Source organism: Nesterenkonia suensis (assembly GCF_054782935.1).
Map to the genome: position 1 here is coordinate 452,814 of NZ_BAAGRN010000001.1, position 57,671 is coordinate 510,484.

At 69.5% G+C, this 57,671-nt stretch carries 44 protein-coding genes and 1 tRNA gene (2 of these 45 cut by a window edge); 29 read left to right on the forward strand and 16 right to left on the reverse strand.

Going from position 1 to position 57,671, the window contains the following annotated elements; genetic code table 11:
- Positions 1 to 72, forward strand: the final stretch of a protein-coding gene (gene cobA, locus ACYVKI_RS01970) for a uroporphyrinogen-III C-methyltransferase (protein WP_460688664.1). 753 nt of this gene lie to the left of the window's left edge; 72 of the gene's 825 nt are visible here — the last part of the coding sequence; the start codon falls outside the window, past its left edge; its stop codon occupies positions 70 to 72.
- A 22-nt stretch (positions 73 to 94) separates the two neighbouring features.
- Entirely contained in the window at positions 95 to 1,534 is a 1,440-nt protein-coding gene (locus ACYVKI_RS01975) for an FAD-dependent oxidoreductase (protein ID WP_460688665.1), read from the forward strand.
- A gap of 110 nt (positions 1,535 to 1,644) precedes the next feature.
- Here ACYVKI_RS01975 and ACYVKI_RS01980 read toward each other — a convergent pair whose 3' ends face one another.
- On the reverse strand, positions 1,645 to 3,105 hold the full coding sequence (locus ACYVKI_RS01980; RefSeq protein WP_460688666.1) for a glutamyl-tRNA reductase: 1,461 nt from the start codon (positions 3,103 to 3,105) through the stop codon (positions 1,645 to 1,647).
- Positions 3,106 to 3,154: 49 nt separating this feature from the next.
- On the opposite strand from ACYVKI_RS01980, the gene hemE reads away from it, so the two are divergent.
- The 12 genes from hemE to hemL all read left to right on the forward strand — a co-directional run bounded on the left by hemE (position 3,155) and on the right by hemL (position 15,928).
- Positions 3,155 to 4,360 carry a uroporphyrinogen decarboxylase gene (gene hemE, locus ACYVKI_RS01985; protein ID WP_460688667.1) on the forward strand — a complete coding sequence of 402 codons (1,206 nt, stop codon included), beginning with the start codon at positions 3,155 to 3,157 and terminating at the stop codon, positions 4,358 to 4,360.
- On the forward strand, positions 4,357 to 5,766 hold the full coding sequence (hemG, locus tag ACYVKI_RS01990; RefSeq protein ID WP_460688668.1) for a protoporphyrinogen oxidase: 1,410 nt from the start codon (positions 4,357 to 4,359) through the stop codon (positions 5,764 to 5,766). Before hemE ends, hemG begins: the two co-directional genes overlap by 4 nt.
- 115 nt (positions 5,767 to 5,881) lie before the next feature.
- Positions 5,882 to 6,637: a hydrogen peroxide-dependent heme synthase gene (gene hemQ / locus ACYVKI_RS01995; protein WP_460688669.1), complete on the forward strand. Its 756-nt coding sequence runs from the start codon at positions 5,882 to 5,884 to the stop codon at positions 6,635 to 6,637.
- An 88-nt stretch (positions 6,638 to 6,725) separates the two neighbouring features.
- A complete protein-coding gene (locus ACYVKI_RS02000) occupies positions 6,726 to 7,901 on the forward strand; it encodes a ferrochelatase (protein ID WP_460689381.1) in 1,176 nt (391 codons plus the stop codon).
- Positions 7,901 to 8,935, forward strand: coding sequence for a hydroxymethylbilane synthase (hemC, locus tag ACYVKI_RS02005; protein ID WP_460688670.1), 1,035 nt, complete (start codon positions 7,901 to 7,903; stop codon positions 8,933 to 8,935). The genes ACYVKI_RS02000 and hemC overlap by 1 nt, the downstream gene beginning before the upstream one ends.
- Before the next feature lie 145 nt (positions 8,936 to 9,080).
- Positions 9,081 to 9,794, forward strand: a complete 714-nt coding sequence (locus tag ACYVKI_RS02010; protein WP_460688671.1) for an ABC transporter ATP-binding protein — start codon at positions 9,081 to 9,083, stop codon at positions 9,792 to 9,794.
- Positions 9,791 to 11,095: an FtsX-like permease family protein gene (locus ACYVKI_RS02015; RefSeq protein ID WP_460688672.1), complete on the forward strand. Its 1,305-nt coding sequence runs from the start codon at positions 9,791 to 9,793 to the stop codon at positions 11,093 to 11,095. Before ACYVKI_RS02010 ends, ACYVKI_RS02015 begins: the two co-directional genes overlap by 4 nt.
- 109 nt (positions 11,096 to 11,204) lie before the next feature.
- On the forward strand, positions 11,205 to 11,966 hold the full coding sequence (locus tag ACYVKI_RS02020) for a uroporphyrinogen-III synthase (RefSeq protein ID WP_460688673.1): 762 nt from the start codon (positions 11,205 to 11,207) through the stop codon (positions 11,964 to 11,966).
- Between the two features lie 127 nt (positions 11,967 to 12,093).
- Positions 12,094 to 12,798, forward strand: a complete 705-nt coding sequence (locus tag ACYVKI_RS02025; protein WP_460688674.1) for a hypothetical protein — start codon at positions 12,094 to 12,096, stop codon at positions 12,796 to 12,798.
- Entirely contained in the window at positions 12,795 to 13,448 is a 654-nt protein-coding gene (locus tag ACYVKI_RS02030; protein WP_460688675.1) for an OmpA/MotB family protein, read from the forward strand. Before ACYVKI_RS02025 ends, ACYVKI_RS02030 begins: the two co-directional genes overlap by 4 nt.
- Before the next feature lie 137 nt (positions 13,449 to 13,585).
- Complete coding sequence (gene hemB, locus ACYVKI_RS02035; protein WP_460688676.1) at positions 13,586 to 14,569, forward strand: porphobilinogen synthase; 984 nt, start codon at positions 13,586 to 13,588, stop codon at positions 14,567 to 14,569.
- Between the two features lie 30 nt (positions 14,570 to 14,599).
- Positions 14,600 to 15,928, forward strand: coding sequence for a glutamate-1-semialdehyde 2,1-aminomutase (gene hemL, locus ACYVKI_RS02040; protein ID WP_460688677.1), 1,329 nt, complete (start codon positions 14,600 to 14,602; stop codon positions 15,926 to 15,928).
- A 135-nt stretch (positions 15,929 to 16,063) separates the two neighbouring features.
- Here hemL and betC read toward each other — a convergent pair whose 3' ends face one another.
- The gene (gene betC / locus ACYVKI_RS02045) at positions 16,064 to 17,668 is read right to left on the reverse strand and encodes a choline-sulfatase (protein WP_460688678.1); all 1,605 of its coding nucleotides are present in this window, start codon (positions 17,666 to 17,668) and stop codon (positions 16,064 to 16,066) included.
- A gap of 98 nt (positions 17,669 to 17,766) precedes the next feature.
- On the opposite strand from betC, the gene ACYVKI_RS02050 reads away from it, so the two are divergent.
- The gene (locus ACYVKI_RS02050) at positions 17,767 to 18,732 is read left to right on the forward strand and encodes a formylglycine-generating enzyme family protein (RefSeq protein WP_460688679.1); all 966 of its coding nucleotides are present in this window, start codon (positions 17,767 to 17,769) and stop codon (positions 18,730 to 18,732) included.
- 68 nt (positions 18,733 to 18,800) lie between these two features.
- On the opposite strand, the gene ACYVKI_RS02055 is transcribed toward ACYVKI_RS02050, so the two are convergent.
- Positions 18,801 to 19,532, reverse strand: coding sequence for an exonuclease domain-containing protein (locus ACYVKI_RS02055; protein WP_460688680.1), 732 nt, complete (start codon positions 19,530 to 19,532; stop codon positions 18,801 to 18,803).
- A gap of 166 nt (positions 19,533 to 19,698) precedes the next feature.
- Between ACYVKI_RS02055 and ACYVKI_RS02060 the strand changes: the two genes are divergently transcribed.
- The 6 genes from ACYVKI_RS02060 to ACYVKI_RS02085 all read left to right on the forward strand — a co-directional run bounded on the left by ACYVKI_RS02060 (position 19,699) and on the right by ACYVKI_RS02085 (position 30,629).
- The gene (locus ACYVKI_RS02060; protein ID WP_460688681.1) at positions 19,699 to 20,403 is read left to right on the forward strand and encodes a DUF6318 family protein; all 705 of its coding nucleotides are present in this window, start codon (positions 19,699 to 19,701) and stop codon (positions 20,401 to 20,403) included.
- 2 nt (positions 20,404 to 20,405) lie between these two features.
- The gene (locus ACYVKI_RS02065; protein ID WP_460688682.1) at positions 20,406 to 21,494 is read left to right on the forward strand and encodes a hypothetical protein; all 1,089 of its coding nucleotides are present in this window, start codon (positions 20,406 to 20,408) and stop codon (positions 21,492 to 21,494) included.
- 97 nt (positions 21,495 to 21,591) lie between these two features.
- The gene (locus ACYVKI_RS02070; RefSeq protein ID WP_460688683.1) at positions 21,592 to 25,092 is read left to right on the forward strand and encodes a PD-(D/E)XK nuclease family protein; all 3,501 of its coding nucleotides are present in this window, start codon (positions 21,592 to 21,594) and stop codon (positions 25,090 to 25,092) included.
- The gene (locus ACYVKI_RS02075; protein WP_460688684.1) at positions 25,089 to 28,781 is read left to right on the forward strand and encodes a UvrD-helicase domain-containing protein; all 3,693 of its coding nucleotides are present in this window, start codon (positions 25,089 to 25,091) and stop codon (positions 28,779 to 28,781) included. The genes ACYVKI_RS02070 and ACYVKI_RS02075 overlap by 4 nt, the downstream gene beginning before the upstream one ends.
- A gap of 21 nt (positions 28,782 to 28,802) precedes the next feature.
- Entirely contained in the window at positions 28,803 to 29,798 is a 996-nt protein-coding gene (locus tag ACYVKI_RS02080; protein ID WP_460688685.1) for an HNH endonuclease, read from the forward strand.
- Between the two features lie 9 nt (positions 29,799 to 29,807).
- Positions 29,808 to 30,629 (forward strand): Fpg/Nei family DNA glycosylase, encoded by an 822-nt coding sequence (locus ACYVKI_RS02085; RefSeq protein ID WP_460688686.1) that lies wholly within the window; start codon positions 29,808 to 29,810, stop codon positions 30,627 to 30,629.
- 42 nt (positions 30,630 to 30,671) lie between these two features.
- On the opposite strand, the gene ACYVKI_RS02090 is transcribed toward ACYVKI_RS02085, so the two are convergent.
- On the reverse strand, positions 30,672 to 31,862 hold the full coding sequence (locus ACYVKI_RS02090; RefSeq protein ID WP_460688687.1) for an MFS transporter: 1,191 nt from the start codon (positions 31,860 to 31,862) through the stop codon (positions 30,672 to 30,674).
- A 352-nt stretch (positions 31,863 to 32,214) separates the two neighbouring features.
- The gene (locus ACYVKI_RS02095) at positions 32,215 to 34,188 is read right to left on the reverse strand and encodes a phosphotransferase (protein WP_460688688.1); all 1,974 of its coding nucleotides are present in this window, start codon (positions 34,186 to 34,188) and stop codon (positions 32,215 to 32,217) included.
- Between the two features lie 109 nt (positions 34,189 to 34,297).
- Here ACYVKI_RS02095 and nudC point away from each other — a divergent pair, with 109 nt between their 5' ends.
- Entirely contained in the window at positions 34,298 to 35,392 is a 1,095-nt protein-coding gene (gene nudC, locus ACYVKI_RS02100) for an NAD(+) diphosphatase (protein WP_460688689.1), read from the forward strand.
- Positions 35,389 to 37,572, forward strand: a complete 2,184-nt coding sequence (locus ACYVKI_RS02105) for an ATP-dependent DNA helicase UvrD2 (protein ID WP_460688690.1) — start codon at positions 35,389 to 35,391, stop codon at positions 37,570 to 37,572. The genes nudC and ACYVKI_RS02105 overlap by 4 nt, the downstream gene beginning before the upstream one ends.
- 117 nt (positions 37,573 to 37,689) lie before the next feature.
- Here ACYVKI_RS02105 and ACYVKI_RS02110 read toward each other — a convergent pair whose 3' ends face one another.
- The gene (locus tag ACYVKI_RS02110) at positions 37,690 to 38,226 is read right to left on the reverse strand and encodes a M48 metallopeptidase family protein (protein WP_460688691.1); all 537 of its coding nucleotides are present in this window, start codon (positions 38,224 to 38,226) and stop codon (positions 37,690 to 37,692) included.
- Positions 38,227 to 38,559: 333 nt separating this feature from the next.
- Here ACYVKI_RS02110 and ACYVKI_RS02115 point away from each other — a divergent pair, with 333 nt between their 5' ends.
- Positions 38,560 to 39,546, forward strand: a complete 987-nt coding sequence (locus ACYVKI_RS02115) for a TOMM precursor leader peptide-binding protein (RefSeq protein ID WP_460688692.1) — start codon at positions 38,560 to 38,562, stop codon at positions 39,544 to 39,546.
- Here ACYVKI_RS02115 and ACYVKI_RS02120 read toward each other — a convergent pair.
- Positions 39,498 to 41,036, reverse strand: a complete 1,539-nt coding sequence (locus ACYVKI_RS02120; RefSeq protein WP_460688693.1) for a zinc-dependent metalloprotease — start codon at positions 41,034 to 41,036, stop codon at positions 39,498 to 39,500. The genes ACYVKI_RS02115 and ACYVKI_RS02120 overlap by 49 nt on opposite strands.
- Positions 41,037 to 41,226: 190 nt before the next feature.
- On the opposite strand from ACYVKI_RS02120, the gene ACYVKI_RS02125 reads away from it, so the two are divergent.
- Together ACYVKI_RS02125 and ACYVKI_RS02130 are read left to right on the forward strand one after the other, a co-directional pair.
- Positions 41,227 to 42,375 carry a YlbL family protein gene (locus ACYVKI_RS02125; RefSeq protein ID WP_460688694.1) on the forward strand — a complete coding sequence of 383 codons (1,149 nt, stop codon included), beginning with the start codon at positions 41,227 to 41,229 and terminating at the stop codon, positions 42,373 to 42,375.
- A gap of 216 nt (positions 42,376 to 42,591) precedes the next feature.
- The gene (locus tag ACYVKI_RS02130; protein ID WP_460688695.1) at positions 42,592 to 45,708 is read left to right on the forward strand and encodes a UPF0182 family membrane protein; all 3,117 of its coding nucleotides are present in this window, start codon (positions 42,592 to 42,594) and stop codon (positions 45,706 to 45,708) included.
- A gap of 209 nt (positions 45,709 to 45,917) precedes the next feature.
- Here the strand turns inward: ACYVKI_RS02130 and ACYVKI_RS02135 are convergent, their stop codons facing one another.
- On the reverse strand, positions 45,918 to 46,334 hold the full coding sequence (locus tag ACYVKI_RS02135) for a DUF2231 domain-containing protein (RefSeq protein ID WP_460688696.1): 417 nt from the start codon (positions 46,332 to 46,334) through the stop codon (positions 45,918 to 45,920).
- Positions 46,335 to 46,534: 200 nt separating this feature from the next.
- Here ACYVKI_RS02135 and ACYVKI_RS02140 point away from each other — a divergent pair.
- A tRNA-Met gene (locus tag ACYVKI_RS02140) sits at positions 46,535 to 46,608 on the forward strand.
- Between the two features lie 226 nt (positions 46,609 to 46,834).
- Here the strand turns inward: ACYVKI_RS02140 and ACYVKI_RS02145 are convergent.
- From ACYVKI_RS02145 to ACYVKI_RS02170, 6 genes are all read right to left on the reverse strand, one after another.
- On the reverse strand, positions 46,835 to 47,416 hold the full coding sequence (locus tag ACYVKI_RS02145) for a GNAT family N-acetyltransferase (protein WP_460688697.1): 582 nt from the start codon (positions 47,414 to 47,416) through the stop codon (positions 46,835 to 46,837).
- A gap of 25 nt (positions 47,417 to 47,441) precedes the next feature.
- Positions 47,442 to 48,731: a variant leucine-rich repeat-containing protein gene (locus ACYVKI_RS02150; protein WP_460688698.1), complete on the reverse strand. Its 1,290-nt coding sequence runs from the start codon at positions 48,729 to 48,731 to the stop codon at positions 47,442 to 47,444.
- 82 nt (positions 48,732 to 48,813) lie between these two features.
- Positions 48,814 to 49,401 (reverse strand): pyridoxal 5'-phosphate synthase glutaminase subunit PdxT, encoded by a 588-nt coding sequence (gene pdxT, locus ACYVKI_RS02155; protein ID WP_460688699.1) that lies wholly within the window; start codon positions 49,399 to 49,401, stop codon positions 48,814 to 48,816.
- A complete protein-coding gene (gene pdxS, locus ACYVKI_RS02160) occupies positions 49,398 to 50,237 on the reverse strand; it encodes a pyridoxal 5'-phosphate synthase lyase subunit PdxS (protein ID WP_460689382.1) in 840 nt (279 codons plus the stop codon). The genes pdxT and pdxS overlap by 4 nt, the downstream gene beginning before the upstream one ends.
- Positions 50,238 to 50,472: 235 nt before the next feature.
- A complete protein-coding gene (locus tag ACYVKI_RS02165; protein WP_460688700.1) occupies positions 50,473 to 51,303 on the reverse strand; it encodes a PspA/IM30 family protein in 831 nt (276 codons plus the stop codon).
- A gap of 88 nt (positions 51,304 to 51,391) precedes the next feature.
- On the reverse strand, positions 51,392 to 52,951 hold the full coding sequence (locus ACYVKI_RS02170; RefSeq protein WP_460688701.1) for a hypothetical protein: 1,560 nt from the start codon (positions 52,949 to 52,951) through the stop codon (positions 51,392 to 51,394).
- A gap of 858 nt (positions 52,952 to 53,809) precedes the next feature.
- Between ACYVKI_RS02170 and ACYVKI_RS02175 the strand changes: the two genes are divergently transcribed.
- A complete protein-coding gene (locus ACYVKI_RS02175; protein WP_460688702.1) occupies positions 53,810 to 54,991 on the forward strand; it encodes a S1C family serine protease in 1,182 nt (393 codons plus the stop codon).
- 56 nt (positions 54,992 to 55,047) lie between these two features.
- Positions 55,048 to 55,824 carry a PIG-L deacetylase family protein gene (locus ACYVKI_RS02180; protein WP_460688703.1) on the forward strand — a complete coding sequence of 259 codons (777 nt, stop codon included), beginning with the start codon at positions 55,048 to 55,050 and terminating at the stop codon, positions 55,822 to 55,824.
- 9 nt (positions 55,825 to 55,833) lie between these two features.
- Here ACYVKI_RS02180 and rraA read toward each other — a convergent pair whose 3' ends face one another.
- Together rraA and ACYVKI_RS02190 are read right to left on the reverse strand one after the other, a co-directional pair.
- Complete coding sequence (gene rraA / locus ACYVKI_RS02185; RefSeq protein ID WP_460688704.1) at positions 55,834 to 56,304, reverse strand: ribonuclease E activity regulator RraA; 471 nt, start codon at positions 56,302 to 56,304, stop codon at positions 55,834 to 55,836.
- On the reverse strand, positions 56,294 to 57,671 hold the 3' portion of the coding sequence (locus ACYVKI_RS02190) for an anti-sigma factor domain-containing protein (protein ID WP_460688705.1). It continues 320 nt past the right edge of the window; only the last 1,378 of its 1,698 coding nucleotides appear in the window; its start codon lies beyond the right edge, outside the window — the gene reads right to left on this strand; the stop codon is at positions 56,294 to 56,296. Before ACYVKI_RS02190 ends, rraA begins: the two co-directional genes overlap by 11 nt.

A 57,671-nucleotide genomic window follows, 5' to 3' on the forward strand; every position in this document is an offset into this window, starting at 1 on the left:
GACTGGCCGCGCGAGCTCGACACCGGCACTCCGCTGACGGCCCGCACAGCGGCCGCAGTGACCTCATCCTGACGACCGAAGGACAGACAGAACTATGACCACTGACATCACGCATCGTGTCGCCGTCGTCGGCGCCGGCCCGGCCGGCGTCTATGCGGCGGACATCATCGCCCGTTCGGAGCATGGCGAGCAGATCGCCATCGACCTCTTCGACCGCTACCCGGCGCCCTTCGGGCTGATCCGCTACGGGGTGGCCCCGGACCATCCGCGGATCAAGGGGATCATCAAGGCCCTGCACAAGGTGATGGACCGCGGGGGGATCCGCTTCGTCGGGAACGTGGACTACGGCACCGACATCACGCTGGAGGAGCTGCAGCGGCACTACGACGCTGTCATCTTCGCCACGGGTGCGATCGACGACGCCGCGCTGAACATCGAGGGCATCGACCTGGAGGGCTCCTTCGGCGCGGCCGACTTCGTCTCCTGGTACGACGGGCACCCGGACTACCCGCGGGAATGGCCGCTGGAGGCGAAGGAGATCGCGGTGATCGGCAACGGCAACGTGGCGCTCGACGTGGCTCGGGTGCTCTCCAAGCATGCCGATGACCTGCTGACCACGGAGATCCCGGACAACGTCTACCGGAGGCTGAAGTCCTCGCCCGTGACCGATGTGCACGTCTTCGGCCGCCGCGGCCCGGCACAGGTGAAATTCACTCCGCTGGAGCTGCGCGAGCTGGCCCACAGCCATGACGTGGACATCGTGCTGCACCCGGAGGATTTCGAGTTCGACGCCGCCTCGGACGAGGCGATCAAGTCGAACAACCAGGTCAAGACCATGGTCAACACGCTCACCAACTGGCTGGTCGAGCAGGAGGAGCGCGACGAGGACCCGGAGCACCAGCCGGCTTCGAGGCGGCTTCACCTGCACTTCCTGCAGTCCCCGGTGGAGATCGTGTCCGGCGAGGGCGAGCGGGCCGGGACGGTGGACGGCATCCGCATGGAGCGTCAGGAGCTCGACGGCACCGGCAACGTCCGCGGCACCGGAGAGATCCTGGAGTATCCGGTGCAGGCGGTCTACCGTGCTGTGGGCTACTTCGGCTCCCCGCTGGCGGACATTCCCTTCGACGCCGACCGTGGTGTGATTCCGCATGAGGCCGGGCGCGTGCTCGGTGAGGACGGGACGCCGCTGCCCGGGGTCTACGCCACCGGATGGATCAAGCGCGGGCCGGTCGGGCTCATCGGGCACACCAAGGGCGACGCGCTGGAGACCATCGGCTGCCTGTTGGAGGACCTGCCCTCATTGCCCGGCCGGGCTGCGCGCGGGGAGGATGAGGCCGACGTCGTCGAGCTGCTGGAGTCCCGCGGGGTGGAGGTCACCTCCTGGGAGGGCTGGCTGCAGCTGGATGCGCATGAGCGCCTGCTGGGGGAGGAGTACGGCGAGCTGCCGGACGGCTCCACCCGGGAGCGGGTCAAGGTCGTGGAGCGTGAGGAGATGGTCGGCGTCTCCCGGCAGGGCAGCGCCGTCCGCGTCTGATCAGGTCCGGCCCCGGCGTTGAGCTGGTGCGTTTCCGCCCGAATGGGTTGCTTCGAGCGGCCATTCCGGCGGAAACGCACCAGCTCAATCTGTTCTTGGGCGGGCGTCGGTCAGGACGCCTGGGCCTGGGCCAGCCGCTGGGCGACCTCCAGGCGCTCCACGGCGAACTCGCCGGGGCGGTGATGCGGGCAGAAGCCGCCGTCGGGGACCTTCTGCAGGTGGCTGGCCATCTGCGCCAGCTCGGCGGGGCTGAACTCCTCGGCACGACGGCGCTTGGCCGGCTGGGCGCGTTCGGGCCTGTCCCGCGGCTCCACCTCGAGGCCGAACACGTCCTCCAAGGCCTTGACGTAGTCCTCAGTGCGGCCTTCGGCGGCCAGCTCCCGGGCACGGACAGTGGGGGTGTGCAGCAGCTTGCGGACGATCCGCCGCACGGCGAACTCGACCTCCTCGGCCGCGGCGGTGCAGCCGTGCTGCTTCCGGACCTTCTCCATCTCCCCGTCCAGCACGGACTGCGTGTGCCGGCGCAGCGCCACGATGGCGTCGTCGGCGGTACGCTGCTGGCGCTCGGTGAGGTACTCCTGCACGGAGGCCTGCACGACTTCGTGAGCCTGCTCGAGCGAGTCCTCGGTCTCGGACGGGGCGGCCATCTTGACCGATTCCAGGGTGATGAGCTCGACGCCGGGCAGGTCGGTCACGTCCGGGGTGAAGTCATGGGAGAGCGCCAGGTCGATGACGGTCAGGTCCTTGCCTCGGCCGTCCGGGCCGAACCCGGCCAGCGACTCGATCTCCCGGGCGGTGATCTGCCGGTTCCCGCCGGAGCAGCCGATGATGAGGTCGGCGGCGGCGAAGGCCTCCGAGAGGTCCTCCATCCTCAGCGCGCGGGCGGCGGCCCCGCGTTCGGCGACGAACTGCTCGGCCCGTCCGGATCCGGAGAACACGGCGATGTCCTTCACGCCGCGCTCCTGCAGCTGAGCCAGGGAGGTGCCGGCATAGGCGCCGGTGCCGATCAGCACCACCGAGGCGCCGCGGTAGAAGGAGGCACCGTCACCGCGCATGTCCCCGGCGATGTCCAGGGCGACTGAGACGATGGACCGGCCCCGGGATCCCAGGGCGGTGCGGGTGCCGACGTCCTTGGCGGTGCGGGTGGCGGTCTCGAACAGGCGGGTCAGCGTGCCGGAGACGGTCCCGGCGTTCTGCGCGTCGGCCAGGGACTTGCGCACCTGCCCGGCGATCTCCCGCTCGCCGACGACGGCGGAGTCCAGGCCCGCACCGACCTCGAAGAGGTGGCTGACGGCGTCGTCCTCCACCAGGGTGCGGAACGTGGAGGCGATGGTCTGGCGGTCGACGCCGGAGGTCTCGGCCACCGCGTCGATGAGCTGCTCGCGGCTGGTCTCGACGGCGTCGGGTTCGTCCGAGGGAGACTCGGCGTAGATCTCCAGACGGTTGCAGGTCGCCAGCGTCACGGCAGGCACATTGACAGAACCGGCCACTTCGGCCGCTCCTGAGCTGAGGATGCCGACGGTCTCGAGATCGAGGTCGGCGTGAGTTGCCACCAGGGAGAACAGAGTCACGACAGGTCCAATTCTACAACGCGTCGTAGAAAGAGGCAGAATTGAGGGCATGTCATCTGAAACATTCGCCAGCATGGCCGCCTCCTCGCCGCTGACCGCACCGGTGCGGACGGACGAGGTCCGCCGCGCCCACGCCCGCCGCAACTCCGGCGCCGCCCCGGCCACGCTGCCCGCTGACCACCCGCTGATCAGCGGCGTCACCACGGACTCGCCACTGCTGGTGGAGTACCGCGGCGGCCGTGACGCCGCCGGGAACCCGGCCCGCCCGTCCCGTCGCCCGGTGTGGTTCATGCGGCAGGCCGGACGCTCGCTGCCGGAGTATCGGAAGCTGCGCGAGGGCACCTCCATGCTCGACGCCTGCCTCGATCCCGAGATGGCGGCGGAGATCACCCTCCAGCCGGTGCGCCGGCACGACGTCGACGCAGCGATCTTCTTTTCCGACATCGTCATCCCGCTGCGGCTGGCTGGCATCGATGTCGAGATCGTCCCCAACGTGGGCCCGGTGCTCGGCAGCCCGGTGCGCACCCGCGCCGACGTCGAGGCGCTGCCCACGCTCGACGACGACGCCTTCGCGCCCATCACCGAGGCGGTGCGCCGGACCGTGGAGCAGCTGGGCTCCACCCCGCTGATCGGCTTCGCCGGGGCGCCGTTCACCCTGGCGGCCTACATGGTGGAGGGCCGGCCCTCCCGGGACCACCTGGGCCCGCGCACCATGATGCACGCCGACCCCGAGACCTGGGACGCCCTGGCCTCCTGGGCCGCCGACGTCTCCGGCCGTTTCATGCGCGCCCAGCTGATGGCCGGCGCCTCCGCGGCGCAGCTCTTCGACTCCTGGGCCGGCTCGCTGGGCCGCGACGACTATGCCGCCCATGTGCAGAAGCACTCTGCGGCGGCGTTCTCCCATGTCGCCGGACTCGGGGCTCCGCTGGTGCACTTCGGCACTGGCACCGGCGAGATCCTGGATCTGATGAAGCAGGCCGGGGCCGACATCGTCGGGGTCGACTACCGGGTGAACCTGGCCGAGGCGACGCGTCGTCTCGGGGCCGAGACTCCGCTGCAGGGGAACATCGACCCGGCGCTGCTCACCGCGGACTGGGAGGTCTTGGAAGCCCATGTGCGTGAGGTCGTCGCCGCCGGCAACGGTGCGGCCGGGCATGTGCTCAACCTGGGCCACGGGGTGCCGCCGAACACCGACCCGGAGGTCCTGACCCGGGTGGTCTCGCTGATCCACGAGATCGGCCCCGCGCAGCCATGAGCCGGCGGGTCGCCGTCGTCGGCGGAGGCATCGCCGGTCTGGTGGCCGCCTGGGACCTCGCACGCGGCGGCTGTGAGGTGACCCTCCACGAGGCCGCTCCTCGGCTCGGGGGCGCCATCGGCACGCACCGGCTGGGCGGTGTCGAGGTGGACTCCGGCGCGGAGGCCTTCGCCACCCGTTCCACCGCGGTGCCCCGACTGGTGGAGGAGCTGGGTCTGCAGGAGAAGGTGATCGCCCCCGATGCCGCGGGAGCCTGGCTGCAGCTTCCTGATCTGGCCGCACCGCTTCCGGCCACCGGAATCCTGGGCATTCCTGCGGACCCGCTGGCCGCGGACGTGGTGCGAATCCTCGGGGCTGAGGCCGCGGCGCGGGCCGCCGACGATCTCGAGGCTCCGGTGGAGCCCTGGCGGGGACGTGAGGACGTCACCGTGGGGGAGCTGGTGCTGGACCGGATGGGTCCGGCAGTGCTTGAGCGGCTGGTCACCCCCATCGTCTCGGGGGTGCATTCGGCCCGTCCCGATCAGCTCGACATCGGCAACGCCGCCCCGGGGCTCCTCGAGGCGATGTTGCGCCAGGGGTCCCTGGCCCGCGGGGTCGCCGCGATCAAGGCCCAGGCTCCGGCCGGCGCGGCGGTGAACTCGCTGCACGGCGGGCTCGCCACGCTGATCCATGCACTGGAGGCCCAGCTGCGGGCCCTGGGCGTGCAGATCCTGCTGGGGGAGCAGGTCACGGACCTTCCGTCGCTGCTGGCGGAGCAGGACCGTGTCGTACTGGCGGTGGACGCGCCCACTGCCGCCCGGCTGCTGGAGCCGGTGGCCCCGCAGGCGGCCGCTCAGCAGGAGGCCGGGCTGCATGACGGCGGCGCCTCTCCGGAGGTCGATCCGGCCCGCCGGGGACGTGGTGTCGCCCTGGTCTCTCTGCTGGTGGACGCCCCGGAGCTGGATGCTCGGCCCCGCGGCACGGGGATGCTGGTGGCCCCCGGTGTGGAGGGGGTGGGTGCGAAGGCGATGACCCATGTCTCCTCGAAGTGGTTCTGGGTGGCTGAGGCTCTGGGGCCTGGCCGTCACCTGGTGCGGCTCTCCTATGGGCGGATCACCGATGTTTCCGGATCTGCTGCGCTGGGGCTGCATTCCCCCGAGGAGCAGCTGCTGGCCGCAGCCCGGGCGGATGTCGCGGCACTCTTCGGGCTGCCCGGCCTGCGGGACCGGGTGCTGGAGGCCGATGTGGTGCGCTGGGAGAAGGCGCTGCCGCAGGCCTCGGCGGGGCATGCGCGGCGGATCCGCGCACTGCGCGAGCAGCTGGCCGACTCGGCGGTGAGCGTGGTGGGCAGCTGGTTCTCCGGAACGGGTCTGGCCCGGGTGGTCCCCGACGCGCGGCGGACGGCGGCCGAGATCCTCGCCACATGAGGGGGGCGGCGACTTTGCGGAGCCCCGAAATTTCTACAGAATGTAGAAGGACGATCCGGCGTCGTGTCGTTCCCTCCCGATAGGCTGGGACGGCGTCGAGAAGCAGGAGGAATGCATGAGCTACGGCCGCAACGCCCAGAGGACCCCGGAAGAGGTCAACTCCTCGGGGAAGGACTGGTACACCCTGTACACGGTCTTCGCCCGCACGGACAGCTCCGATTCGGTCGTCCGTGCGCCCGAGGGGCCCGCCGACCAGGCTGCCGACCAGGCCTCCGACCTGGCCGAGGAGTTCGACGCCGTCGTCGCCGGCCTGGACGAGGACGAGGTCATCCTCCGCGGGGTCTATGACGTCTCCGGGATGCGGGCTGACGCCGATGTGATGACCTGGCTGACCGGCCACTCGGCCGAGGCGCTGCAGGCGGCACTGCGCCGACTGCACCGCACGGCGCTGCTGGGTCCGGCGCGCATCGTGTTCTCCGCCATGGGCGTGCACCGCACCGCCGAGTTCGCGCGCAGCCATGTGCCGGCCTTCGCTCGTGGTGTCGAAGCCGAGGACTGGCTGGTCGTCTACCCGTTCAACCGGTCCTACGACTGGTACCTGATGGACCCGAAGAAGCGCGGTGCCCTGCTGCGTGAGCACGGCATGCTCGGCCAGGAGTTCCCCTCCGTGCTGGCCAACACCACCAGCGCCTTCGCGCTGAACGACTGGGAGTGGCTGCTCGCCCTGGAGTCGCCCCAGCTGACCGACCTCGTGGACATGATGCGACGTCTGCGGGAGTCGGAGACCCGATACCACGTCCGAGATGAGACCCCCTTCTACACCGGACGTCGCCTCCCCACCACCCCCGAGATCGCAGAGGTGCTGCGCTGACATGAGCTCCACGACCCACGACGCCGGCCACGACGCCGGCCACGACGCCGGCCACGACACCGGACAGGGCTTCGATGCCGAAGGCGTCATGGCGCCCAAGCAGTACGACGCCGTGCTGCTCGCCTCTTTCGGGGGCCCCGAGGGCCAGGACGACGTCATCCCCTTCCTGCGCAACGTCACCCGCGGCCGGGGGATCCCGGATGAGCGCCTCGAGGAGGTCGCCACCCATTACCGGGCCAACGGCGGGGTCAGTCCGATCAATGAGCAGAACCGGGCGCTGAAGGCCGCGTTGGAGGCCGAGCTCGCCGCGCGCGAGGTCGACCTGCCGGTCTACTGGGGCAACCGCAACTGGGCCCCCTACGTGCCCGAGACCCTCCAGCAGATCCACGACGCCGGCCACCGTCGGGTGCTGACGGTGACCACCTCGGCGTACTCCTGCTATTCCTCCTGCCGCCAGTACCGCGAGGACCTCGGGGAGGCGCTGCGGGAGACCGGGCTGGAGGGGCACCTCGAGGTGGACAAGGTTCGCCAGTACTTCGACCACCCCGGCTTCGTGAAGTCCTTCCTGCCGGGGCTGCGGTCAGGCCTGGAACAGATGCAGGCCGCCGCCGGGGCCGACGGCACGGTCCACGTGCTCTTCGCCACCCACTCCATTCCGAACTCCGACGCCGCCGCGGCCGGTCCGCGCCCGCTGGCCGCACAGCTGACCGAGCAGGCCGGCGCTGAGCCGGGGGAGGCCCATGGCGCCGACGTCTACTCCGCCCAGCACCTGGCCGTGGCCGAGCTGCTCATGGAGATGGCCCCCGAGGCCCAGGGCGTCGACTGGTCTCTGGTGTACCAGTCTCGGTCCGGTCCCCCCTCGGTGCCGTGGCTGGAGCCTGACATCAACGACGCGATGGAGACCCTCGCCAAGGAGCAGGGCGTCACCGCCGTCGTCGTGGTGCCGCTGGGCTTCGTCTCGGACCACATGGAGGTGCTCTGGGACCTCGACACCGAGGCGAAGGAGACCGCCGAGGAGCTCGGACTGGCCTTCGTGCGCACCCCGACCCCAGGCACCCACCAGGAGTTCGTGGGCGGTCTGGTGGACATGATCGCCGAGCGGCTTGCCCAGGTGGAGGAGCGTCCCGCACGGGAGGGCCTGACGGACTTCGGACCCTGGTATGACGTCTGCCGGCCCAACTGCTGCGTGAAGGTCATGCTGGACGGTACGGAGAAGCCGACGGTGGCGGCCGTCGACTCTGAAGTCGGCGTGCCGCAGGGCTGATGGGGGACTCCAGCATCTTCCGCGTCGGCACCCGCGGCAGCCGGCTCGCACGGACCCAGACCACCACGGTGGCCGAGGCGCTCACCGCTGTCTCCGGGAGGGGCCATGAGCTGATCACCGTGCGCACCGACGGCGACATCCTCACCGGTCCGTTGGCGCAGATGGGCGGCACGGGGGTCTTCGCCTCCGCTCTGCGGCAGGCGCTGTTCGACCGTACCTGTGACGTCGCGGTCCACTCGTTGAAGGATCTGCCGGCCAAAGATCTCGACGGACTGTGCATCGCCGCGGTCCCGGCGCGTGAGGACGTCCGCGATGCCCTGTGCTCCGCCGGAGACCTGCCGCTGGCCCAGCTGCCCGAAGGCGCCTCGGTGGGCACCGGCTCCCCGCGGCGCGCCGCCCAGCTGCTCGTCGCCCGCCCGGACCTGCGTGTGGTGGACATCCGAGGCAACGTGGGCACCCGCTTGGCGCGGGTGAAGGGCCGCGAGGACGCCGCCGAGGTCTCCACCCAGGCGCCCGACGCCGCCCGCGGCGACCTGGACGCCGTCGTGCTGGCCGGTGCCGGACTGCGCCGGCTGGGGCTGCAGCATCACATCTCCGAGCTGCTGGAGCCCGACGTCATGCTGCCGGCGCCCGGTCAGGGAGCCCTGGCGGTCGAGGTCCGCACCGAGGACGCCACTGCAGGCGCCCCGCTGGGGGATGCGCTTCGCGAGTATGACGACGTCGCCGCCCGCCTGGAGACCACCGCCGAGCGTGCTCTGCTGGCCCGGCTCAACGCCGGCTGCTCGGCCCCGATCGGCGGGCTCGCTCGCTTCTCCGAGGGCAGCTCCTCGGAGGACACCGGCGGTCCGGCGGTGCTGCGGCTGGACACCATGGTCTGCGCCCCGGACGGGTCCTCCGTCCAGCGCGCCCGGGCTGAGGTGACCGTCCGCCGCGGGACAGGGTCCTTGCAGGCGGCGGTCGATCTGGGCACCCAGGTGGCCGAGCAGCTGCTCGCTGAGGACACCGGGCTGCTGGCCCACGTCATCGATACCTGAGCCATCGACACCAGAGCCATCGACACCTGAGCCATCGACGCCTGAGCCAGCGCCCGCACCGAGGACGGCCTCATCCTGCAGGATGAGACCAGGATCAGCCTGTGCTCCGATGTGTGGACGTGCCCCGGCGGCGGATGCTGGAGGCATGATCACCGATGCCCCGCCTGTGCTGCAGGCCCACTCGCTCTCGAAGACCTACGATTCCGCTCAGGCGCTCGTCGACGCCGGCCTGAGCGTCCACCCGGGAGAGTCCGTGGCCATCATGGGCCCCTCCGGCTCCGGGAAGACCACCCTGATGCACGTCCTCTCCGGCATCATCCAGCCGGACACCGGGGAGGTGCTCGTCACCCTGTCGCCCGGTCAGCCGCCGGTGAACCTCTCCACCCGTACCGCCGAGCAGCGGGCCCGGCTGCGCCGTGAGCACATCGGATTCGTCTTCCAGGACGGCCTGCTGCTGCCCGAGCTGACCGCCCTGGAGAACGTGGCGATCGCCCGCATGGTCGCCGGGATCCCACGGGCCCAGGCCCAGCAGGAGGCCGCCGGCTGGCTGGCGGCCCTGGGGCTGGCCGGCTATGAGCAGCGCCGCCCCGGCCAGCTCTCCGGAGGCCAGGCCCAGCGGGTCGCCATCGCCCGAGCCCAGGTGTCCGGCCCCGCCGTCGTCTTCGCCGATGAGCCCACCGGCGCCCTGGATTCGGCGACCTCCGCGGCGGTGCTGGACGCGCTGCTGGACTCCACGGTCTCCCGGGGCGCCCCGCTGGTGGTGGTCACCCATGACGCCACCGTCGCCTCCCGCTGCTCCCGGCTCATCCGCCTGCAGGACGGGCGAGTGGTCCACGACTCCGCGCAGGTGGCCGCATGAACCGCCTCTTCCTCTCCCGGCTCTTCTCCCAGCCGCAGGTGTGGGGGCTGCCCGTGGCGGCGTTCGCGATCACCAGCGGCATCGCCTACATGGTGATCGGCGGTGCCGGGTGGTTCTTCCGGATCGAGGGTGAACTGGCCGGGCTGTACCTGATGCTGGCCGCCGTCGCCCTGGTGCTGCTGGCGGTGCCGATGGTGCTGCTCATGGCCTCCTCGGCACGGCTGATGGCCCGCCGGCGCGACGAACGGCTCTCCAGCCTGCGGCTGCTCGGCGCCTCGAGCCGTCAGCTGCGCGGACTCGCGCTGACCGAGGCCGCGATGCTGGCCGCCGTCGGCGTGACGCTCGGTGCACTGCTCTACCTGGCTCTGATGCCGCTGGTGGGCCTGATTCCCTTCGCCGGGGCCCGCATGGGCACCCAGGGTCTCTGGATGGGACCGGTCGCCCTGGCAGTCGCCGCGGCAACGCTGCTGAGCGTCGCTGTGGCCAGTGCGGCGGTCGGCATGCGTCGTATCGAGATCACCCCGCTGGGGGTGCGCACCCGCGCCCTGCCGGCCCGTGTCCACTGGATACGGCTGCTGCTCGCCGCCGCAGGGGTGGTGCTGGCACAGGTGTTCGCCCAGGTGATCGGGTTCGGTTCCCTGGCGGTGGTGCTGACGATGATCCTGGCGGTCATCGCCGTGCCGCTGGTGGCGGTGCACCTGCTCGGCCCCTGGGTGCTGAAGATCGTGGCCCAGTGGCAGCTGGGCCGGGCGCGCACCGCCGAGCAGCTGATCGCCGCGCGCAGCGTGCTGGAGTCCCCGCAGCAGATATGGCAGCAGATCGGTGGGATCGCGATCACCACCTATGTGGGGGTCATCGCCGGGGCCGGGATGGGTCTGGCGTCCTTGGCCGGCGGAGCTCCGATGGCCGCCGAGGAGCTGACCCTGCTGGGCGACATCCAGCGCGGCGTCCTGCTCACCCTGGGGGTCTCCTTCGTGATGACCGCCTGCGCAGTGGGCATCAGCCAGACCGCCCACGTGCTGGACCGCCGGGACCTGTACTCCTCGCTGGCGAAGATGGGCCTGGAGCTCTCCCAGCTCTCCGCGATCCGTCGGCTGGCGGTGATGCGCTCGCTGATCGCCGTGGTGGTCATCGCTGTGGTGGCCGCCGCGCTGAGCGCTCTGCCGCTGCTGGGCGCGGCGGTGCTGCTGGCCCCGGCGTCCGCCGCGACTGTGGCGGCCGTGCTGGTCACCGGGGTGCTGGTGGTGCTGCTCGGTGTGGTGGCCAGCCGGCCGACGCTGCGCCGGGTCACCGCCCTGTGACCACGGTGCGATGACGGCGTGTGGTGATGACGACGCACTGGGCCGTGTCGCGCCGATGCGACTAAGCTCGGGGAGGTCCCATCCGCTCCATCCGACGTCAGGAGCCGCTGTGCGCATCATCCTCACCCGATGGCCTGACCAGGCCGGTCGTCTGGAGGAGGGGCTGCAGGCCGCAGGGGTCGACGTCGGTTTCCTCCCGCTGACCCGGCAGCGGCTCCCCACTGATCTGACCCCGCTGCGTGACGCCGTGGGGCGGCTGACGGCCGGTCAGTTCGACTGGCTGCTGCTGACATCCGGCACCACGGTCTGGGCGCTGCAGCAGGCCGGGTGGGACGGGACCGTGCCCTCCGTCACCCGAATCGGGGTCACCGGGGCCGGGACCGCGCGGTCGCTGCCTCCGGCTGTGCGCGACCGGGTCTGGATGCCGCAGCGAGAGGCCAGCGCGGCCGGGATCCTCACCGAACTGCCGGAGCCCGCTTCGGGTGAGCGGATCCTGCTGCCCCAGTCCGCCCAGGCCCGATCCCAGCTGGTGGAGGGCCTCCGGGCCGCCGGCTGGGAGGTCACCCACACCACCGCCTATGAGACCGTCAGACGCGTGCACGCCGGCGCACTGCCGCCGTCGGGGCTCACCGGGGAGGAGGCCGTCGACGTCGTCGACACCGGTGATCTCAGCACCTCGGACACGGTGCTGATCACCAGCTCCACGGCGGCACGGGCCTGGTCGCAGCTGCGGCTCGCCGACGGAGTGAGACCTCGGCTGCTCGCCATCGGCCGGCCCACCGCCCAGGCACTGCGGGAGCTGGAGCTCCCTGCCCGGACACTTGACGACGTGACCGCCGGTGCCGTGATGCGGGCGCTGCGGAGGCCCTGATCGGCCGGAACGGACCCCGCAGAGCCATTCGGCGCCGTGCTCGGGGAGCAGCCTGATGCGGATGCACGGTTGACCGGCCCTTGGTAGCGTGTGATGTCCCGCACGCGATGGCGAGAGGTGAGGGGATATGACATCACGACGCACCACAGCTGCGCTGTCCACAGCCTGCATCTCAGCGTTGCTGCTGAGCTCCTGCGGCCTGTTGGACGACGAAGCTCCAGAGGATCAGGACCCGCATCCGGCGGACTCTGCGGCCGATGACCAGCACGCCGAGGCGGGTGCCGACGGCCCGGAGGGTGACGATGCCGACGGCGACGCTGACGAGGACACCGATCGGCCAGCAGGTGCGCGCGAGATCGTCCAGGCTCAGGACGGCAGCCGGGCCGTCCCGCCGGAGGAGGCCCTTGCCTCCATCGAGTACGAGCTCGGCGGGGACGACTCGGTGATCGTGAGCGTGGCGACGCTGGAGGAGACCGACGAGTTCCTGCTGATGGAGCTCTACTACTGGCCGCAGCTGGAGGATGAGGGCGACTCGATGAGCATCCACGACATGCTCGGCGACCAGGCGTCGAACTCTCCGGGCCCGCTGCCCCGGATCTACGACCGCGAGAACCTGAAGGTGTACCGAGCCTTCCACCACAACAGCACGACGGCACATATAGGCATGCCCACAGCCTCCGACGGCGAGGCGATCTATTGGTGGGGCTTCTACCCGCTGATCGAGGATGACGTCGACTCGCTGGACATCCGGTTCGCTCGGGAGAGGCCGCACCTGCAGGACGTGTCGTTCCAGGGCGGGGCAGGCACTGACGAGGAGCCCGAGGAGGGATGAGGACTCGTATGAGGACTCGGCGGAAGGCGCGGACCACGATCCCGGCTGCAGTCTGCGCCTCGGGCCTGATGGTGATGGTCCCAGCGGCCCCGGCGCTTGCCGATGACATCCAGGAGCGCAATGCCTGGGATGAGGTCGAGCAGGGCGAGTGGGACGCCGCAGACGCCTCCGGCCACGTGGAGCGGCTGGACCCGGGCGGTCACATCAACCGCCTCGACCCGGACGGCCACATCAGGCGCCTGGACCCGGACGGGCACATCGACACCCTGGACGACACCCGCGAGGAGGGCGGGGAGACCATCATCTCTCTGGCCACCGACGTGCTCTTCGACGTCAACGAATGGGACGTCTCCGAGGCCGCCGCGGAGCGCATCGGAGAGCTCATCGATGACGTGCCGGAGGAGGCCGAGGTCTCGGTGACCGGCCACACTGATTCCCGCCCGCCGGGGGACCACGTCGACTTCGACAATCAGGAGCTCTCCGAGAATCGCGCGGCAGCGGTCGCGGAGGTCATCGAAGAGGTGCGCCCGGACCTGGAGCTCGAGGTCTCCGGCGTCGCCGACGAGGACCCCGCGGTGGATGAGGACGAGGAGGCCCCGGAGACCTTCGCGGCGAACCGGCGGGTGGAGATCGCCTTCTCCACAGGGTGAAGACGTCGCGGCGGCCGCGACGCCGGTGAGTCGCCCACGGCGAACCTGGAGTCCACGGATCGCGCAGCGTGCCCGGATCACTAGAATGAGGGAGGCGCCGGTGACGGCGTCGCCCGCTCGACCTCAGGAGAGCCCGCGTGAGTTTCCCCGCCCGCCGTCCGCGGCGCCTGCGCCGCACCCCCGCCCTGCGCCGTCTCGTGGCCGAGACCCGGCTGCACCCGGCCGACCTGATCCTTCCGGTGTTCGTCCGCGAGGGGTTCACCGAGCCCAGCCCGATCAGCTCCATGCCTGGGGTCGTGCAGCACACCGAGGCCACGCTGCTGGAGGCCGCCGAGGAGGCCCGCGAGCTGGGCCTGGGCGGGATCATGCTCTTCGGGATCCCCGCCGTCCGTGACGCCTCCGGCACAGCCTCTCTGGACCCGGAAGGCATCCTGAACCGCAGCATCCGGGCGGTGAAAGAGCGTGTGGGGGAGGAACTGCCGGTGATGAGCGACCTCTGCCTGGACGAATTCACCGACCACGGCCACTGCGGCGTGCTCACCGCCGAGGGTGCGGTCGACAACGACGCGACGCTGGAGATCTACGCGCAGATGGGTGTCGCCCAGGCCGAGGCGGGTGCCGACGTCGTCGCCCCTTCGGGGATGATGGACGGCCAGGTGGCGGTGATCCGCCAGGCGCTGGATGAGGCCGGCCACCAGGACGTGCCGATCCTTGCCTATTCGGCCAAGTACGCCTCCGCGTTCTACGGTCCCTTCCGCGAGGCGGTGGATTCCCAGCTCTCCGGGGACCGGCGCACCTACCAGATGGACGCGCCCAACCGGACCGAGGCGCTGCGTGAGGCCGAGCTGGACATCACCGAAGGCGCGGACATGATCATGGTCAAGCCCGCCACCGCCTACCTGGACATCCTGGCCGACGTCGCCGAGATCAGCGCTGTGCCCGTGTCGGCCTATCAGGTCAGCGGCGAGTACGCGATGATCGAGGCCGCTGCCGCGCAGGGTTGGGTGGACCGCCGGGCCGTGATCCTGGAGTCCATCACCGCGATCCGCCGCGCCGGCGCCACGAACGTGCTGACCTACCACGCCGCTGAGATCGGCCGCTGGCTGCGCGAGAACTCCTGACCTGTAGACCCCGTGATGCGAGAGGACCCTGTGACAGACCCGCAGACCACCAACCAGCAGCTCTTCGACTCCGCCCGTGACCTGATGCCCGGCGGGGTGAACTCCCCGGTGCGGGCCTTCGGCTCGGTCGGCGGGACCCCGGCGTTCATGCTCTCTGCCGAGGGCCCCTACCTCACCGACGCCGAGGGCACGCAGTACGTGGACCTCGTCGGCTCCTGGGGTCCCGCGCTGCTGGGGCACAAGCACCCGCAGGTGATCGAGGCCGTCCACGCCGCCGTCGACGCCGGCCTGGGCTTCGGCACATCCCACCCCGCCGAGACCCGGCTGGCCGAGCTGGTGCGTGCCAGGGTGCCCGGGGCGGAGATGATCCGTATGGTCTCCACCGGCACCGAGGCCACGATGACGGCGATCCGCCTGGCCCGCGGGGCCACAGGACGCAACCTGGTGGTCAAGTTCGCCGGCTGCTACCACGGGCATTCCGACGGGCTGCTGGCCGCTGCCGGCTCGGGTGTGGCCACCCTCGGGTTGCCCGGCTCCGCCGGGGTGACCGAGGCGCAGGCCTCCGAGACCATCGTGATCGAGTACAACGACCGTGCCGCCCTGCAGCAGGTCTTCGCCGAGCGGGGTGACGACGTCGCCGCCGTCATCACCGAGGCCACTCCGGCGAACATGGGCGTGGTGCCCCCGGCCGAGGGCTTCAACGCCTTCATCCGGGAGATCACCGCCCAGCACGGTGCGCTGATGATCTTCGACGAGGTCATGACCGGTTTCCGCATCACCGAGGCCGGCTACTGGGGCGCCTCCGGCCGGGTCGAGGGCTGGACCCCGGACCTGTTCACCTTCGGCAAGGTCATCGGTGGTGGGCTGCCGACCGCTGCGGTGGCCGGACGCCGTGAGGTCATGGAGCACCTGGCCCCGACCGGTCCGGTCTACCACGCGGGCACGCTGTCCGGGAACCCGGTGGCGATGGCCGCCGGTGTGGCCACCCTGGAGCACGCCACTGCGGAGGTCTACCAGCACATCGACCGGCAGGCCGAGACGGTGGCCTCCGCCCTGGGAGAGGCGCTGGACGCCGCCGGGGTGGACCACTCCATCCAGAAGGTGGGCTCGCTGTTCTCGATGGCGTTCGGCACCTCCGCGTCCGGGGTGAAGGACTACGCAACAGCTCAGGCGCAGGAGACGTTCCGGTACGGGCCGTTCTTCCACGCCATGCTGGAGGCCGGGGTGTACCTGCCGCCGAGCGTGTTCGAGGCCTGGTTCCTCTCCGCCGCGCACGACGACGCCGCCGTCGAGCGGATCCTTGATGCCCTGCCGGCTGCCGCCGAGGCCGCTGCCGCTGCGGAGTCTCCCGCGGGCTGAGGCCCGCGCCGGCGTCCGGGCTGCGGCGTCACGTGCAGATCGAGTGGCCACGAATCACCGGATCTCCGGGGTGGCACGCCGTGTCAGAGCCCCAGATGCCGTGATTCGTGGCCACTCGTTGTTCTGCAGGCTGCGTCAGCCCGCCGGCTGGCGGATGGTGCCGTACTTCAGGGCGGACCAGAAGTCTCCGCGCACGTAGCGCTGCTCCGGGTCCGGGTCGAAGTCGAAGCTGCGCGACTGACCCTTGCTCAGCGCCTCGGCCACCAGACGCCGCCGGCGCTGGCTGGCCCGGACCTGGTCCTCGAGCGTGGCGAGGTCGTAGCGGGCGTCCAGCTCACCCCGCAGGGTCGTGACGACGTCGGCGTAGGCCGGGCCGTCGGCCACATTGCGCAGCTCGTCGGGATCGGCCTGCAGGTCGAACAGCTGGTCCGGGTCCCCGGGGCAGGTGATGAACTTGTGCGGGCCGCGGACGATGGTCAGCTGGGGGCGCACGGTGCCTTCGGCCAGGTACTCGATGACGACCTCCCGGCTGTCCGGATCGAGCTCTCCCGCGGCCTCCCGGCGGGCGATCTCCAGCATGGAGTCCCCGCGGGTCTCCGCCGCGGGAGCCTGCCCCAGCTGCAGCAGCGTGGGCATCAGGTCCAGCAGGGAGACCGGGGTCCGGTACCGCCCCTTCGGCACCAGGTGCTCCGGGCCGTGGACGATCATCGGCACTCGTGCGGACTGCTCGTAGGGGGACATCTTGTACCAGAGGCCCTTCTCGCCGAGCATGTCGCCGTGGTCCGCGGTCACGATGATCACCGTGTTGTCCATCAGCCCCAGTTTCTCCAGCTGCGCCCGGATCCTCCCCACGTGGTCGTCGATGTAGCTGACGGCCGCGTAGTAGGCGTGGCGGGCCCGACGGACCTCGTCGATGCCGGGCTCCCGGACGTCGAATCCGCTCATGGCCCGCAGTCGGTGACTGTGCGGATCGGAGGCCGGATCCGGGACCTCCGGATGAGCGGGGTCGGGGATGTCTCCGTCGCCGAACCTGTCCCAGTGCTCCTGGGGCGGCTCGTAGGGGTCATGCGGGTGGATGAAGCTGGTGACCATCAGGAACGGCCGGGCCTGCTCCCCGTGGGCTTCGGCCCACCGGTCGGCCCGGACCCGATCGTTGAGATGACGCAGCGTGCGGAAGGCCACCTCGTCGTCGAAGTCCTGCTGGACCGAGGCTTCGGAGACCCCGGCGTCGAAGACGGCCTCGGCGTCGTGGTACCACTGCAGCTTCTGGTCGAAGGGCAGGTCCCAGTCCGGGACCATGTCCAGGTCGGCCGGGTACACGTCGGTGGTGAGCCGTTCCTCGAAGCCGTGGTGCTGGTCGGCGCCGATGAAGTGCATCCGACCCACCAGGGCGGTGTGGTAACCGACATTGCGCAGGTGGTGGGCGAACGTCGGCTCGGAGGAGGCGAAGTCATCGCCGTTGTCGAAGCAGCCCAGCTCGGAGGGCATGGTGCCGGTCATCATGGAGGCCCGGGACGGCGCACACAGCGGAGTGTTGCAGTAGGCCCGGTCGAAGACCGCACCCTCGGCGGCCAATGCGTCGATGTGCGGGGTCTTGGCCGCCTCGTCGCCGTAGGCGCCCAGGGCCTGGGCGGCCATCTGGTCCGCCTGGATGACCACGATGTTCGGAGGGGAGACGGTGGCTCCGTCAGCAGGGGGAGACACGGTTCCGTCGTGGTGGGAGACGTGCTCTTCAGTCATCCTGCATCCCTCCTTCTGGGTCTGCGTGTGAATAGGGAGGCCCGTGGAGACACGGGCCGTGGCCAGCGTACATGTTCGCGATGGTTAAGGTGGGGGAGATGGTTTCCACAGATGATGCACCCACCTGCTGCGCCGCCTCCCGTGGGGCGACTGCTTCGACTTCTCCCGCGGCTTCCGACGCGTCGTCCGACGGCGGCGCGCTGGGTGTTGCCGTCCCAGGCCCCGGCAGAGTTGAGCTGAAGGCACTGGCTGCCGCGGCTCCGAGTGAGCTGGCCCTGGTGGGGCTCGACGGCGGCGCCTTCCGGATGGGCAGTGAGGATGCGCTGGCCTACCCGCAGGACGGGGAGGGGCCGGTGCGGACGGTGGAGGTGGCGCCCTTAGCGATCTCGGCGACCACAGTGACGGTGGCGGAGTTCGCGGCGTTCGTGCTGGCCACAGGGCACGTCACCGATGCCCAGCGGTGCGGGGACTCGCTGGTGTTCGCCGGAAAGCTGGCGCCCCAGGTGGCTGAACGGCTGCCTCGGGTGTCGGAGGCTCCCTGGTGGTGCCAGGTGCCGGGTGCGACATGGTTCGCCCCGGAGGGGCCGGGGTCCTCGGCGCGCGGCCGGGAGGATCACCCGGTGACCCATGTCTCGCAGCGGGACGCGACGGCCTATGCGGCCTGGTTGGGCGCCCGTCTGCCGTCGGAGCAGGAGTGGGAGTTCGCCGCGCGTGGGGGGCTGGACCAGCAGCCCTATCCGTGGGGCGCGGTGCGTGACCCGGACGGTGTGCGGCGGATGAACATCTTCCCGGGCAGCTTCCCGGATGACCCGGGCGGTCCGGTGGGGACGGTCCCGGTGCGGTCCTTCGAGCCGAACGGGTACGGACTGTTCAACGTGACAGGCAATGTGTGGGAGTGGACGGCCAGCCCGCGGTCTGCGGGGTCGGATGAGCTGGTGATGCGTGGGGGTTCGTACATGTGCCACGAGTCCTACTGCCGGCGGTATCGGACCTCGGCCCGCAGCTCCGCGACGGCGGACACGTCCTTGGGGCATGCCGGGTTCCGGGTGGCGTTGAGCCGCTGAGGGCGCGGACAGCTTCGAGCCGGCTTCGGAGTTGACTGGGCGTCCGGATGTGTGGCGGGGTCGGCCAGTCACATGGGCCAGCTCGGGTCCACGACGGCGTCCGGGCGGGTCTTACGGAAGTAGTCCTGCAGGGAGGCGGCCTGCTCGGCCTTCCAGCTGATCTGCAGCTGGTGGAGCTCCTCGGCGGGGATCTGGGTCTGCGGGAAGCGGGACGCCAGCGCGTCGGCGACTTCGACGGCGGCCCAGGCGTCCGCGGAGGCGGAGTGGGCGTCGTCGAGCGCCACCCGGTAGTGCTCGGAGAGGTGCCCCAGGGTGCGTTTGCCGCGGCGGAACTTGTCCACCTGCTTATCGATCACCAGAGGGTCGATGACCGGAGATGCCTCTGGGAAGTCTGCGCCGTTCCGGTGGGCCTCTTCGGCGAGGACGGTGAGGTCGTAGGGCGCATTGAAGACCACCACGGGCGTGCCGGCGGCGAACTCCTGAGAGAGCGCGTAGACGATCTGGGGGATGGCTTCCGCGGCGAGCTGGCCTTCAGTCTGGACGCGTTCGGTCGTGATCCCGTGGATAGCGGTGGTCTCCGCCGGGATCTCGACTCCCGGATTGACCAGCCAGTCCTGGACCCGCGTCGGGGCCTGCGGGGTGACCTGGTCAGACTCGGACTCGGGCGGCACGTCGAAGATCACCAGGGCGGCGGAGACGATCCGGGCCACCCGTGGGTCGCGGGAGGTGGTCTCCAGGTCGAAGCCGACCCGGCGGCCGAGGTGCCACGAGTCGTTGTTGGTGGGGAGGTCAAAGAGCATCGGATTGTCCACACCTCCACACTATCCCGGACCTGTGACATGACCGATGCTGGAGTGTCGGAGCGGCGCTTCGCAAGGGCGTCGGTTATCCACAGGTCAGGAGATGGGCGTCACGTCTCGTGTCCGTTTTTGTCTAGGGTGTGGTGGTGAAGGAACTGAGCGAGTCATGGAGAGTGCAGTGAGCGGAACGAGATGGAGCGCGGTGTGGCAGGGCAGGGGACCGCTGGCTCTGGCGGCGCTGTGCGGGGTGGCCCTGGTCGGCTGTGGGGCCGGCGAGGAGCCTGATGAGACTACGGGTGCGGCCGCGACAGTCGAGCCCGACGACGGGGCGGACAGCGCGGAGGCTGAAGGCACAGAGGCCGCTGACGAGTCCGGGGAAGCGGAGGAGGCTGAGCCAACGCCGATACCTGCCTCCTCTGACGGGCCGGCGCAGAACTGGCCGGAGCCTGAGGTGCCGGACGAGATCTATGAGGAGACACCCGACGGCGCGATCGCGGTGGTGGAGGCGTGGTTCGAAGCCCGAAACTACTTGCAGCTCACTGGCGATGACGGCCCGCTCTGGGATGTCTCGTCTCCAGAATGCGAGTATTGTGAAGTTGTCAGCGAGCGCCTTGTTGGCGTGTACGAGTCCGGAGACTTCTGGTATGTCATCGAGGATTCATATATTGAGGATCCTCTTGTGTCAGTTATCGATGACGGGCGCGCAACAGTCTTGATTGACATTTTCGAGGGGAAGTTTGCTGCTTACGAGAACGGTGAACTCTACGGCAAAGGTGGCGATCATCACTACGATTTGGGTGAAGCTGTCGTAGAGTTCACCGAGACGGGGTGGCAGGTGCATGAGCTAGCCGTTCGGTCCTCGGAGGACTAAGTATGCAATCCACGGTCCGCAGCATCGTTGCCTTGAGTCTGTTCTTGGTCTCGGCCATCCAGCAACCGGCATATGCCGCGTCGGCATCGTCTTCTGATCCGTCGCAGGACGTCATGGGAGACATGGGGGACGATTGGGTGCGAGTAACTGGCGTTGAGGATCGATCGGCTGAGGATTCTCCGGTGCCGGGTGAAAGTGATTCTCGGGAATCGGCCGATCCCGCCTCAGATCGCGACTCGCAGCAAGAAGAGCAGGAAGCAGCGAGGCCTTCTGGCTCCGTCGAGTCGCCATCAGACCTGTTCTGTGTCGACTGGAATGAAGCGCGTCTCGCTGAGTGTCGTGAGCGTGTGGCTCGTCAGTGTTACGCCGCGGGCCAGGACGTCGGATCTGTCACTGATGCCGATGGGAACGCGGGCCTTCGGTGTGTCACCACAGGCGGGACCATCGATGAGGAGGACGCCGAGGATGATGTCATCGAACTTTTGGCCCAGCTGCCGGGGGCAGTTGAGGAGGAGTTCGCTGAACTCCAGATCGTTGGCGGTTCGGTGTCCTTCGAACCGGATCTGCTGGGGTTCGGCTTCCTGAACCGACACACGCACATGTTCGTGGATGTGGAGGAGCAGATCGTTGAGACGGAGATCCTGGGCTTTGACGTGGAGATCCGCGCGATCCCTGAGAGTTTCCAGTGGGACTACGGTGACGGGAACCAGCGCACCACCTATCAGCCGGGCGAGCCGCTGCCGGAGTACTGGGCGGGGGAGCCGGTGGACAAGACGAACACGGAGACCCCGACGAGTCATGTCTATGAGGAGACGGGTGTCTTTGAGGTGGCGGTGACCACGATGTTCTCGGGACAGTATCGGCTCGAGGGCGGGGAATGGATCGTGATCTCCGGGTCTTCAGAGGTCTCGGCTACGCCGGGGGAGGCCGACATCTGGCGTCAGTCGGCGCGCAATGTCTCCGGGCCGTGTCGCAGCCAGGAGGAGTGGGGCTGCAACGGGCCGGTGGAGCTGGAGCCGGGTGACCGGCCGCCGAAGATCTTCGAGGACCAGTATGACGAGCACGGCAACTGGATCGGTGGCCATCAGTGAGATAACTCGGACGGATTGGCAGTCCGACCCCGCCGGGTGGTCACCATAGCCCCTTGGCCCGGCGATCATGTCACACCCCTCTGATTGAATGGCTGGCATGGAGTTCGATGAGACCCAAGGCCAGGTCCTCGCCGCCGTCGCCGAGCCCGATCACGGCCCCATCCTGGTGCACGGCGGTCCGGGCAGCGGGAAGTCCACCGTGGCTGTGGAGCTGGCACTACGTCATCTGGAGTCCGGCCAGGACTCCCATCGGCTCCTCGTGCTCTCACCCACCCGGGCGACGTCGGCAGCGTTGCGCGATGAGATCGAGACCTCCTGGGCGAGCCGGGACACCAGTGGACGGGGAGGCTCCCTCTCCGAGCAGCCCTCGCGTTCCTTCTCCTCCTACGCCTTCTGGCTGCTCGGGGAGGCCCGACGGCGGGAGATCCTGACTTTCCGCGCCCGCCAGCCTCGCCTGCTCTCCGGTGCGGAGCAGGACAGCATCATCCGTCAGCTGTTGGCCCCGGATGCCACCACAGGTCTGACAGCGGTCAGCTGGCCTGCGGCGCTGCAGGAAGCCGCCAGCACCGACGGGTTCCGCAAGGAGATCCGTGAGCTGTTCGACCGTGCCGCGGAGTACGGCGTCTCACCGGACCGGCTGCGGGCGTTGGCGGAATCCTGTCGGCGTCCGGAGTGGCAGGCAGCGGCCGATCTCTATGAGCAATACCGGGAAGACCTCGACGCTGGCTCCAACGCGGACGCCTTCGACCCCGCCGGGCTGATCAACGAGGCCTGCAACCTGCTTGAGGAGAACCCGGAGCTCCTCGAAGACGAGCGGTTGCGCCTGCGGCGGATCATCGTCGACGACGTCCAGGAGGCCACCCCCAGCGTCTTCCGCCTGTTGCGGCTCATCGGGGCCGGTCAGGACGTCGTCGCCTTCGCGAACCCGGAGACGGCGGTCCAGGGTTTCCGGGGCGCCCGGCCGGACAAGCTGCGCAACTGGGCGGTGCCGCCACAGCGCCTCAGCGCGGAGGACGCCGGACTGGACCCTGACACCGACCTCGTCGTGGACGGCGTGGTGCGTCGCAGCGTCTCCGGAGCGATGATCCCGGACCCGCATGGCGGACTGCCAGGCATGGAACCGAGGGTCATGGTGCTGAAGACGAACCACCGGGCCGCCTCGACGGTCGGCCGGGTGTACGCGCGTGTGCTGCGACGGCTCGCCCCCATCGGCCCGCCGGTGGCCCGGCGCCCTTGGGAGGCACTGCTCGAAGACGGCGGGCAGGGCGACAGCGCGGACAGCGCCGTCGGAGTCGACAGTGCCGACGGCACCGACGGCACCGACGGCACCGACGGCGTCACCGGTTCCTGCTCCGTCGAAGTGGTGCCCCAGGACTACCTAGCCGAACAGTTCGTCCTCCAGGAGGTGCTCGACCGGCACCACCGGGCGCAGGTGCCCTTCGACCAGATCGCCGTCATCGCCCGCAACGGGACCATGCTGAAGCGGCTGGTGCGCATGTTCCAAGCCCAAGGGGTTCCGGTGCGGCAGTCCATGAGTGACGTGGTGCTCAACCATGAGCCTGCCGTCGCGCCGCTGCTGCAGGTGCTGAGCATCGTCGCGGACCCGGAGGTGCGGGACGTCGAACTGTCCGAGGTGATCGGGCTGCTTGCCAGCCGCTACGGTGAGGCAGACTCCATGACCCTGCGGAGCCTGCGCCAGGTGCTGCGGCAGCAGGAGCGGCGCAGTGCTGCCGGTGAGCCGCGCAGCTCGGACGATCTGCTCTGCGCCGCCGTCAACAAGCCAGAGGACGCCGTGATCGTCGACGTGCGGTCCCAGCAGCGGTACCGGCACCTCACACGGGGCGCGGAGCGGATCGCGGCGATGATCCGGGCCGGTCGTGCCGCCTTCGACGCCGCGGCAGGCCCCGAAGAGCTGCTGTGGGAGATCTGGGACGCCGCCGGGGTCAGCGCCCACTGGGCCGGAGTCTCCCGCAAGCCGACGGCTGAGGGGCGTGTCGCCGACCAGGACCTCGACGCCGTCATGGCCCTGTTCCAGGCCGCGGAACGGTTCACTGACCAGAACCCGGGTGCGACTCCTCAGGCCTTCGTGGACCACATGGAGCGCCTCGAGCTGCCCATGGACACGCTGGCCAAGACCTCAGCCGGCGATCAGGCGGTGGAGGTGCTCACCCCCGCCAGTGCGGCCGGACGAGAGTTCGACACGGTCATCCTCACCGGCCTGCAGGAGGGCGCCTGGCCGAACCTGAACCCCCGGGGCCAGCTCCTCGGCAGCGGGCAGCTGGTCGACGTCGTCGAAGGACGGACCGACAGTGCGGCCCAGTCGGCGCTGGTGAAACGCATGAACGTGCTGCAGGACGAATACCGGCTCTTCGCCTCGGCCGTCTCCCGGGCCAGACGTCGGATCTTCGCGGTCGCCGTCCACGGCAAGGAGGAGAGCCCCTCGATGCTGCTGGACCTGGTGCTCCCGCCGGATGAGCGCACCTCCCGGGGGTCGGCCATTCCGCGGCCGATCACCGCGCCGCGTCTCATCGCGGAGCTGCGGCGTGACCTGGAGCACAGCATCCAGCAGGAGCTCGACGGCGCCGAGGCAGCCCCCGGGACCGTCCAGGAGCGGGAGGCTGCCGCCCGGGCACTGGCCCGCCTGGCCTCGGCCGACCTCACCGGAGCCGACCCGGACCACTGGTGGGGGCTGCCCGAGCTCAGCACCGAGGCGCCGCTGCTGGAGCCCGAAGACGCCGTACGGGTCTCGCCGTCGAGCGTGCAGACCGCCGTCGAATCGCCGCTGCAGTGGTTCACTCAGGCGGCCGGGGGCGTGGAGCCGACCGACTTCACCCGCATGCTGGGTTCATTGATCCATGAGATCGCCGAACACCACCCCACAGAGACCGACCTCGACGTGCTGCACCAGGAGCTGGAGGACCGATGGCACACTCTCGGCCGCGACGAGGGTTGGGAGTCTGAGAAGGACCGGCGCCGGGCCGAGCAGATGATCGGCAAGCTCGCCCAGTACTATCGTGCCGTCGAGCGAGACGGCCGCGAAGTCGCCGCCCGAGAGCTGAAGGTCGAAGCAGCCCTGGAGGTTCCCGTCGGCGAACCCGACGATGACAGGGATGACGCCTCGAAACACAGAACTGTCCAGATCCGCGGTGTGATCGACCGGGTCGAGCGCACAGCAGACGGACGGCTGTTCGTCATCGATCTGAAGACCGGAAAGAACAAGCCCCCGGACAAGGACATCGCTACTCATGCTCAGCTGGGGGCCTACCAGCTGATGGTCTCGCTGGGCGCAGTCGACGCGGCCCTGGCTGGAGACAAGGGGGCATCCGGAGCAAGCGGGGAGGACGGTTCGCCCGTTGCCGGCTCCGAGTCCCTCGGCGCTGCGCTGCTGCACGTGGGCAGGGGCGTGGCGAAGGTCGACCTGCAGGGACAGCCCGCCCTGGCGGAGGACGAAGACTGGCCGGTCCAGCAGGTCACTCTCGCCGCTCGGGTGATGTCCGGGTCCCGCTTCGACGCCTTTCACCCGAATGGCCAGCAGATGTGCCGCATCGGTGCGTTGTGCCCGCTCTGCGAGAACGCGAAACAGGTGACCCAGCCATGAGCACATCGACCCACACGACGACCACGGGGGAGACCATGACTGACCGTCCTGCGGTGCGCTACACCGCCTGTGACATCGTCGACGCGTTGCAGCGGGACGTCCCGGCTGAGAAGCGTCTCTATCCCACCGCCGAACAGCAGGCCGTGATCGAGACCGGTATGGACCCGATGCTGGTGGTCGCCGGTGCCGGGTCCGGGAAGACCGCCACCATGGCGGATCGGGTGGTGTGGCTGGTGGCCAACGGCATCGTCGGGCCGGATCAGATCCTCGGGGTCACCTTCACCAAGAAGGCCGCCGGAGAGCTTAAGGAACGGATCGCCGGACGGTTGCGCCAGCTTGTCGACGCCGAACTCATCGCCCCGGAGGACATCGTTCCCGCCGAGCTGGCGGAGTCAGCCCGCACCCAGTCGCTTTCGGACCTGCTGGCCCCGTCGGTGTCGACCTACCACTCCTATGCGAACACCCTGGTCAGTGAATATGGTCTGCAGATCGGGTTGGAGCCGGAGACCCAGCTGATCGGCGAAGCCAAGGCGTGGCAGATGGTCCACCAGATCACCAGCAGCTATGAACGCGCCCAGGTGCTGGTGGAGGCGGATCAGTCCGCCGGCACCTTGGCGGGGCACATCATGCAGCTTGCCTCAGACTGTGCCGAGCATCTGTGCACTCCCGACGACGTCGAGGCGCACCTGGACATCGAGCTCGCCCGCTACGACGGGTGGGTGACCGCCGGGGCGAAGCCGACCAAGGACCAGGCTGGGCTCGCCCAGAACCTCCGGGTGCGCCGGGAGATGGCTGAGCTGGTCCGCCGTTTCCAGGACACCAAGCATCGCGAGGGGGTGATGGACTTCGGTGACCTGCTCCGTTTCGCCGCGCGCATCGCCATGGAGGTCCCCAGCGCCGGAGCCGCCGAGCGGGAGAAGTATCGGGTCGTGCTGCTGGACGAGTTCCAGGACACCTCTTACGCCCAGCTCGCCCTGTTCTCCAGCCTCTTCGGAGTCGGCACCGGCGAAGATGGCGGAGCCTCAGAAGGTGGCGAGACGGCGGGGGCTGGCCACGCGGTCACGGCCGTGGGCGACCCGAACCAGTCCATCTACGGGTTCCGGGGCGCCTCGGCTGGGCAACTCTTCGACTTCCCCCATGCGTTCCCCGCGGTGGACCCGGACAGTGGTGAGCGTCGTCCTGCCGATCTGAAGCAGCTCACCGTGGCGTGGCGCAACGGGCGCAGCATCCTGTCTGTCGCCAACCGGATGGTGGGGCCTTTCCGCCCGGACTCGCCGGATTCCCTGGGCAAGCCGTGGAGGCAGCACAACGCTCATCTGCGGGACCAGCTCAAGCCGCTCAGCTCCCCGTCGCATGCGGCAGAGGGCACGGTGAGCTACGGCTGGTTCGGCTCAGAGGCTGAGGAAGCCCGTGCCATCGCCGAGCAGCTGGGGGCGGCCTTGGACGTGCCGGACGCCTCGGCACGGCCCAGCTGCGCGGTGCTGGCCCGGACCCGGGCGCAGCTGGGGACGGTGGCGGAACACCTGCGGGCTGTGGGTATCGACTATGAGCTGGTGGGGCTCTCGGGACTGCTGCGCACCCCAGAGGTCGCCGAGGTGCTGGCCTATCTGCGCGTCATCGCGGACCCGGGCCGATCGGATGCGCTGATCCGCATTCTGGGCGGGGCACGCTACCGGATCGGCCCGAAGGACCTCGTCCAGCTGCAGCGCTCGGCGCGTGACCTGGAGGGCTCCCGGCAGCGCGTCGACGACGGCGGCGGAGCTGGCCCCGGGGCCACCGACACCCCGGACGCCGAGGACCGGTACGAGTCGACCGTCCTGGAGATGGACGAACGGTCGTCGTTGGTGGAGGCACTGGAGCGGCTGCGCGACACCCCAGAGCAGGCGGAGCGGTTGGGCCTCTCGACGGAAGGGCATCGCCGGTTGCTGCTGGCCAAGGACCAGGTTCGGCGTCTGCGGCAGTGGGCGGGTTTGGACTTGGGCGTGCTGATTCAGCGGATCGTCAGTGACACGGGCCTGGACGTGGAGGTCGCGGCTCGCCCCTGGGAGGAGCAGCACTACGCGACCCGGCAGCTCGATGCACTCATCGATGAGGCGGAGGGTTATGCCGCTACGGAGACCACCCCGGATCTGCGCGGCTTCTTGGACTGGCTCGAGGCCGCCGAGGAGAAGGAACGGGGGCTGGAGCAGGCTGACATCGAGCCCCAGGAAGGTGCGGTGCAGCTGCTGACCATCCACGCCTCGAAGGGCTTGGAGTGGGATGTGGTCGTCGTCGCCGGGTTGCGGGAGGAGAAGTTCCCCAGCAAACAGGCTGATCGATGGACCGGCAGCAACGGGATGTTACCAGCCAGGCTGCGTGGTGATCGCCGTAGCATCCCACAGTGGGAGACGGATCAGGGCACCTTGCAGGAGTGGGCAGTGGCCGCCGGTGCCGGGAGCCTGAAGTCGTTCACCGACGAGAACTCCGTCTACTCGCAGGACATGAAGGACTTCAGCCGGGAGGAGGAACGTCGCCTGGCCTATGTGGCCGTCACCCGGGCGAAGAAGCTGCTGATCTGCACCGGCGCATGCTTCTACGGACATGCCAAAGGCAAGGGGCCCTCGGAGTTCCTGGAGGAGATCCGCGAGATCGTCGACGCTGGCGGTGGAGATGGTCAGACCCGGTTGGCGTGGGCCGAGGTCGAGGACATGGCCTCCAACCCATTGGCCGGGCAGATGTTCGGTGCGCACTGGCCCTACGACCCGCTGGCTCCGATGCCCATCGCCCGCTATCAGGAGCAGGAGGCGCCCGAAGGTGAGGCCCGGGTGGGGACCAGGAAGCTGATCGACGCCGCAGCGGAGGACCCGGGGCGCCGTCCGGCGCTCGCCCGCGCTGCGGAGCTGGTCCGGCAGGCCAGGGCCCAAGAGGAGGATCCGGGTGAAAGCGACCCCACACCGTGGGAGCAGGAGGCCCAGTGGATCGTCGACAGAGTGCGCGCGCAGCGGCGGGGGAGCGGCCTGCCGTCCTTCCCGGCACACATCAGCGTCTCCGGAGTGGTCGGCCTGGCCCAGAACGCCAAGGGCATGGCGGAGTTCGCCCGTCGGCCGGTGCCGGTGAAGCCCTCCCAGGCGGCCCGCCGCGGCACGGTGATGCACGAGTGGATCGAGGAGTTCTACGAGACCCGCAGCCGCCTGCCGGACATCGAGGAGCCGGGCCGCGGGGATGAGGAGCTCGACGACGCCTTCGACCTCGCCCAGGTGAAGGAACAGTTCACGCGCACCCAGTGGGCGCAGCGGCAGTTGTATGCCGCCGAGATCCCGGTGGAGACCTCCATCGATGGTGTGGTGGTGCGTGGACGAATCGACGCCGTCTTCGGCCGTGATCAGGACGGGCGGGACCTCACCGCGGAAGACCATCGCCGCTGGGAGCTGATGCCAGGTGATGAACGGGACGCCCAGATGCGCCGATGCACGTGGCACCTGGTCGACTGGAAGACCGGCACGGTGCCCACCGGCAAGGACCTCACGGAGAAGCAGCTGCAGCTGGCGGTGTACCGGTTAGCCTTCCATCGGCTCTACGGAGTGCCGCTGGACCAGATCGAGGCCTCGTTCTTCTACGTGGAGCACGGGGAGACAGTGCCCGGCACCGACCTGCCCGAAGCGGAGGCGCTGGAGAACCACATCCGCTCCGCCCGTGAGCACTTCGGATGAATCAGGGCCGAGCCTTCACCCGTGCCCCACTTCTCATGGCCTAAGGTAAAGGATATGGTCTCGTCTATTTCCCATGGTTCAACGCTGAGCGCGACCGTGGCGCAGGACCTTGAGTTTCGTCAGTTGGCTTTCGGCTGGCTCGACCGGAAAACAGAGGGAGGAACTAAGCCTCTCACCCGCCGACAGATTCAAGAGTTCAAGGGTCACCGGCCTGAGGCGAGACATCACCTCATTCTTCAGGAGGGTATCTGGAAGCCTGCTGAGCTGCTGGCGACTCTATCCGTGACGACCGGAGTACCGCACGGGCGGAAAGATCGGAACATTTACCATGACAAGATGTCTGGTGGTCTGGTGGAGTATCAGTTCACTGCGTCGCCCAAGAAACAGCACCACAATAAGGGCCTCGTCCAGGCGGCCGACCTCAACCTCCCCGTCATCTATTTTCGAGGCACTGAAACCGGGGCATTCGATGTCTACTTCCCCGTGTATATCCAGATCTCTCCAGCCCGTCGCACGGCGCTATTGGACCTCACCTCCCGGTCCCTCGCTTCGGGTCCTGTTGACTTTGGCTACACCGGGTCTTTAATCGATGTCGACCCTGAGCACGGCGAACGTACCGTACGCTCGCGCCTTCATCAAAGGGACTTCAGAGCGAATGTGATGACGGCCTATCAGGAGCACTGCGCGGTCTGCACTTTGGGTCATTCAAGGCTGCTCGATGCGGCCCATATTGTTGAGGATAGCCGCGGCGGAAGCCCGAGGATTACTAACGGTCTCTCACTGTGCAAGATTCACCACGCTGCATACGACTCCAATATCATGGGTATTTCTCCGAACTACCGGATCCACATCCGCCAGGACATCCTCGAGGAAGCGGATGGGCCCATGTTGCGTCACGGTCTCCAGGAACACGATGGTCAGCAGCTATGTGTTCTCCCCGCGAATCGCGCATGGTATCCCGACAGAGAAGCGTTGGCAGCGCGCTTCGATACGTTCAAGACGACGCCGCCATTTTGAGCTTCTGCCATGCCCGAAGGCGACAGCATCTACCGCGAGGCCGCGCTCCTGCATGAGGCGCTGGCCGGCGGCACTCTGCTCGTCACCGAGTTCCGGGTCCCCACTTTCGCCGCCGCTGACATCTCCGGGCGGACTGTCGATCACGTCCAGGCCCGGGGCAAACATCTGCTGATCCACACCGCAGACACCGTGATCCACTCCCACCTGAAGATGGAGGGCGCCTGGCACGTCTACCCGAGGGCCCAGGGGAGGCCCCGATGGCGGCGTCCCGGCCACACGGCTCGCTGCGTCCTCACCACCGCTGACCATCAGGCGGTCGGCTTCTCCCTGGGGGAGCTGCACCTGTTCACACCGGCGGAAGCCGAAGCTCATCTCGCCCATCTGGGCCCGGACCTCCTCGGCCCCGACTGGGACGCAGACGAAGCCCAGCGGCGTCTGCTGGCCCAATCGGAGCGTGCCATCGGCGTCGCGCTGCTGGACCAACGCAACCTGGCCGGCGTCGGGAACGTGTACCGCAGTGAGATCTGCTTCCTCGCCAGGATCCATCCGGAGACACCCGTGCGCAGCGTCCCGGACCTGGAGCGTGTCCTGGCGATCGCGCACCGCCTCCTGGACATCAACAAGCTGCGCCCTCGACGCTGCACCACGGGCACCCCCGGTGGCGGCATTGACCTGTGGGTCTACGGCCGAGGGGGAAGCCCCTGCCTGCGCTGCCGAGGACGTATCGAGCGCGCCACGTCAGGAGAGGCTGCCCAACGCCGTGCCGCACAGGAAGACCGTGTGGTCTACTTCTGCCCGCGATGCCAGCCTCAGCCGGCCCTCAGCCGCTGAGCGAGCCACGGGCCCGCCACGGCCAGACATCCAGGGCTACGCTCAGCTGCGCGCAGACCCCCGCCGGCTCAGGACAATCATGTACCCGGCGATGAGCACACCGATCGCCGCCGCGCCGGCTCCCACATAGCTGGGGGCGCGCAGTCCCCATCCCCAATCGATGACGGTCGCACCGATGATCGCGCCCAAGGCGTTGGCGGCGTTGAACGCCGAATGGTGCAGCGAGGCCGCCACCTGGGGCGCCTTCGGAGCGGAGTCGATCAGATACGTCTGCATCGCGGGGCTCAACGCCGACGCGGAGCATCCCACCAGGAACAGGAACAGGACTGCCAGCAGGGGAACGTGCGCGGTGGAGGCGAACATCACCATGAATACTGCGATGAGCGTCATGGAGATGACCACGGTGCCCATCACGGACTTGTCCGAGGCCCATCCTCCGGCGAAGTTGCCGACCACCATGCCGACCCCGTAGAGCCCCACCACATACGGCAGGTAGCGGGCATCCAACAGGGCCACATCGGTCATCACCGGGGAGATGTAGGAGTACAGGGCAAACATGCCGCAGAACCCCACCACGGCCAGCAGCACCCCCAACCACAGCTTCTGGGACCGCAGGCCCTTCAGCTCGCCCATGATCGAGGCGTGCTTCGCGGGCCGCTGCGTGGGCGCGAACGTCGCCACCGCCGCCATGGTGATCAGCGCCAGCACCATCACGATGGCGAACATCCACCGCCAGCCGAACTGCTGGCCGACCCAGGTCACCACCGGGACCCCGATGACGTTGGCGATCGCCAGACCGCCCAGGACTGCGGAGATCGCCTTCGATCGGCGGGTCGGTCCCACCATCTGGGCGGCCATCAGCGCAGCCACCGCAAAGTAGGCCCCGTGCGGCAGCCCCGAGATGAACCGGGCCGCCAGCATCGTCTCGTAGCTCGGCGCGACCAGGCTCAGGCCGTGGCCGATGATGAACAGCCCCAACAGGAACAGGGCGTACCTCCGCCGCTCCCGGGTCGCTCCGGGCAGGGCCAGCAGCGGGGCGCCGATCACCACCCCCAGCGCGTAGGCACTGATCAGATGGCCGCCCTGCGGGATGGTGATCTCCAGATCCGCCACGGCCTCCTGCAGCAGGCCCATGATCGCGAACTCGGTGACACCGATCGCGAAGCCGCCGAGCGAGAGCGCCACGATCGCGATGGCGATCTGCCGGCGCGAGAGCCGCGGATCCTCCGTCACGAGGGGGACCTCACCGGTGGTCGGGTCGGTGGGCTGGCTCTGGGATGTACGGGCGGAGGTCGGCACAGAGAATCCCCTCGTCGATCAGGTGTGCACGCCGAGGGCGGCGCGGGAGACAGGTCAGCGTTCATCAGAAGAGAGCACACCGGCGTGCTGAACACGCAGACGACAACTCAGCCGAGGCCCGTCACATTCCCCGCTTCCAAGGAGATTGCTGTCACAGAGCCGCCCGATCCTGCGGGCGAGCGAGGTCACCACCGAGCTGTGGGCCTGCGCTGTGAGGGCTGCTGCGCTGGCCCAGGGGAAGCGAGCCAGCGCAGCAGCCCTCACAGACAAGGACCTGGTGCCGCGGTCAGGAGCCGGGTGGGCGCAGGCCGGGGTAGGCGCTGTAGATGGAGTCCCGGGTCGCGGACTCCGACGACGGCACCCCCTGGGCATCCGCTGCCCCGGACGTGCTGGACTCGGCGTCGCCTGCGGCGTCACGTGCTGCGTCACGTGCTGCGTCACTGTCACCAGTGGTGTCACCGGCACCGTCGACGTCGTCCGCGGCCTCACCCGCCGCCTCCGGCGGAGAGACCGTCGGATGTGAGCCGGTCTGCGCGCTGGCAGCCGAGCCGGCGCTTCCTGCGGACCGGGCGCTGTCGGCGGACTTCGCACTGTCGGCTGACCTGGCGCTGTCCGCTGAACTGGCCGGGAAGAAGTTCTTCTGCTTGGCTCGCTTCTCCGACTCCGCATCGGCGACGATCGGCAGGGACCCCGATCCGGGACCTCCCCCCTCGGCTCGCCCCGCCTCAGCGAAGCCGCGCTCGGGCACTGGAGAGATCGCCCCGGTGGGGGTGTCGTCCTCACCCAGGAAATGGGAGTCGTCCACCCGCGGCGGGATCTCGCCGGTGGCCCCCTCGGCGGGGTGGCCACCAGAGCCGCCCCGCCCGCTGTCCGCAGGCGATGCCGGCGAGGGATGGAAGACGGCCGGGCCGGAGGCCGACGCGGCGGCCCCGGCAGACGCCGGGGAGGAGGCGTCGGGAGCAGAGCCGCGATCTGATCCGGGGGAGATCGCGGGGAACTGCCCGGTCGGGGTGTCGTCGTCGAGCGCAGGATCCGCCGCAGCACCCGCTGACGGCGTCGCCTCCTGAAGGGAGGCACTGTCGCCGGCTTCCTCACCCGACGCAACGCCGGATGCGGAACCCGACCCCGCGCTGGCGGCGTCAGCGGAAGCCTCGTCGGAGTCATCCGTCGCCTCATCGGCGGAGGCATCGGTGATCACCGCCGGCTCATGGTCATCGGCACCGGACTCGGCCCACTCTCCGGTGTCCGCCACCGTGGCGGCGGCACCGGCACGGGCCACCGGGCGCGAGTCCCGCACGCCAGCGGGCTCCTCACCCTGGACCGGTGTCAGCGAGATAGGCTGTCCCCCGTGCGCCTCGATGTCCTGCTCGAGCTGGCGCAGCAGGTTCAGCGCCTCGTCGACCATCTCCTGGTTCTCGGTGGAATGGCCGCGCACCAGCCACTGCGCCAGGGCGAACTCAGCGGTCAGCGCCGCCCGGCGCATCAGATGCGGGTCACGGGGGCCCTGCCGGTGCTCCTGATAGGAGGTCAGCACCGCCTGGGCGAAGTCAGGGTCCGGGGCGGCGGCCAGCCAGGCGAAGTCATCCGCCGGATCTCCGATGTGCAGATCGGTCCAGCCGGTCACGGCCACCACACGTTCACCCTCGACGTGCAGATTGTCCTCGTGCAGATCGCCATGACTCACTGACGGGGTGAAATCCCACAGCTCCTTCTCCTCCATGGCGTGCTCCCAGCGGCGCAGCAGCGACGACGGGATCTGACCGGTGGTCGCCGCCTGGTCGAGCTCGTTGAGCCGCCGCTGACGGAACCGCTCGGCTGAATAGCGGGGCAGGTCGGCATGGTCCACCACGGACTCGTCCAGATCATGGATCGCGGCAATGGTGCGGCCGACGTCGCGGATCACCTCCGGCCCGCTGGCCGCCAGCTGCTCCAACTCGCGAGCCTGCCCGGGCAGATGGTTGTAGACGAAAGTGCGCATCTCCCCGCGGCGCACAGCTCCCGCCACCGACGGCACGCGGAAGGGAAGCTCCGCGCGGATCGCTGTGGAGAAGCCGCGCAGCACCTGCAGCTCCGTCTCCAGCCGCATCGCGGCCTCCTGGTGCTGCGGGGAGCGGACGCGCCACCTGTTGCCCTCGGCATCGATGACGATCGCCGAGGTGAAGTCGCGGGCGTCGTCGGCGACGGCGGCCACACCGTTCGGGGAGAGCCCCGGCACGGCTGCGGTGGCCAGCGCCGCCAGTTCCATCGATGTCCATCGCACGGTCACCAGCGTATGGTCTCCTGATGCTCCTGGACCGCTAGGGCACGCCGTGTTCCGGAACTTCATCCAGCCCGTCCTCGAGGTCACCGGTGAGCGCTACGGTAGATCCATGCAGTCCGCACCCGGTGTCCTCGACCTCCCGCCCACCCGGCCACGCATCGACCGTCGGGACCAGGAACGTCAACATCCCGACTGGCTCACCCAGGTGTGGCACACCGCCGGAACCCGGGTGCTGCTCCTCGACGACGGCCGCGCACCGGTTCGGGACCGTACCGGCAGGTCCGGCCACCCTCGGCTCCATCTCGACATGCGCACCCCCGAAGGCGAGCTCCCCGAGGGGGCCGTCTACCTGGGGTCGCAGATCACCGCGGAGAACGGTCGTCCGCGACACCTGGTGGCCGTGCCGTCACCCGGCGCGGCGCACGACGACGCCCCCTCACCGTCGGGATCCGGCCACGCCGACAGCGGCGTGATGAGCCGCCGCACCACCGACTCCGACGGCTCTGACGGCTCTGACGACTCCGACGCACCCGATGACCCCGACGGTCCCGCCGGCCGCTCACCCATCCGGTGGGCCGACCTGCGCAGGGTCGGAGCTCATCTGGACCCCCTCGACGCCGAGCTGCTCACCCAGGCCACCGCCGTGCTGAACTGGCACGCCAGCTCTCCCTTCTGCCCCCGCTGCGGCGCCGCCACCGAGGTGCGCAGCTCCGGTTGGATGCGGCAGTGCTCGGCCTGCGGAGCCGAGCACTTCCCCCGCACCGACCCGGCGGTGATCACCGCCGTCGTCGACCCTGACGACCGGCTGCTGCTCGGCTCGGCCACCCGCTGGGACGCCCGCATGTACTCCACCTTCGCCGGCTTCGTCGAGGCCGGAGAGTCGCTGGAGGACGCGGTCGTCCGTGAGGTCGCCGAAGAGGCCGGAGCCGCCGTCGAGCGGGTGGAGTACATCGGCTCCCAGGCCTGGCCCTTCCCGCGCTCGCTGATGCTCGGCTACCTGGCCCACACCCGCGACGCCGTCGCCCGCGCCGACGAGGACGAGATCCGCGACGTCCGCTGGTTCACCCGAGCCGAGCTGCACGGACAGGTCTCCGCCGGGCACCTGGGGATCCCCAGCCGCGCCTCCATCTCCCGGGCGCTGATCGAACACTGGTACGGTGGCACGTTGCCCGACGTCGACATCTGGAGCAGAGGAGCGCGATGACCTCGTCCCCGTCCGACCCTCAGGCTCCGGAGGCGGTCCTCGACGGGCTCGACGACGAGCAGCGCGAGGCCGCCAGTACGCTCACCGGGCCCGTCTGCATCCTCGCCGGGGCCGGCACCGGCAAGACCCGCGCCATCACCCACCGCATCGCCTACGGGGTGCGCTCCGGCGTCTACGACCCCCACCGGCTGCTCGCGGTGACCTTCACCGCCCGCGCCGCCGCAGAGATGCGCTCGCGGCTCAGTGCGCTCGGCGCCCCCGGCGTGCAGGCCCGCACCTTCCACGCCGCCGCACTGCGCCAGCTGCAGTACTTCTGGCCGATGGCCATCGGCGGCACGATGCCGGAGATCCTCGACCACAAGGTCCGCCTGCTCACCGAGGCCGCCCGCCGACTCCACATCACCACCGACCGTGCCGCCCTGCGTGACCTCGCCTCGGAGATCGAGTGGGCCAAGGTCTCCACGCTCACCCCCGACTCCTACCTGGAGCTGGCCTCCCATCGCCCCGAACCCGGAGGGGTGGACCACCGCACCTTCGTCAAGCTGTACCAGTCCTATGAGGACGTGAAGCTGGACAAGCACCTGATCGACTTCGAGGACGTGCTGCTGCTGACTGTGGGCATGCTCGAGGACGACGAGCGGGTCGCCGCGCAGGTCCGCCAGCAGTACCGGCACTTCGTGGTCGACGAGTATCAGGACGTCTCCCCGCTGCAGCAGCGCCTGCTGGACCTGTGGCTGGGCGGCCGGGAGGAGCTCTGCGTGGTCGGCGACGCCGCCCAGACCATCTACTCCTTCACCGGCGCGACCCCCGACCACCTGCTTCAGTTCACCCGCCGCCACCCGCAGGCCAAGGTCGTGCGCCTGGTCCGCGACTACCGCTCCACTCCGCAGGTGGTGCAGCTGGCCAACGTGCTGCTGGCCGACCGCACCCGCGAACAGGCCAAGATCCGCGCCCAGCTGCAGGCCCAGGGAGAGCAGGCTCCGGCCTGGCCGGACCCGCTGCGGCTGATCTCCCAGCGTGAGCACGGCCCCACCCCGTCACTGACGCAGCACAGCGACGACGACGCCGAAGCCTCCTGGATCGCCGAACAGATCGGCGCGCTGAGGGACTCGGGGGTCCCGCTCAGCGAGATCGCGATCCTCTACCGCACCAACGGGCAGTCCCAGGCCTTCGAACAGGCGCTGGCCACCGCAGGGATCTCCTACCAGCTGCGCGGCTCCGAGCGGTTCTTCTCCCGTCGCGAGGTCCGGGAGGCGCTGGCGGCCCTGCGTACCTCCTCCCTGGTGGAGGAGGACGGCGAGGACGTGCCCAAGACGGTGCGGGACATCCTCTCCTCCCACGGTTGGCGCCGGGAGGCGCCCGAAGGCACCGGAGCGGTGCGCGAACGGTGGGAGTCGATGGCGGCGCTCGTCGGCCTCGCCGATCAGCTCCATTCCACCCGGCAGAGCCTCGGAGAGACACTGACCATGCGGCAGTTCATCGGCGAGCTGGAGGAGCGCTCCGCCGCCCAGCACGCCCCCACTGTGGAAGGTGTCACCCTGGCCTCCCTGCACTCTGCGAAGGGACTCGAATGGGATGCCGTCTTCCTGGCCGGCCTCACCGAAGGCCTGATGCCGATCACCTTCGCGAAGACCCAGCGGGAGGTCGACGAGGAGCGCCGGCTGCTCTACGTAGGTATCACTCGCGCTCGCAGACACCTGTACATGTCCTCGGCCCAGTCTCGGCACTCCGGAGGCCGCGGCCGCCGCAGCCCGTCGCGGTTCCTGCGCCCGCTGCGCCGCGAACTCGGACTGGAGGAGCCCACCCGGCGGATTGCGCCGTCGTCGGGGACGGTGAACCCGAACTCGCGCAAGAAGAAGACGGCGACCTGCACCGGCTGCGGCACCGTGCTGACCACCGGCACTGAGGTCAAGCGGCGACGCTGTGAGGACTGCCCGGCACGCTATGACGAGGAGCTCTACGAACGGCTGCGCAGCTGGCGCTCCACCCACGCCCGGGAGCTCGACGTGCCGGCCTTCGTGGTGTTCACCGACGCCACGCTGGAGGTGATCGCCGAACGTCTGCCCCGCACCGACGCGGAGCTGCTCGAGGTCCCCGGGGTGGGCGAGCGGAAGCTGGAGAAGCACGGCGAGGCGCTCAAGGCGGTGCTGGCCGAGGCCGTCGAGGCGCGCCAGGCCTGAGCCGCCTACTGGGGACGGTCAGCCGTGGTGGGTCAGCCGTGGTGGGTCAGCCGTGGTGGGTCAGCCGTGGTGGGTCAGCGGGACCTCGGTCGGCAGAGGTGACTCAGCGGTCGCTTCTCACTGCGGATTGTGCGGATTGTTCCACCCGAAGCTGACTCCCTCGAGGAACGCGTCGGCCTCCCGGGTCCGGGGGTATCGCTCCACCAGCGCCTGAAACCGTGGCCCGTGGCCGGGTTCGATCAGATGCGCCAGCTCATGGACCAGCACCGCGTCCTGGACCCACAACGGCATCTCCTGCAGCCGGGAGGACAGCCGGATGGACCCGTCGGTGGAGGTCGTGGAACCCCATCGGGTCGTCTGCCGGTCCGACCAGACCACGGAGGTGGGCTCAGGCACGCCGTCGAGATGCTCCCGGGAGAGCTCCCGGGCCCGGCGCATCAGCTCGTCGTCACTGCGTCGGCGCCGATCGGCGCGGCGTCGCAGCTTCTGCTGGAACGCGCGGGCGTGCTCGTCCACCTGGGCGCGGCTGAGCCGGGCGGGGACCCGCAGCCGCAGCACGCCGTCCACCTGGTCGGCGGTCACCGTGCGACTCCGACGGGTCGAGCGGATGATCAGCACCTCGTCCCCGTCGACGGTGATGGTCTGCTCAGACATCGGGGCACCCGATCCGCTGGAGCTTCCAGGGCCGGCAGCGCCGTGTCGGGGCGAGCGGCGAGGCATCGGACCTCCTCGAGTGCTGACGGGTGAGCTGGCTGGTGAACTGGCGGGAGTGCCTGCTGGGGTGCTGGCTGCGGGGAGTCGGCGCCGGTGCGGAGACGGCCTGCGCACCGGCGGCGACGAGTCTACCCCGAGGCCTGTGGAAAACCCCGGACGGGTGCCGGCAGGGTCTGCCACCATGGCTCCATGGACGCCACGCCCTCTGTCACACCGCCCTCCAGGCGGTCCGCGCCGAGCCCCGCGCCGAGTCCCGCCCCGAGTCCCGCCCCGATGTATCGGCTGACCCCGGACGCGACGGCCACAGTGCTGGACCCGACCACTGTGCGCCTGCAGTCCGGAGCCGGGTCCGTGCTGCTCGACGGCGACGCCGAGGCGCTGCTGGCCGCCACCGAGACGCTGGCCGCCGGGGTCCCGATCGCCGTCGCCCCGGCGATCGTGGAGCAGCTCTGGCGCGACGGGGTGCTGGAACGCGACGACGGGGTCCCGGCCGCGGAGCTGCGCCGTGTCCGACTGGGGCTGTCCAGTGTGCTGATCGACGGTCTCAGCGACTGCGGAGCCCGGTTGGCCGAACTGCTGGTGGCGCGGTCCGTGGGGACCCTGGTGCTGCGCGACGGCACCCCGGTCTCGGAGCAGGACGAGGGAGAGCACCTGCGCCCCCTCCATCGAGGGCGTCGCCGGGCCGCGGTCCTCACGGACCTGCTCGGCGACCCGGCAGGGAGCACCTCGGTGGTGGAATGTCCGCCCGAAGGGGCCGTTCAGGGAGCAGACGTGCAGGTCTTGGTGCGCACCGGAGCCGCGGGGTGGCCCGACCGCGGGCAGCTCGAGGCCTGCCTGGGGGAGACCGCCCACGTGTTGCCGATCAGCCTGACGGGCCACGGTGCGCAGGTCGGGCCGATGGTGGCCGCAGCAGGCCCGGCGCCCTGCCCCCGATGCCTGCACGGGTACCGGCACGGTGGAGGTGGGGTGCCGTCACATGACGGCCGGGCCAGCTTCCGCGGCGTCGCCTCGGAGGCCTCCGGGGTCGACCAGCCAGCCCCGGGGCCCCTGGTGTCGGGGCTGTGCGCCCACGTGGCGGCCCTGCAGCTCGAGGAGCTCTTGGCGGGTCAGCGGCTCCCGGCGCTGATGGACGCGGTGCTGGACATCGACGCCGCCACCGGCGCGATCAGTTCGCATCTCGTCCCGCCGTCGGCCGACTGCGGGTGTCGAGCTCAGTCGGAGCTGCTCGGCGTGTCCTCGGCGCCGTCCGGACCGTCGTAGCCGCCGTCGAGGAGCTTCTGCAGCTCCTCATCGATCCGAGCAGACTCGGCCGCTCGCTCCGACTGGCGCGTCTGGAAGCCCTGGGGGTCGTCGAGGTCCTCCTCAGTGGGCTGCACGTCCGGGTGGGACCATACCTCGTCCCGGCCCGCCATGCCGGAGCTCTCCCGCAGGTGCGCCCACAGAGCGGCGGCGTCGCGCAGACGGCGGGGCCGCAGCTCCAGTCCGACCAGTGCGGCGAAGGTGTCCTCGGCGGGACCGCCCACCGCGCGGCGACGGTTCAGCGTCTCGCGCAATGCCGGCAGCGACTCCAGATGCTCGGCCGCCTGGGAGACGACGTCGTCAACCCAGCCCTCGACCAGCGCCAGGGTGGTCTCGATGCGGCGCAGCGCCGCCTCCTGCATAGGGGTGCGCTCCGGAGTGAAGAGCCCCTGAGCCAGGATGTCCTGCATGGCCTCCGGATTGGTGGGGTCGATCTGGGAGGCGGCCTCCTCGATCCTGCCCATGTCGATGTGGATGCCGGCGGCGTACTGCGCCACCGCGCTGAACAGATCCTGCTCCAACCACGGGCAGCGGGCGAACAGCCGCATCCGGGCGGCCTCCCGCAGGGCCAGGAACAGCAGCACCTCCTGCTTGTCCACCTGCAGGCCCTTGCTGAACTCCTCGACGTTCTTCGGCAGCAGCGCCATCGTCTGACCGGCCAGCGGCAGCCCGATGTCCGACGAGGAGTGCACCTCCTTGGCCAACGTGCCGACGGCCTGACCCAGCTGCATGCCGAACGCCATCCCGCCCATCGACTGGATCATCCCGCTGATCTGCTCGGAGCCGGCTCCGCCCATCATCGCCTGCATCTCGGGAGGCATCCCGGAGCCCTGCTCATCGAGCTGGCTCTTGATCGCCCCGGAGAGCGCCTCAGCGACCGACTCGGCCACCGGCTCCGTGAGTCGACGCCAGGCGTCGAAGGTCTCCTCCACCCACTGGGCGCGGGACCAGGCCTTGCCGATCTGCCCCACCGATTCGAAGCCGGTGGCGCCGTCGAGCCACATGTCTGCCAGGCGCAGCGCTTCGTCGATGGCGCGACCCTCGGCGGGCGAGACGCTGGGGTCATCCCCGGCGGCGGCCTGGCGGGCCGCCTGCTTGGCCATCGACCAGTTCACCGGTCCTTCACGGTCCTCCTCGGAGGAGGACTGCATCGCGGAGAACATGGCCTGCACCTGGCCCATGATCTGCTGCATCATCTGCGGGTCCATCGGGGGGAGTCCCATCTGGGCGGGGTCGAAGCCCTCCGGGAGCTGGGGCCCGCCCTGTCCGGGGGTTCCGGTGAAACCGATGGAGGGGCCTTGCCCCGCAGCCGAGGAGTCCTGGCCGGTGTCACCGCCGAAGAGCTGACGGAACATCGCCTCCATGGGGTCCTGAGGCTCGCCGCCCTGGTTCTCCTCGCGGCCCTCGTCGTCGCGGTCTCCGCCGCGGCGTCCGGAATCGTCGGCGTTCATGAGCTGCTCCCTGACTGATCGATCCGCATGGGTCTGGACCTTCAAGAGTACTGCGGCGGGCCTGACGCTGTCTGTGCAGGGGGCAGGCAGTTCGCGCAGGGAGGAAGCCTCCCGATCCGGCAGGATTCCTGCCGGGGGAAGACCGGGTTAGCTGTCGTCCCCCGGTGATGAGACAATGGCCCGGATCACTATGACTGAACGATTCACACCTCCGGACCACCCGTCGGCGCCGTTGCGCCCGGAACACGGAGGGGACGACGGCGGCTCCGGGCATGCGTGGACGCTGCGCCGGACGGTACAGCTGGCCTCTGGTGTGGGTGCGGTCGCGCTCGGGGCGACGTTGCTGGCCACTCCGGCGCCCTATCTGACCGAGGCTCCCGGGCCGGTCTTCAACACCATCGGGGAGATCGGCGACGAGCCGATGATCAGCATCTCCGGGCAGGACACCCACCCGACCGAGGGTGCGCTGAGCATGACCACCGTCTATGTCAATGGGGCACCGACCTCCACCGTCTACGTGCCGCAGGTGATCCGGGGCTGGGTGGACCCCAGCGTCGACGTCATGCCGCAGGAGCTCGTCTACCCCTCCGGCACCACCGCCGACGAGGTGCGGCAGATGAACACCGCGGCCATGACGAGCTCCCAGGATCTGGCCACTGCGGCGGCCCTGGAGGCGCTCGGCATCGAGCACAGCCAGCGGCTGCGCGTCATCGATTTCACCCCCCAGGCCGCCGACGTCGGCACCACTGCGGTGCTGGAGGTCGGCGATGAGGTCCTCGCAGCCGGTGGGGAGTCGGTCACCGGGGTGGAGGGGTTGCGTGAGGTGGTGAACGATGCCGCAGGTCAACCGGTAGAATTGACGGTGTCCAGGGACGGTGAGGAGCTCGAGGTCGAGGTCCCCACCTATCAGGAGGCCGACGGCGACTACTACGTGGGCATCCTGCTCCAGGGCGAGTTCGACTTCCCGCTGGAGGTCGAGATCACGCTGGAGGACGTCGGCGGGCCCAGCGCCGGGCTGATGTTCACCCTGGGGATCATCGACCACCTCACCGAGGTGTCGATGACCGGAGGGGAGGACTGGGCCGGCACCGGCACCGTGGATCCGGACGGCACTGTCGGTCCCATCGGCGGGATCGCTCAGAAGGTCGTCGGAGCCCGTGATGCCGGGGCGGAGCACTTTCTCGTCCCGCGGGACAACTGCGCGGAGCTGGACGGTCGAGTCCCCCGGGGGCTGGAGGTCCACGGCGTCGATGACGTGGACCAAGCCCGACAGGTGGTCGAGGCCGTCAGGGATGAGGACACGGCGTTCCTCGACGCGCGCGAGAGCTGCGGGAGCTGAGGCGGCGCGGGCGATCCGGTCCACCGAGTGACAGCCGCGACAGAGGACAGACCACGCAGAACACAGACCACGCAGAACACAGACCACGCAGGACACAGACGGGCAGGCTGACTCGTTCAGCAGTCCACCAGCAGACCAGCAGACCAGCACAACAGCACAGCGTCCCGACCCGAGCCGCGCACCGGCGGTTCGGACCGGGACGAAGAGAGGGTAGATGTGAGTTTCTCCCAGGGATTCGGTTCGACGAACCCCTTCGGCGGCTCCGGCCTGTTCGGCTCGGGCGGCTCCGACGACGGCGGCTCTGACCGAGGAGGTTCCGGCGGCGGGGGCGGAGGGCCGCAGCGCAGTGAGCGCACCGGCCCGCGCCGCCCGTCGGCACTGACGCTGACGATCATCATCATCGCCGTGCTGATCGGCGCATTCGTGATCTTCGCCGGCTTCTACGCCGAGATCATGTGGTACAACCAGCTCGGCTACTCCGAGATCTTCTGGACCGAGCGTCTGAGTCGGTTGGCCATCTTCGCCGCAGGATTCGTGGTGATGGGCTTCCTCGTCTGGCTGAGTCTGTTCCTGGCCTTCCGGAGCCGACCGCAGACGCTGGACCGGCAGATGAACGAGTCGATCCAGCGGTACCAGAACACGCTGACCTCCATGCGTCGGCTGCTGATGATCGGGCTCCCGGCGCTCATGGGTTTCTTCGCCGGCACCGCCGCCTCCGGCGCCTGGGAGGACGTGCTCCTGTTCTTCAACCAGGAGCCGTTCGGCATGACCGACCCGGAGTTCGGCCTGGACTTCGCGTTCTTCGTGTTCACCATGCCCTTCCTGGGCTTCATCAACGGATTCCTGATCTCGGCGGTGCTGGTGGCCGGTATCGCCGGCATCATCTGCCACTACCTCTATGGCGGGATCCGCATCGAGCCCAGCGGCAAGTTCGTCGTCGAGAAGGCCGCGCGGTGGCACATCGCCGTCACCGCAGCGATCTTCGTGCTGCTGCAGGGCGTGAACTGGTGGCTGGACCGCTACGCGACCCTGACCAGCCAGGACGGCAACTGGGCCGGTGCGCTCTACACGGACGTCCACGCGGTCATCCCCGCGCAGACCATCCTCGCGGTCGCCGCGGTGCTGGTGGCCGGGATCTTCCTGGTCACCGCGATCACCGGCCGCTGGCGGTTCAGCATCATCGGCACGGCCATGCTGATCGTCACCGCGATCGTCGGTGGGGCCATCTACCCGTTCCTGGTGCAGGAGTACCAGGTGCGCCCGTCGGAGCGCACCCTGGAGAGCCCCTACATCGAGCGCAACATGGAGATGACGCGCTTCGCCTACGGGTTCGACGACATCACCCAGGACGACTACGACGCCGAGACTCGGGCCGCGGAGGGCGCGCTCGCCGAGGATGCGGCCAACACGCAGAACATCCGTCTGCTGGACCCGAACCTGGTCTCGGCCTCCTTCGGCCAGCTGCAGCAGTTCCGTCAGTACTACGCGTTCAACGACACGCTGAGCTTCGACCGCTATGAGGTGGACGGGGAGCGAGAGGACACCGTCATCGCCGCCCGTGAGGTCAACGTGGCCGACGACGCCTCCTGGGTCAACCGGCACCTGATCTTCACCCACGGCTACGGTCTGGTGGCGGCCAACGCCTCCACGGTGACCCCTGAGGGGCGCCCGGACTTCACCCTGCGCGACATCCCGACCCGTGGCCAGCTGGCCAGTGACGAGGACTACGAGCCGCGCATCTACTTCGGTGAGAACACCACCGACTTCTCGATCGTGGGCGCTCCCGAGGGAGCGGAGCCGATGGAGCTGGACCGTCCGGCCTCGGGCAACTCGGATGCGGACACGGTCTACACCTTCTCCGGTGACGGGGGCCCTTCGGTGGGGAACCTGCTCAACCGGGTGATCTACGCGATCCAGTTCCAGTCCCCGGAGATCCTGCTCTCCGGCGACATGAATGAGGAGTCGCAGATCCTCTACGACCGTCACCCGCGTGAGCGCGTGGAGAAGGTCGCCCCGTTCCTGGACGTGGACCAGAACATCTACCCGGCGATCGTTGACGGCCGGGTGCAGTGGATCGTGGAGGGCTACACGACTTCGGCGAACTTCCCGTACTCCATGCAGCAGCAGCTGGAGGCGGCCACCACCGACGCGCTCACCCAGGGGCCGGTCCTTTCGGGTCAGGTCAATTACATGCGCAACTCGGTCAAGGCCACGGTGGACGCCTATGACGGGTCGGTGAACCTCTACGCCTGGGATGACGAGGACCCGATCCTCAAGGCTTGGGAGAACGTCTTCCCGGACTCGCTGAAGCCGTACTCGGAGATGAGTGCGGAGCTGATGGACCACGTCCGCTACCCGGAGGACATGTTCCGGGTGCAGCGTGAGCTGCTCGGCCGCTACCACGTGACCGACCCGGGCGCGTTCTACGAGAACAACGACGCCTGGTCCGTGCCGGACGACCCGACCCAGGGCGACGGAACGGTCAAGCAGCCGCCGTACTACATGACACTGCAGATGCCGGGGGAGGACGAGCCGAAGTTCTCGCTGACCTCGACGTTCATCCCGCAGATCACTGAAGGCGCCCAGCAGCGCAACGTGCTCTACGGCTTCTTGGCCGCCAACGGCGATGCCGGCACCGGAGAGGACGGGGAGAAGGCGGACGACTACGGCAGTCTGCACCTGCTGGAGCTCCCGCGTGACACGGCAGTGCCCGGCCCGGGGCAGACGCAGGCGAACTTCGACTCGAACTCCGTGGTCTCTCAGGAGCTGAACCTGCTCCGTCAGGGTGCCTCTGAGGTCATCAACGGCAACATGGTCACTCTGCCGGCCGGTGACGGCATCCTCTATGTCCAGCCGGTCTACGTGCAGTCCACCGGTGCCACCGCCTACCCGCTGCTGCGGAAGGTGCTGGTCTCCTTCGGTGAGGAGGTCGGCTTCGCGGACAGTCTGGGCGAGGCCCTGGATCAGGTCTTCGGCGGAGACGCCGGTGCTGCTGTGGCCGAAGGTGCCGGCGTCGAGGGTGAAGCCGTCGACGAGGATGTGGACGTCCCCGCCGAGGACGAGGACCTCCCGGCTCCGACCGACGAGGACGCCACCACCGAGGATGACGAGGACGAGGCCACCGAGGACGATGATCCCACGGTGGAGGATGCGCCGACCGGCTCTCCGGAGGAGCAGCTGGCTGACGCCCTCGACCGCGCCAACCAGGCCATGCAGGACTCCCAGCAGGCCCTCGAGGAGGGAGACTTCTCTGCCTACGGCGAGGCCCAGGCGGAGCTCCAGCAGGCCGTGGAGGACGCCCTGGCGGCCGAGGAGGCCATCGCCGGTGACTGATGCGCCCGCTGGGCGACGGCCGGTGCAGGTCGCCGACGTCGTGAGCTGAGGCGCTGCGAGCACGACCCGAGACGGCGGGGTCGGTTCCCTGGGAGGGGAACCGACCCCGCCGTCGTCTGTGTCGATGTGCTGGGGTGGGGCCGTGCGGTCGTGCGGTGCCCGGGGAGGGGACGACGCCGGTGGGCCCGGCGCTCCGCGACGGCGATCGATCAGCTGAGTCCGCCCCAGACGGCCTCGGCGCCGCTGTGCCCGGCCAGGATGGTGAAGGTGACCGCGGCGATCGCGCTGAGGATCGTCAGGATCCCGAAGATCAGGCGGGGGATGCGGCCGCCGAGGAAGAACCACAGCAGGGAGGCGAGGGCCATCGCCGCAGAGGAGATCACCGTGGGCAGGCCCCACCGGATGTGCTCCTCCGGGGTGCCGACGTACTCTGTCAGGATCGAGCCGGACTGGTCGGCGACGACGGCGGAGATCGCACCGACCACGGCAAGGATGACACCCAGCGGACCACAGGCCCTGCGCAGCCGGGGGACGCAGATGGCCAGCACGAGCAGCAGCGCGGCCAAGGGTACGAGGATCACCACCGCGTGGACCACGAGAGGGTGGATCGGCAGGTCGAAGATCATGAGGGCCTCCGTGACGGGCTCCGGGGAGCCGCGGGGTCGGGGGTCGTCTCCGCGCGGAACGCGGTGCGCTGGAGCACCGAGGGTACGCGAGGCTGACCTGGGACGTCACGCCTCCGCAGCCCAGGAGACGGAGGTCACACCCGATTCGCCCCCCTCGATTTTGCGTGATGCTCATGCGCCGGTAAAGTAATACATGTCGACGCGGGGTGGAGCAGTTCGGTAGCTCGCCGGGCTCATAACCCGGAGGTCGCAAGTTCAAATCTTGCCCCCGCAACGAGAAGGCGAAGGCCCTTGACCCGGAAGACATTCCGGATCAAGGGCCTTCGTGCGTCAGGCGGCGCATTCCCGGGGGATGCCATATCCCCGAGCGGTCGCCGCGGCTGGGGCGCTGGATTCCCCCGGTCGCCCCCGGACCGTCCCTGCTCGGCTCGAGCCCGCCGCGGATGCCCCCTTGTGGCCGAGACGTACCACGGGAACGGCTCGCCAGGCTCTCCGGGAGATCAGAAATGGCCGAACGCGGAGGGAGTCTCCCGAAGCGCCGCGTAGAGCAGCATGTCGCAACGGCGTCCTCCGATCTCCTGGTGGCTGTGCAGCAGGCCTTCCCTGCGGTAGCCGGCACGGTCGGCGGTGCGTACGGAGGCCGTGTTCCAGGGCTCGATGAGCAGCTCGATCCGATGCAGGCCCTCCACGGTCCAGCCGAACTGTGTCAGAGCGGTCAGGGCGTCCGCCGCCAGCCCCCGGCCCCGTGCTGAGGGGGCCAGCGCATACCCTGCGGTGGCGCGTCCCTGGTCCAGCTCGCGCAGCCACAGCCCGCAATGGCCCACCGGGGCGTCGTCGGCATCGGCGATGGTGAAGGCGAAGCCTGCCCCCTCGGCGTGCCGACCCTGCTGTCGGCGGATCCAGGCCAGCAGCTCCTCCACAGTGCCGTGGGCGGGCAGGGAACCGATCAACGGCACATACGGGTCCGTAGACAGTTCACGGGCCATCACGACGTCGGAATCCCGCACCTCGCGCAGGATCGCCCGACCATGACGCAGGGGATGGTTGGGCCACCCCGGAAGGGGACCGGCTGCGGAGCTCACGGACGACTCATCGGGGTCCGCGAGCTCAATAGATGCTGTTGCGTGTGGCCGAGAGGTTGATGCCCTCACCGGTCAGCTGGTTCCAGCACGACATCTGGGATTGGAACGAGGTGCAGGCGAAGAAGCCGTTGCCGGCGGTCTGACCGTACTGCAGCACCGGGGCGTCGTCCTCGTCGGAGACTGGATTCTCGCAGTCGGGCAGGGGCCCCTCGTCGACGCTGATCCGGTAGGTGGCACCGTCCTCACAGTCCTCGGGGGCCTCGAAGGAATGCTCGAGGACCCGGCAGCGCAGCGACTCGCCGATCTCACAGATCACATTGCCATCGGGTGAGGAGAAGCGGGCCAGCTCCTGCGCGCCCGTGGCGGGGAACGCATAGTTGAACCACTCGGTGCCCATGCCGCCCACTGCGGAGACCAGCTCCTCATGCTCGGCCTCCTCACCGCTGAGCAGCTGGAAGACGCGAGCGGCATGCGGATCTCCGCATTCCGAGCGCAGGTCCTCCACCGTGTCCTGGGCCAGGTCGGCGTCCGCCTGCCCCCAGGACTCCTGCTCGTTCACGGTGTCGACGAGGAGATCGAAGAGCTCAGCATCATCGCCGGGCGCCTCACAGGAGGAGTCGTCCGGCAGGTCCTGCAGGGCCGCACGGACCTCCTCCGGCGTGGGGCCTTCGTCCTCCGGTTCGTCGGGCTCCTCCGCAGGGGGTTCGGGGGACTCCTCCGGCTCGGCAGCGGTCGGCTCGGGCTCAGGCGGTGGGGACTGCTCGGCGGCCGGAGTGCTGCGCTCACCCAGCAGAGTGAAGCCCAGGGCGACGATCGCGCCCAGGGCGATGAGCGGCAGCACCACGGCGAGGACCACCAGCCCGGCACGACGACGGCGCCGGGAGCCGCCCGGCGTGCCGCCTCCGACGGCACCACCTGCCGGAGCGCCCGCGCCGGCCCCGCTGGCCGTGGCTTCCCCGGCTGCGGCCGCCGCAGACGCCTGCCCGGGCTCAGCGGCGGACGGTTCGTGATCCGGCATGTCATCACCGGGCAGCAGCACACCGACCGGCTCCGGCTCTGGTTCGGGCTCCGATTCCGGCTCTGGTTCGGGCTCGGAGATCGGGAGCTGGTCCTGAGGCCAGAACCGCCGCATCAGCACCGCATTGATCGCGGGGTCGTCGAGGTCGGCCAGCGCCTCCAACAGCTCCGGGTAGGTGTTCGGGTTCGCGGCGACGTCAGGGCGGAGCTCCGGGTGGTTCTCTGCGATCCAGTGCAGAGTGGCCCAATCTGTGGCCGGGTCGGAAGCCATCCGGCTGACGTCGTCGTGTGCTGTCATGCTTTCCTCTGAGCGCGGCGGGTGGGACGGCAGGTGAAGCGGTTGGACTCGAGCTTACAAGCCGACGATGAGGAGGTGCACCTCACATCCCTGCGGCGATCTCCACGAACTGCCGATGGAGACGGTGGTCCTGGGTCAGCTCAGGGTGGAAGCTGGTCGCGAGGACCCTTCCCTGCCGAAGGGCCACCGGCAGGCCGCGTGACTCGGCGAGGATCTCGACCCCCGCACCGATCTGCTCCACCACCGGAGCTCGGATGAACACTGCTTCCAGCGGAGTCTCCAGTCCCACCACGTCCAGCTCCTCGGTGAACGAGTCCAGCTGACTGCCGTAGCCGTTGCGGCGGGCGACCACGTCCAGGCCGCCGATCCGATCGAAGCCGTCCAGGGCCTCCGGGTCGGTGACCTCCCGGGCCATCAGGATCAGACCGGCGCAGGTGCCGAACAGGGCCATCCCGTCCTGGTGAGCCTGACGGATGTGCTCCATCATGTGCACCGGGGCGGCCAACCGGGCCATCGTCGTGGACTCGCCGCCGGGGACGACGAGTCCGTCAAGTCCCACCAGCTCCGCCGGTCGCCGCACTGTGCGGACCTCGGCGCCGGAGGCCGTGAGCGCGCGGGCATGCTCGGCCACGGCCCCCTGCAGCGCGAGGACCCCGATCCGTGGACTCACCAGCCGCGCTCGGCCAGACGGTGCGGGGCCGGGACGTCGGCCACGTTGAGGCCGACCATCGCCTCGCCCAGTCCCTTGGAGACGTCGGCGATCACGGAGGGGTCGTCGTAGTAGGTGGTGGCCTTCACGATGGCCTCCGCACGGGCGCCCGGGTTGCCGGACTTGAAGATGCCCGAGCCGACGAACACGCCGTCAGCTCCCATCTGCATCATCATCGCCGCATCAGCCGGAGTGGCGACGCCGCCGGCGACGAACAGCACCACCGGCAGACGACCGTCCTTGGCCACCTGCTTCACCAGCTCGTAGGGTGCCTGCAGCTCCTTGGCGGCCAGGTACAGCTCGTCCTCGGCCTTGGATCCCAGCTGGGCGATCTCGGCGTTGATCGTGCGGATGTGCTTCATCGCCTCGGAGACGTCTCCGGTGCCGGCCTCGCCCTTGGAACGAATCATCGAGGCGCCCTCGGTGATCCGACGCAGCGCCTCGCCCAGGTTCGTGGCGCCGCAGACGAAGGGCACCGAGAACTTCGACTTGTCGATGTGGTGGACGTAGTCGGCGGGGGAGAGGACCTCGGACTCGTCGATGTAGTCCACCTTCAGGTGCTCCAGCACCTGGGCCTCCACGAAGTGCCCGATGCGGGCCTTGGCCATCACTGGAATGGAGACGGTGTCGATGATGCCGCTGATCAGGTCCGGGTCGGACATGCGGGCGACTCCGCCGGTGGCGCGGATGTCGGCCGGAACGCGTTCCAAGGCCATGACGGCCACGGCACCGGCGTCCTCGGCGATCTTCGCCTGCTCGGGGGTCACCACGTCCATGATGACACCGCCCTTGAGCATGTGGGCCAGGCCGGTATTGACCGTGGTCGCGCCCTGTGCGGCGGACTCTCGGGACTCGGTGTTCTCAGTGGACACGGAAGGACTCCTCATCGATGGATCCAGGTGACGGTTGCCAGACATCCATTGAAGCAGAATTTCGCAGGCCACAGACACCGGGCGGGTATCCGACGTCATCTGAGATCCGCCCGGGCCGTCTGTGGAGCGCGTCAGCCCTGCTGGGCGGGCCTCCGGTCGATCATTTGCTCTGCTCGTTGCCCTCCAGCGCGGAGTCCAGCTCGGAGAGGCCGGCCAGGTCCGCTTCGGTGACACCGGTGCCGGACTCGCCGTTGCCGGCGCCCAGCGCGGACGGCGCCGAGGTCCCGCCCTTGAGCGCGGCCAGCCGGGCCTCGATCTCGGTCTGCTCGCCGAGATCCTCCAGCGATTCGAACTGGGCATCCAGACTGGAGGCGGCCAGCTCGTTGCGGCCACGCACCCGGGCCTCCTCGCGGCGGATCTTCTCTTCGAAGCGGCCCACCTCGGAGGTGGGGTCCATGACGTCGATGGACTGCACGGCCTCGTGCACCTGGGACTGGGCGTGGGCCGCGCGGGAGCGCGCCACCAGCTCATCACGCTTGCTGACCAGCTGCTGACGCTTGGTCTTCATCTGCTCCAGGCCCTGCTTGAGCTTGTCCACGATCTCCCGCTGGGACTGGATCGTCGGTTCCGCCGCACGGGCGGAGCTCTCCGCCTCCATCTGCCGCTGGATGGCGACCTTGGCGAGGTTGTCGAACTTCTCGGCGTCGGTGGGGTCGTCGGCCGCGCGGAACTCATCGGCCTTCCTCGAAGCCGCCAGGGCCTTCTGGCCCCAGGAACGTGCCGTGTCGAGATCCTCGCGGTAGTCGTCCTCCATCATCCGGAGGTTTCCGATGGTCTGGGCGACGGCCTCCTCGGCCTCAGCGATGTTGTTGGTGAAGTCCCGGACCATCTGGTCGAGCATCTTCTCGGGGTCCTCGGCACGGTCCAGCATCGCGTTGACGTTCGCGCGGATCAGCTGGGACATCCTGCCGAAGATGGACTGCTTGGTCACGGTGATCACCTTTCCTGGAGTGTTTCAGGTCAGTCTAGTCAGTAGGAACGGTCAGACACAGGGGTGTGGCGGGACCCTGGTCGTCAGCTCAGAACCACCGACGACGCCCGCGGCCCATCCCGTAGCGCACCATTCGCCGTCCGGCCCGGCCCATGCCGCGCCGTCTGCCGTAGCCCGCTCCGTAGGAACGCCCACCGCCGTGCCCGTATCCTCCGCCGTACCCGCCGCCCCAGTGGCGACCGTAGCCGCCGAACCCGCCTCCGGAGCTCCTGAAGTTCTCCTCAGCACGGTCCCGGTCGGCGATCTGAGCGGCCTGCACGGCGAGGGTCTTGGCTTCGGTGGCGAACTCCAGCGCTTTGGCCGGCTCGGAGTCGGCGAAGGACTGAGCCTCGGAGAGGCACCGCTCGGCCTCGGCCATGCGGGTCCGTGCCGTGGTGCCGAGCAGATGAGCCCGAGAGCGCAGGAAGTCCTGAGAGGACTGGACCTGATTCCGGGCGGCCAGCAGCTCGGTCTGCAGCATCTCCCGGGCACGTCGGTCCTTGGCCTGCCGGTCGCGCACGGAGTTCAGCGGGGCGTCCAGCTCCCGGTGGGCCAGCTCCAGGCCCAGCAGCAGCTCGAGGGGGTCGTACCGATCGCCGCTGTCCATGGTGTGCCGGACCCGTGTCACCGCGGACTCGGCCGCAGCGATGGGGCCGGCCAGCTCGGGAGCCTGGCCGGCCTCTCGGGTGGCCCGAGCCTGAGCGATGTCCTGCTCGGTCTGGGCGAGCCCGACATCAAGGTTCCTTCGCGCGTCGTGCAGGCGCGAGATCGTCTGTTCCCCGGAGTCGAGAAGGTCACCGGCCTCTGATGCGGCCTGCTCCCCGGAGTGGATGGCCACCACGGCGTCCGAGGTACGCTGCTCCTCGGTCGCGAGGCGCGCACTGTCCCGATGGGAGGCGGCCTGATCCAGCTTCTCCGCACTGCGGCGCAGATTCTGCTCCACACCGGTCAGCGGCTCACCGACGTATCGCTCCTGCAGCTCCGACAGCTGAGCCTCGAGATGCTGCAGGCGCTGGCGCAGGCCGTCGAGACGCTCGGTGAGCTGCTCCACCGCCGGGCCGGGTCGGCGCTCCAGATCGCGCAGGCCCTCGAACTCCTGACGGTGCTCGTCCAGGGACGCATCCAACGCATCGCAATGGTCCATGATCTCTGTGACGATCTGCCGGGCCCGTGATTCCTCGGTCGGCGGGTCCTGGTCCAGCTGCTGCTGCAGTCGGAAGGCGTCCCGCAGGTGCTCCTTGGACTTCTGGATGTCCTCACGGAAGACCTCCACGGCCTCATCACCGTAGGCGGCCTGGGCGAACAGGATCTCCTGTTCGGAGGAGCGGACGGCCTCGTCGGCGGCGACCAGCATCGAACCGGCCTGCTGGCGGAGCTGATCGAAGGGCATGGTGTCCCGCGGGTCCGGTGGAGAGCTCTGATCCTGGGCGGCTCCGAGTCCCGATCCCGGTGCGCCGGCGGAGCCGATCCGGCGAGCCTGGTTCTGGCCCCCGGAGAGGTACATGGCTCCCAGGCCGATGAGCACGAGCACGCCCGCACCGATGATGAGCGGGCCGACGATGACGGCGCCGTAGGTGACGGGCAGGTGCATCGCAGCGGCTTCGAGCATGAGCTCAGTCTAGGAGCACCCCGGTGAAGCGTCCACGTCGGTGCAGGCCCAGACAGGAGCCCCCGTCGGGGGCCTCGGCGTCGCACGGGCGGGGACGGCAGGCGGATGCTGCGGGGAGGAATCGCCCAGGTGACGCTCAGCGAGTTATCGTCGAGAGCACAGGATGGGCGGGCACAATGCGTCGAGTGCACCGTCACCGTCATGGGTGACGGACTGGGACCCGAACGCTCGCCCGGCGGGCGCCGTCGTCAGGTGGAAAGCAGGATATTCATGACAAGAGACCCCCAGGACCGGGAGGACCCCCAGGACCGGGACGACTCTCAGGAGCGTGAGCAGCCTCAGGAGCGCGCACCGGTGTCGATGACGCCGGAGAGTCCGGTTGAGGGTGGGCCGCAGAACGCTGAGCAGACCCGACGGATCCCTGCCAGGCCGCCGGAGCCGACGCGGCAGATCCCGCACCACGCCGAGGGTCGCCCCCCGGTGGGATCCCCGGCCGGCTCCACGCCGTCCTCACCCGAGGGCGGAGGGGACAAGCCGCTGTCCGGGCCCCAGCGCGGGCCTGACGTCTCCTCCCCGTCCGCCGGGTCACCGGCACAGCACCACCCGGTGGAGCCCCCTCGCCAGCCTCGCCCGCACGGACAACCCTGGCAGCCTCGCCCGCACGGAGAACCTTGGCAGCCGGGCCAGCCGGGCCAGCCGGGGCCGTTCGGGGCAGCGCATTCCCCGTCGGCCCCCTGGCAGACCGGTCAGACGCCCCCTCCCGCAGGCCCGTACGGTCAGCCGGGACATCCCGGGCATCCCGGTCACCCGGGTCAGCCGGAACCGACCCGGGAGCAGAAGCCCCGGAAGGGAGTCGGGGTGCCCCTGTTCCTCACCGGTGTCCTGGTCGCGGGGCTCATCGGCGGCGGGGTGGGAGCCGGTGCCGTGGGGCTCTTCGCCGACGACCAGGTCGACGTCGGCGGGGCCGGCATCGAGATCAACAATCCGGACAGCGCCACGGCGGTGACCGCAGCCGCGGCGAAGGCCTCACCCTCGGTGGTGACCCTTTCGGTCGGCGCCGCCAATGCCGCCGGCTCCGGATCCGGCATCATCCTCGACACCGAGGGACACATTCTGACCAACACCCACGTGGTGACCCTCGGCGGGGCCACCGCCGAGCCGGAGATCCAGGTCAGACTCTCCGACGGCTCCGTGCGCACGGCGGAGGTGGTGGGCACCGACCCCCTCTCCGACCTCGCCGTCATCAAGCTCGACGATCCCGAAGGGGTCCAGCCCGCTGAGCTGGGCACATCCTCTGACCTCAACGTCGGGGACCGGGCGATCGCGATCGGGGCCCCGCTCGGCCTGGACGGCACGGTCACCGACGGCATCATCTCCACGCTGGAGCGCACCATCTCCGTGGCCTCCGCCGCAGTGGACGAGGAGTCCCCGGACGCGCCGCAGCCCGAGGAGGGAGAGCCAGACGACGACGGCTTCGAGTTCTACTTCCCGGACCTGGAGACCTCACCGTCGCAGGGGTCGATCCACATCAACGTCATCCAGACCGATGCGGCCATCAACCAGGGCAACTCCGGCGGAGCACTGGTGGACTCCGAGGGTCGCGTCATCGGGGTCAACGTCGCGATCGCCTCCACCGGGGGCGGGATCTCCGAGGCGGAGGCCGGAAGCATCGGAGTGGGCTTCTCCATCCCCATCGACTACGCCCAGCGGGTCGCGGAGGATCTCATCGCCGACGGCGAGGTCTCCCATGGGCTGCTGGGAGTCACCGTCAACGCCGCGGGTTCAGGCGAGCAGCCGCTGGAGTCCGGCGGCGGCTTCACCACCGGGGCGTACATCCAGGAGGTCGCGCCGGGCTCCCCGGCGGAGGAGGCTGCGCTGGAGCCCGGCGACATCATCACCCAGGTGGAGGACCGTCGGATTGAGGACAGCCTGACGCTGACCGCCACTGTGCGGGAGTACCGTGCCGGAGAGACCGTCACCGTGACCTACCTGCGAGACGGCCGTGAGCACGAGGCCGAGGTCACCCTCGGAGGGATGTGAGCGGACCGATGACCCCACAGCACCCGCCTCAGCATCCACATCGTCCCCCGCAGGGCATGCCGCAGAGCCCCGACGAGCTCATCGACACACTCGGGGTGCGCCGCGTGCTGGCCTTCGGCGCCCATCCCGATGACGTCGACTTCGGTGCGGCCGCGACCATCGCGGCCTTGGCCGAGCGCGGGGTGGAGGTCACCCTGTGTCTGCTCACCGCCGGCGACGCCGGAGGCTTCGAGCTCGGACAGGACCGCGACCAGATGGCTCGACGCAGGCAGGTCGAGCAGGAGGAGGCGGCCGCAGTCCTGGGCATCAGCGAGGTCATCCTGCTCGACGAGCGTGACGGCTGGGTCCGCCCTACGGCGGACCTGATCCGCAGCATCGTGCGGGTGATGCGCCAGGTGCGTCCCGACGCCGTCATGTCACCGCACCCGGAGCGGGCCTGGGACCGGCTGCAGAAGTCCCACCCGGACCACCTCGCCTGCGGTGAGGCCGTGGTGCAGGCCAGCTACCCGGCGGTGGAGAACCCCTTCGCCTTCCCCGAGCTCGCCGAGCAGGAAGGGCTCGCGTCGTTCAAGATCCGGCACCTGCTGCTCATGGCGGCCCCCGAGGAGCGGATCAATCTGCGGGTCGACGTCGGCGGGTACCATCGGCAGAAGCTCGCCGCGCTGCGCAAACACTTCAGCCAGCACCCGGACCCGGCCCGCATGGAGGAGTTCGTGCTGGACCGACTGCGTAGGATCCATGCCGCAGGCGCCGACGACGGCGCTCCGGAGGGGTACGCCGAGGACTTCCACTGGGTCGTGGTCAACGGCCCCGAGACCTTCGCCGGGTTCTGACCGCCCGGTTCAGGGTTCGACGAGGATGCCGTCCTCGTCGCTGTGCAGGATCGCGCCCGGGCGGAAGACCACCCCGCCGAACCGCACCGGCACGTCCAGGTCCCCTGTGCCCTCCTTGGAGGACTTCCGCGGGTTCGACCCCAGGGCCTTGACCCCGAGATCGAGGCGGGCGACGGCGACACGGTCGCGGATCGCGCCGTTGATCACCACCCCGGCCCAGCCCTGGGCTACGGCGGCTTCGGCGATCATATCGCCCATCAGGGCAGACTCGAGGGATCCTCCGCCGTCGACGACGAGCACGGCGCCGTCGCCGGGGGAGTCCAGCACGGCCTTGACCAGCCCGTTGTCCCGGTGGCAGCGAACGGTCCGCACCGGGCCGCGGAACCGGGGCCGCCCGCCCAGGTTCTGCAGCTGCAGGGAGACCGACTGCAGCGACTCGTCGGCGTCGTAGAGGTCACAGGTGGTGAACTCAGCGCTCATCGGCGTCATCCTCCTCGGCGGGTGCGCCCCCGCCGCCGTACTGCGGACCTTCGGTGATGCGCTCCCGCAGCGGCACCTCCACGATCACTTCACCGGTGGGGCGCTCCTCGCCACGGATCTGCTCAGCGGTGACCAGCAGCTGCTCGTACCCGGAGATGCCGCGCAGGGTCACCACCTCCTCCTCCAGTTCGGAGGCGCTGAAGCTGCCCAACGAGCTCGGCGGGCGCTCATCAGAGGGCAGCAGCCACACCTGATAGGAGAGACCGTCCAGCGAGGCCACGTCCTCGAAGTCGACGTAGCCGACGTCCTCGGAGGCGGAGATCACCGCCCGGGCGGTGCCGCCCTCCGCCAGTTCGATGCCCTCCAGCTCACGGGCGTCCTCGGCGTCCTCGGCGACAGCGACGATGTCCTGACCACCGGTGAACCGCCAGATCAGCACGATCGCGATCAGGAGCACCACCACGAACCCGGTGACCACCATCCACCGCTTCAGGATCGGCTCACGCTTCGGAGACTCCTCGGTGTGGGTGGAGAACTCCTCCACCATGCCCATCCCGACCTCCTGGTCGCCGAGCTCCAGCAGCACCTCCTCCAGCAGATGCGCCGGCGGCACGACCGGGTGGGCGGTGAAGATCTCGGCCAGGGTGCGGCGGGCGGCGAGCACCCGAGTGTCCCACTGCTGGGCGGTGCGTTCGTCGGCGTCGAGGACGAACTCGTCGAGCAGAGAGCGTTCCCGATCATCGAGGGCGTCCAGAGCATAGACCTCGGCGAGCTCCACCAGCAGGCCCTTCTGCAGATCGGCGGAGATCTCCTTGGTGAAATTGCGGTTGACCCCGGTCCCGCGCTCGAGGTCCCGGCGGGTCACCGCAGCGCGGAGGATGGGATCGGACTCCTCGTCGCGGGCGCTGCGCTGACTGTGCAGCCGGGTCATGCCGTCCCGCAGCCGTGACTTCACCGCGGGGATCGCCGCGGCTACGGCCTCGGCGATCTGCTGGTGGGTGAACCCGGCCAGATAGCTCAGCGCCAGCGCCTGGGACTGGGAGTCGGAGAGCACGGCGAAATCACCGAGCACCTCCTCAGGAAGCCCAGCGATCCCGCCGCCGTCCGAGACGGCCCTCAGGGAGATCGGCACGGCGGAGCCGTCCCGGAAACGCTCCACCATGATCCGGTGGGCCAGGGGGACCAGCCACTCGAGGACGAGCTCGTACTCGCTGGGACGGTAGCTGGCCTCGGCGTCGGCATGCTCATCGGTGAGCGTCTCGGAGGCGGCGGTCTGCAGGCGCAGATCGCGCGCCCGCACGTCCGCCTGGTCCCACAGATGGTGGTAGACCGCCACTGTGGAGGCGTCGGCGCCGTCGGGGTCCTGG

Bases quoted from the DNA above. Each gene is read 5' to 3' on its own strand.
- nudC (WP_460688689.1), top strand. From the start codon at position 34,298: ATGCAGTCCGCACCCGGTGTCCTCGACCTCCCGCCCACCCGGCCACGC.
- ACYVKI_RS02000 (WP_460689381.1), top strand. From the start codon at position 6,726: ATGGCGCCCAAGCAGTACGACGCCGTGCTGCTCGCCTCTTTCGGGGGC.
- ACYVKI_RS02050 (WP_460688679.1), top strand. From the start codon at position 17,767: ATGGTTTCCACAGATGATGCACCCACCTGCTGCGCCGCCTCCCGTGGG.
- ACYVKI_RS02070 (WP_460688683.1), top strand. From the start codon at position 21,592: ATGGAGTTCGATGAGACCCAAGGCCAGGTCCTCGCCGCCGTCGCCGAG.
- ACYVKI_RS02180 (WP_460688703.1), top strand. From the start codon at position 55,048: ATGCCGCAGAGCCCCGACGAGCTCATCGACACACTCGGGGTGCGCCGC.
- ACYVKI_RS02170 (WP_460688701.1), bottom strand. From the start codon at position 52,951: ATGCTCGAAGCCGCTGCGATGCACCTGCCCGTCACCTACGGCGCCGTC.
- ACYVKI_RS02120 (WP_460688693.1), bottom strand. From the start codon at position 41,036: ATGAACGCCGACGATTCCGGACGCCGCGGCGGAGACCGCGACGACGAG.
- ACYVKI_RS02115 (WP_460688692.1), top strand. From the start codon at position 38,560: ATGTATCGGCTGACCCCGGACGCGACGGCCACAGTGCTGGACCCGACC.
- ACYVKI_RS02015 (WP_460688672.1), top strand. From the start codon at position 9,791: ATGAACCGCCTCTTCCTCTCCCGGCTCTTCTCCCAGCCGCAGGTGTGG.
- ACYVKI_RS02150 (WP_460688698.1), bottom strand. From the start codon at position 48,731: ATGACAGCACACGACGACGTCAGCCGGATGGCTTCCGACCCGGCCACA.
- ACYVKI_RS02025 (WP_460688674.1), top strand. From the start codon at position 12,094: ATGACATCACGACGCACCACAGCTGCGCTGTCCACAGCCTGCATCTCA.
- ACYVKI_RS02135 (WP_460688696.1), bottom strand. From the start codon at position 46,334: ATGATCTTCGACCTGCCGATCCACCCTCTCGTGGTCCACGCGGTGGTG.
- ACYVKI_RS02075 (WP_460688684.1), top strand. From the start codon at position 25,089: ATGAGCACATCGACCCACACGACGACCACGGGGGAGACCATGACTGAC.
- ACYVKI_RS02060 (WP_460688681.1), top strand. From the start codon at position 19,699: ATGGAGAGTGCAGTGAGCGGAACGAGATGGAGCGCGGTGTGGCAGGGC.
- hemE (WP_460688667.1), top strand. From the start codon at position 3,155: ATGTCATCTGAAACATTCGCCAGCATGGCCGCCTCCTCGCCGCTGACC.
- ACYVKI_RS02055 (WP_460688680.1), bottom strand. From the start codon at position 19,532: ATGCTCTTTGACCTCCCCACCAACAACGACTCGTGGCACCTCGGCCGC.
- ACYVKI_RS02110 (WP_460688691.1), bottom strand. From the start codon at position 38,226: ATGTCTGAGCAGACCATCACCGTCGACGGGGACGAGGTGCTGATCATC.
- betC (WP_460688678.1), bottom strand. From the start codon at position 17,668: ATGACTGAAGAGCACGTCTCCCACCACGACGGAACCGTGTCTCCCCCT.
- ACYVKI_RS02105 (WP_460688690.1), top strand. From the start codon at position 35,389: ATGACCTCGTCCCCGTCCGACCCTCAGGCTCCGGAGGCGGTCCTCGAC.
- ACYVKI_RS02085 (WP_460688686.1), top strand. From the start codon at position 29,808: ATGCCCGAAGGCGACAGCATCTACCGCGAGGCCGCGCTCCTGCATGAG.
- hemG (WP_460688668.1), top strand. From the start codon at position 4,357: ATGAGCCGGCGGGTCGCCGTCGTCGGCGGAGGCATCGCCGGTCTGGTG.
- pdxS (WP_460689382.1), bottom strand. From the start codon at position 50,237: ATGCTCAAGGGCGGTGTCATCATGGACGTGGTGACCCCCGAGCAGGCG.
- rraA (WP_460688704.1), bottom strand. From the start codon at position 56,304: ATGAGCGCTGAGTTCACCACCTGTGACCTCTACGACGCCGACGAGTCG.
- ACYVKI_RS02065 (WP_460688682.1), top strand. From the start codon at position 20,406: ATGCAATCCACGGTCCGCAGCATCGTTGCCTTGAGTCTGTTCTTGGTC.
- ACYVKI_RS01975 (WP_460688665.1), top strand. From the start codon at position 95: ATGACCACTGACATCACGCATCGTGTCGCCGTCGTCGGCGCCGGCCCG.
- ACYVKI_RS02125 (WP_460688694.1), top strand. From the start codon at position 41,227: ATGACTGAACGATTCACACCTCCGGACCACCCGTCGGCGCCGTTGCGC.
- ACYVKI_RS02010 (WP_460688671.1), top strand. From the start codon at position 9,081: ATGATCACCGATGCCCCGCCTGTGCTGCAGGCCCACTCGCTCTCGAAG.
- hemC (WP_460688670.1), top strand. From the start codon at position 7,901: ATGGGGGACTCCAGCATCTTCCGCGTCGGCACCCGCGGCAGCCGGCTC.
- hemQ (WP_460688669.1), top strand. From the start codon at position 5,882: ATGAGCTACGGCCGCAACGCCCAGAGGACCCCGGAAGAGGTCAACTCC.
- ACYVKI_RS02030 (WP_460688675.1), top strand. From the start codon at position 12,795: ATGAGGACTCGTATGAGGACTCGGCGGAAGGCGCGGACCACGATCCCG.